Origin of the sequence: Kribbella koreensis (genome assembly GCF_039525325.1) — a bacterium.
Taxonomy (GTDB): Bacteria; Actinomycetota; Actinomycetes; order Propionibacteriales; family Kribbellaceae; genus Kribbella; species Kribbella koreensis.
In genome coordinates this window covers 150658-206983 of sequence record NZ_BAAAHK010000017.1, presented here as the reverse complement: position 1 = coordinate 206983, position 56326 = coordinate 150658, and the positions used below count along the sequence as shown (strand labels likewise).

Here is a 56326-nt window from a genome sequence, read left to right as displayed (position 1 = left end):
CCGGTACCGCTCGCTGTTCTGCCACACCGGCTCGATCGCCCGTGGCAACCAGCGCGACCCACCGGCCCGGTAGATCGCGAAGTGGAACTCCGTGTGCGCCTGCCGCGAAGCGATGATGTCGCCGACCTTCGACAGCCGCACGTGCTCGGCCAGCGCCGCCCGGGCGATCGCCGCGTCCGCTTCACTGAACCGCGTCGCCGCGGCCCGGACAGCGAGCGTCTCCAGCGAGATCCGGGTCTCGTGGGTGTCGCGCAGGTCCTCCATGGACAGCTCACGGACCCAGGCGCCCTTGTGCGGAACGATCTCGACCAGCCCGAGCGCCTGCATCCGGCGCAACCCCTCGCGGATCGGCATCTGGCTCATGTCGAGCCGCTTGGCCAGCTCCTCCAGCCGCAGCGCGGTACCGCTCGGGAGCTCACCGGACAGGATCAGCTCGTGCAACTCCGCGGCGGCTTCCTCCGCGAGTGTGCGCCGGCCGCTCGGTCCCCCGGGCGTGAGCTCGAGTCGTCGGGTCATCTGGTGTGGGCTGCCTCTCTCCATCACTGCACGCGCATCTGGGAGGTAACCGTAGCTGAACTGTGCATCAGAAGCGCCCAAGATCGAGCAGTACGCGCCTGTCCGCCGGTCCGCTGGCCAGTAGATCCAGGGCATCCTCAGCGAGCGGCCCGGCCACGATCTCGAGCTGCGGCCGGACCTGCGAGGGCGCGATGTCGGTCAGTACCTGGGTGACCGTGCCGGGCTCGATCGTCGTCCGCTGCATGTTCACCGGCAGCACCCGCAGGTCCCGGCCGATCAGCTGGTGCAGGTCGAGAGTGGCGAACTCCCCTGCCGTGTACCCGAGCGCTACCAGCCGTCCGCCCGGGGTGATGTGGCTCATCACCCCGCTGGTGACCGGTCCGCCGACAGTGTCGATCGCCGCGTTGCACCAGGGCAGTTCACGGCCGACCTGGCCCAGTTCGTCGACACGCACGATCTGGTCGACCAGCCCGTTCAGGTGCTCGACCGATTCGTCGCTGCGCGCCAGGCCGATCACCTTCATCGCCCCGGCCGCCCGGGCCACGGCGGCGCACAGCCGGCCGACCAGCCCAGTGATCCCGGTGACGACGACCGTCTCGTTCTCCACGATCTGACCGACCCGCCGTACTGCGGTATGCGCGGTCAACGCAGCACCCAGCATCGACACAGCTGCAGCCGCGTCCAACCCACTAGGCAACAGATGCACCGATGCATCCGGTACTACGGCCAGCTGCCCCCACGTGCCCGGCCGGGCAACGCCAACTCCCCCACCACGGATCACTACCGGGGTACCTGGCGGGTAGACGGCCGAACTGACCACTACCCCGGCACCCTCGGACCCTGGCACGAACGGCGGCTCCTGTTGCTGTGCCAGCTTGCCCGCGAGCACTGTCCGGTCGAGCTGGGTGACAGACGCGTACTGCATCTCCACCAGCGTCTCGCCCTCCCCGGCGATCAGCTCCACCTCTTCCACCTTCAGCTGCTGGCCGGGGCCGTAGCAGCGCAGCACGTAGGCCTTCCGTGCACTCATGCCGCCACCCCACTCGTCCGCATAGTCCCCACCTGGATTTGATATCTGATCACATCTCGGTCCTGCCGAAAAGGCCTTCTCACGCTGAAACGGCCCCCTTCTTCAACGGCCGGGTGAGCTGTTCGCACACCGTTGATCGAGCTGCCGCCCGGCCTCGGTCCACCTGATCGCCCATCGGGAACGGCCAGTCACTGCCGGCCAGCACCCGCTCTGCCCCGAAGGTCGCCCCCAGCAACGCCCGTACTGCGTCGTCGTGCACCAGGTCGTCCACGTAGAACCGCTGCAGCGCCTCGGCCACCGGCAGCGAGACTGGTTCGATCCCTGGTCGTTCCGTGTCGATCCCGCGCTGCCACCGGCCGGCCAAGGCCGCCGTGACACCGCCCCCGTGGCACAGGCAGAACCTGATGCCGGGGTAACGACCGACGACATCCCCGAACACCAGTTCAGCCGCGGCAAGCCCTGTTTCATAAGGGTTCCCCAGCAGGTTCGACAGGTAGTACCTGCCGAGCCGCTCGTCGTGGCTGTGGCTCGGGTGAATCAAGGTGAAGGCTTCCAGCGAGTGGAGCACCTCCCAGACCGGGTCCAGCCCGGCGTAGCCCGCAGTACCGATGGCGAAGCCGCTGAAGACGCCCTCACTGGCCAACTCAGCAGCAACGTCACCTGCACCAACGTCATGAAGGGGCAAATGCCCCAGCACGCGCAACTGCGGCGTAGCCAGCTCACGGAGCCCCTGGTTGACCAGCGCAGCCCACTCGACGCCCTGGTCGTAGCGGAAGAGCGCAGGCGGTACAGAGACGACAGCGCCGTCCAGTTCCTGCTCGTCGATCCAGTGCAGCAGTGCCGCCGGATCTGCCAGCCGCTTCAACGGCAGCCGCTCACCGTCGACCAGCAGGAAGCCGTCCTCGATCCCCAGCCCGAAGGCACGCTGACCAGCCGCCGACAGCACAGTCGGCGGTATCAGGTGGGTATGGACGTCCCAGCCCGTCATGTCAGCGCGCATCCTCGTCGTTGTCGTAGAAGGACGGCCGCACCGGGTAGTGCGGCCCGTCGTACACCTCGAGCAGAACAGAGGTCTCCTCTGCCATCGTCGGCCCGTGGACTACGCCCTTCGGGTTCCAGTAGAAGCTGCCCTTGGTCAGCGTCGTCCCCGTCGGCAGGTACACGTACCGGCCGGACAGGCAGAACATGAACTGGTTCGACGCGTGCTGATGCGCCTCCGGGATCCCGGCCCCCTTCTCGAAGCGCACCAGCGCGATCGAGGCCTCGGTCTCCTCATCCCGCCACAGCATCTTGTGCGACAGTCCAGCCAGCGACTTCTCGACCCACTCCAGGTCGTCCGTCTGCAGCAGCACCTCGCTCAACTGCTCGTCGAAGGAGCTCATCAGAGCCCCTCCCGCGGCACAGGCCGACCGGTGATCCCGGTGTAGAGCTCCTCGGCAACACCCTCGCCCATCGGAGCCACTGCAGCGATATGCCCATCCGGCCGCACCAGCACGACCGTCTCAGCAGGTACGCCGTAGCGGCTGGTCGCGATGCTGCCCGGGTCGAACAATGAGCGGTCCCGGAGCCCAGAGTCCAGCGGCGCATCCCACCGCGACACCGCATAGTGCTTCAGAGCCGGAGAGTCGTTCAAAGGCACAGAAGGCCGACGCCGTACGTCGGTGAAGTACAGCGCGACAAAGGACTCGCGACACAACCCATGGATCGTCTGCCGCCCAGCAGGACCCTGCAGCGCCAGATCGGGCGCCCTGTCGCCGGCCCGGACGGCAGGTGGCTCAGCACTGGTCATCACCATCGACCAGTCGCCTTCCCCGGCCACATCCAGCCGTACTCCGAGCAGCGTGCGAGTGTAGGCCGTCGCCCAGTCACTCCCGGCCGCGGTCACCGCACCCCGTTGGTGGGACATGTACTTGCGAGCCGCCTCGGCCATCTCGCCCGACCCGTTGATCGCCACCGGCCGCTGCTCCTGCTCATAGCCGTCCAGCAACTCCGGCGAAGCCCAGCCGCGGAGCACCCAGGCAAGCCGCCAGGGCAGGTTGGACGCATCCAGCGCTCCGGTGTTGAGGCCCAGTGCCCACATCGGGGTGATCAGGTGGGCCGCATCGCCCATCAGGAACACCTTGCGCTCCGCGGACCAGTGGTCGGCCACTCGGTGGTGCACGTTGTAGACGACCGAGCCGAGCAGCTCGATCCGGTCCACCTCGCCGATGAACTGCTTCACCTTGACCAGCATGTCCTCCTCGCCCGGCTGCTCCGCACCTTCGGCCAGCGGGAAGAGGAAGCGCCAGCAGTTGGGCTGCCGGATCAGCACCATCCACTCGGACCGGTCCGAGAAGTAGGCGAGGTACGGGTAGTCGCGGGCGTTCGAGACGTCCAGGTCGACCACGACGTCGATCAGCATGTACCGCTCGGGCAGGGTCTCCCCCGTCACCGTCGCACCCAGCGCGTCGCGCACCTTGCTCCGGCCGCCGTCACAGGCCAGCAGGTGCGAGGCCTCGATCTGCCGCACACCATCAGGCGTATCGACCGTCAGGACCACCCGGTCGTCGAGCACCTCGAAGGACTCCAGCCGATGCTGCTTCAGGACCGGGCCACCGGTGAGAGCGGCCTCGAGGATCGGCTCCATCGTCTGCTGCGGCAGGTTGATCACGAACGGGAACTGGGTGTCGTTGACCAGCTCGGCCAGCTGCACCGAGGCCCGCGGCGTGTTGGTGGCCCGGTCGATGTCGCCGATCTCGTCGATCCGCAGCGCGGCGGCGAGGATGCCCTCGACGGCGCCGTACCGGTCCCAGATCTCCAGCGTCCGGGTCAGCGTCGTACCGGCCTTGGTGTCCGAGGAGAGCACCGCGTCCTCCTCGAGCAGCACGAACGACACGCCGTAGTGGGCCAGGCCGAGGGCCGTCGTGAGGCCGATCGGCCCGGCGCCGACGACGGCGACGGGGAGCTGCTGGTCTGCGGACACTGTCTAGCTCTCCTTGAAGGTCTCTAGCCGGGCGAAGACCCGTTCACGGGTCAGCTGCGATCCGGTCATCGCGGCCGCGTCGGACAACAGGAACAGCAACGGGCCGACCACATCCTCGGCATCGCCGATCCCAGTCGTGTCACGCCAGTGCTCCAAGTCGGCACCGATGTTGGCAGAGCGGAACTGCTCGGTGTCGATCACCCCCGGGGCGATCACGTTCACCCGGACCCGGTGCTCGGCCACCTCGGCCGCCAGCGTCCGGGCGAAGGCCCCCAGCGCCGCCTTGCTCGACGCGTACGCCGCCGCGCCCGGGAACCCGGTCGCTGCCATCCCTGACGTGAACACGACCACCGACCCGCTGCGCGCCGAGACCATGTGCGGCACTACTGCCTGGCAGACCCAGACGACACCATCGAGGTTCACCTGGAGCGTCCTGGTCCACTGCTCCGACGCCATGTCCAGCACAGCAGCACGTGGCTGCACAGCGGCCCCAGCGACCAGCCCGTCGATCCGCCCGTGCCGCTCGATCACGCCATCCACTGCCTCGAGCACAGCGCCCCGGTCCGCCACGTCCACCTCGACGTACTCGACCCCGGACAGGTCACCCGCGACCAGGTCGAAGACCACGGCAGTACCGCCGCAGCCAACCACCGCAGCAGCCAGAGCCGCGCCGATGCCCTGTGCTCCACCAGTGATGATGACGACCGAGCCGGTCGCGTCGAAGCTCACCTTCATGACGTCCCCTCGCGCTGTGACTGCTTGGAGGTCATCGTCTCGGTGATCCGCTGTACCGCGCCAGCAAGGTGGTTACGCAGGGCCTGTTCGGCAGCGTCTGCGTCCCGGGCGATACACGCGTCCAGGATCGCCTGGTGCTCCTGCCGGTTCCGCTCGATCTGGAACGCCGTCTGCCGACTCCCGAACCGGTAGCGCTCGCTGTTCTGCCACACCGGCTCGATAGCCCGTGCAAGCCACTGCGACCCACCGGCCCGGTACAGAGCGAAGTGGAAGTCGGCATGGGCCTGCCGAGCGCCGATCGAGTCCTCGGACCGCGAGAGCTGCAGCAGCTCGGCCAATGCGACGCGGGCCTTCTCTGCGTCCTCGTCGCCGAAGTGCTCCGCGGCAGCCCGTACTGCGAGACTCTCCAGCGCGAGCCTGGTCTCATGGGTGTCGTGCAGGTCCTCCAGCGACAGCTCCCGGACCCAGGCGCCCTTGTGCGGGATGATGTCGACCAGGCCGAGCGCCTCCAGCCGGCGAAGGCCTTCCCGGACAGGCATCTGGCTCATGTCCAGACGGTTGGCCAGCTCGACCAGGCGAAGCGGAGTACCGCTAGGGAGCTCGCCGGACAGGATGAGCTGGTGCAGCTCGGCAGCGGCCGTCTCTGCCAACGTACGGCGGCCACCGCGGCCGCCACCGGGCAGTAGCTCCAACCGGCTGCTCATGCGAGTTCCCGGTAGACCAGTGTGTTGCGCAGTTCGCCGATCTTGTCCGCGCGGGTCACTACCTCGTCGCCCTCGGCCAGGAACACCTGTGGCTCGCGGGCATTGCCGATACCGGCCGGAGTGCCCGTCAGTAGCAGGTCGCCCGGGCGCAGGGTCATCCCGAACGACAGTTCGCTGATCAGCGTCGCCACGTCGTACGCCATCTGCTTGGTCGAGGCGTCCTGCATGACCTCACCGTTGAGCAGGCACTGCAGGTGCACGTCCTGCGGGTCGCCGAACTCGTCGGCGGTCACGATCCACGGACCGAGCGGCATGGTCTGGTCGATGCTCTTGCCCTTGAGCCACTGGCCACCGTGCTGACGCTGCAGGTCGCGCTGCGACACGTCGTTGGCCAGCGTGTAGCCCCAGACGTGGTCCAGCGCGTCGGCGACCGGGATGCTGCGCCCGGCCTTGCCGATCACCAGCGCCAGCTCCGCCTCGTAGTCCCACTTGGCCGAGATCGCCGGGTCGTACGCGATCTCGTCGTACGGGCCGATCACCACGTCCGGACCCTTGGTGAAGAAGGTCGGGTGCTCGGGCCGGTCGACGTCCTGGCCGTCCCGCTTGCCCTTGCTCTCCTCGAAGTGGTCCCAGTAGTTCCAGCCGGTGCACAACACGTCGCGGCGGAACCGCCGCAACGGCGCGCGCAACGACACCGATGCCAACGGCAACCGTTCGCCGGTGGCCAGCTCGTTGCGCGCGGCAACCACTCCGGCCGTCCCGGCCTCGATCACCGAGACCAGGTCCGAAGCCTGCAGCAGGACGACATCCTCGCCGTCCAGTACGCCGGGCCACTCACGCCCCGCGTGTTCGATCGTCACGAACCGCATCTCAGGTCCACTCGACGCCGCGCACTTGAATCACCCCTCCCCGGCTGCGTGTTGCCACTCATGGGATCACCGCGATCGCGGAGATCTCGATCAGGTAGTCAGGGTGGGCCAGCTTGCTGACCTCGACCATCGTCGAGGCGGGCAGCGGCTCCTGGAAGTACTGCGCGCGGATCTCGTGGATCTTCGCGAAGTCCTCCATGTTGCGGACGTACACGTCCACCCGGCAGACGTCGTCCAGCGTGCCGCCGGCCTCGACGACCGCGGCGCGCACGTTCTCGCAGACCTGCCGGGTCTGTTCCCGGACATCGCCGACACCGACGATCGTGCCGTCCGGCGTCCGGGCGGTCATCCCGGAGACGAACACCAGCCGGCCGGTCGCCTCGATCGTGGTCGCCTGCGAGAACACCCCGTTCGGGCTCCGCAGCGCCGCGCTGGTCAGTTGTGTCTTCGCCATCAGCTCAGCACCCCTCCCGTCGGGACGACGGCGCCGACCGCACGCGCGGCCTGCAGCAGTCCGTCCAGTCCCGACCTCTCGATCAGTACGCCGTTGCGCCGCTGCTTCGCGGCCCGATCGGCCTCGATCTCCCCCGGCAGGAAAAGCCGGTCCACCCCGGGAGCCGTCGCGCTACCGCGCACCTTGGCCGCCAGCGCCGACGAGCGCTGCCGGAAGCCATCGATCCCACCCAGCAACTCCGGGTCGATCGCGAGGAACAGATGCGCACAGTCGTTGGGCCGGTCCGGCTCGCGGTACAGCGGCCGCACCTGGTCACCCCAACCGCCACCGCTCAGTACTCCGGTCAGCACGTCGATCATCAACGCCAGCCCGAACCCCTTGTGCCCGGCGGCCGGCAGCAGCATCCCCAGTACCGCGTCCTCAGCGTCCGTCGTCGGTACGCCGGACTGGTCCGTGGCCCAACTGTCCGGGATCGGCCGCCCTGCCGAAGCAGCCAGCCGAATCTTGCCCAGAGCAACGGCCGACAACGCCATGTCCAGCACGATCTCCGGGCCGGCCTCCGTCGGTACCGCGATCGCCAACGGGTTGTTCCCGACGATCCGCTCGGCCCCACCGGGTGCCGGCATCAGCGGCGTCGTGTTCGACATCGCGATCCCCAGGCAGCCCGCCTGCGCAGCCTGCATCGCCCACCGGCTGGCCGCGCCGAAGTGGTGCGCGTTGCGGACCGAGACCAGCCCGATCCCGTACCGGCCGGCCCGCTCGATCGCATGGCCCATCGCCTGCGGGCTGGACAGTTGCCCCATCCCGCCGCGCGCATCCGCGACCATGGCCGCGCCGGCGTCGTGCAGGATGTCGAGCTCGTGTTCCCGGGTCACCCCACCGGCGTTCAGGCGTTCGACGTACATCGGGACGAGCATCACGCCGTGCGAGCTGACGCCGCGCAGGTCCGCCTCGACCAGCGCGACGGCGATCCGGGTCGCGTCGGTCGGCTCGAAGCCGAGCGCGGTGAAGACGGCGGAGACGGTCGCCTCGAGCCAGGCCGGCCGGACGAGAACCCGGCGGTCGGCGTCAGAGGCCTGGGTGGTCACCTGGTCTCCCGTGCCCACGGGAGCAGCAGGTGTTCCAGCAGTACCAGTGCGTAGAACAAGATGATGGCCAGGATGCTCAGCAGCGTCATGGCGGCGAAGGCCAGCGCGGTGTCGGCGTTGGCGCCGGAGCTGGTGATCACGTACCCCAGGCCGGAGGTGGCGCCGACGAACTCGGCGATCACCGACCCGATCACGGCCAGCGAGATCGCGACCTTCAGCCCGGTGAAGATCTGCGGCAGCGCGTACCGCAGCCGGAGCTTGAAGAACTCCTGCGTCTTGCTGGCGTTCAGCGACTTGAGCAGCTCGACCAGGTCGGCCGGCGTCGACTTCATCCCGGTGGCGGTCGAGATCACGATCGGGAAGAAGCAGACCAGCAGGACCAGCAGCACCTTCGGCCACTGCCCGAAACCGAACCACACGACCAGCAGTGGCGCGATGGCGATCTTCGGGATCGCGTTGACGGCCAGCAGCAGCGGATAGAGCAGCCGCTCCACCACTACCGAGCGCACGATCAGCAGCGCGACCGGTACACCCACCACGATCGACAGCAGGAAGCCCTCGACCGTCTCCACCAGTGAAGTCCAGGTGTGCCCGAGCAGGTAGCCAGGCTGGTCCAGGAAGGCGCTCACCACCTCGCCCGGGTTCGGCAGCAGGTACGAGTCGACCGAGAAGACGATGGTGGCGACCCACCACAGGGCCAGCGCGAGGATCAGCCCGACGACGGGCAGCAGGACTGCGGCGGTACGGGAATGTGTGAGCCAGGAGCGGTTCGTCATCGCCGTGCCTCGGGCAGGTCGACGGGGCGCTCCTGCTCGGACAGCAGGCTGTGCAGCTGCGCGCTGATCTGGGCCACCTCGGCCAGGTGCGCGTTGTGCCCCAGCGTGCGAGGGCGCGGGATGTCGATCTCGACGATCTCGCGCAGCCGGCCCGGCCGGGGCGTCAGCACGACCACCCGGTCGGCCAGCACGACGGCTTCCTCGATCGAGTGGGTGACGAAGACGATGGTGGTCGCGAGCTCCATCTGGATCCGCTGCAGCTCCGCCGACAGCTCGGTCCGGGTCAGCGCGTCGAGCGCCGAGAACGGCTCGTCCATCAGCATCACCTTGGGGCTGCGGATCAGCGACCGGCACAGCGAGACCCGCTGCTGCATGCCGCCGGACAGCTCGTGCGGGAGCCGGTTCTCGAAGCCCTTCAGCCCGACCAGTTCGAGCAACTCCTGCGCCCGGTCGCGGTACTGCGCCTTGCTGCGCTCGGAGTCGCCGCCGGAGATCTCCACCGGCAGCATCACGTTCGAGACGACCGACCGCCACGGCAGCAGCGCCGGTCGCTGGAACATGAAGGAGACGTCCCGGCGCGGGCCGGTGACGGCCGCACCGGCCACCTCGACCCCGCCGGACGTCGGCGGCAGCAGTCCGGCGATCAGCCGGAGCAGGGTGGACTTGCCACACCCGGACCGGCCGATCACCGTGACGAACTCGTTCTCCTGGACGTGCAGGTCGATCTCCTCGAGCGCGCGGACCTGTCCGCCGCGGCCCTCGAAGACCTGCCCCACACCGTCCAGCCGGATCATGTCAGCCCTTGGGAGTCAGGTCGGTGTCGACCACGTCGGCCGGCTTGATCGATCCCGCGGCGATGACGTTGTACTTCACCAGGTCGGCGATGACGCGCTCGACCCGGTCGGTCTCGACGCCACCGGCCACCCCGGTGTAGCCGTCCGGCTTCACGTAGGGCTTCATCAGCTGGAGTTCCTTGGTGGCCACCTCTTCGTTGGTGTCCGGAACGTACTTCTTGAGGATCTTGGCCGCCGCGGCCGGATCGGCCAGCGCGTCGTCCATGCCCTTGAGCAGCGCCGCGGTGAACTTCTGCACCTGCGCCGGGTGGTCCTTGACCAGGTCGTCGCGGGCGATGATGGCGTTGCCGTAGAGGTCCTTCACCTTGTCGCCGTACGGCAGTACGACGGCCTTGCGGTGCTTCTCCTTGTCGGCCGCCTCGACCAGCGGTACGCCGACCACGAACTGGCCGATGCCGTCGCCCTTGTTGGCGGCGAGCAGCCCGGCCAGCGCCGGCGGCGGCGACGGGACGAACTCGACCTTCGACGTGTCCACCCCGGCCTGCTGGGCGTACAGCGGGAAGGTGACCTGGTTGGTCGAACCGGGCTGGTCCAGGATCCGGGTCTTCTCGCCGTTGGCCTTCATCAGCGACTTCGGGTCGCGGTCCTTGATCTGACCGCCCTCGAGGCCGACGATCGCCGCCATCGAGCGCTGCTGGATCATCCCGACCGTGGTGACCGGAAGCTTCTGCTTGGCCAGCGTGATCATCAGCGCGGTGAAGTCGCCGATGCCGTAGTCGGCCTGGCCGCCGGCCACGATCTTCATCACGTCGACGGTGCCCTTGCCCGGCGTGATCGTCACGTCGAAGCCGGCATCCTTGAAGTAGCCCTTCTCCAGGGCGACATAGGCATAGGCCTCGCGGCCAAAGGTGCCGAAAGAGGTCAGGTAGCTGACCTTCTCCAGTTTCGCTTCCCCGTTCGTGCCGGTCTTGCTGTCGTCGTTGCACGCGCTCATCCCGGTGGCCAGTGCAAGCACTGCGACCAGGGCGACGGCCGAACGTCTGAACCTCATGCTGGACTTCTCCTCTCCGATATTTGATCAAACATCAAATATGGAAGGGTGGTCAATCGGCCCTCGGGGACTTCACAGTGTCTTTACGTGGCCTAGCCAACACTGTCCGGATCCCCTCAGAATCCGACTGCCGCCCGTCCAGGAGCCGATTCCCCATGCCGCTCCGTCACCGGACCAGCACCCCGCCCCGACCACAGACCGTACCCGCACCGACAGCAGATCGCGACGTCGATCGAGTCCCAACCGGGTCGCCGCAGGACAAATTTGTGTAAACCCGGCCGGACTGTGACGTCGATCATGCAAACGCTCTCGCACACCGGGAACCGACCCGGACCTGCAAACGTATCCCTCGGCGGAGGGAGGTGGCCGGACCGCCGGACTGGGAGGATGACGGGGTGGCGAACGTGCTGGTCCGGGGGTCGACCTATCTGCGATGGGTCTACCTGCTGCTCGGCGCCGCCCTGGTGCTCGCCTTCATCCTGGTCGACAGCGGCCTCGCCTCACTGCTCGACGGCCTGGAGCTGCCCGGAGTGCTGTCGGCGATCTTCATCGTCCTGATCGCCGCCCTCCCGCCGCTGGTGCTGGGCACCTTGCCCGCCGTGCGCGAGGTGGAAGGCATCGCGGTCGAGTCCCTGCTCGGCGTCCGCTTCGAGGAACGGCCGCTCGGCCCGTCCCGGACCTGGCCGCAGCGACGCCGGACGACGACCTGGTTCTGCCTCCACCTGGCCGCCGGCGGTTTCGTCGGCGTCCTCTCCACGATCGTCTTCGGCCTCGGCGCCGTCCTGATCGCGGCCCCCTTCCGCTCCCCCGGCCGGCGCGAGCTGATACCCGGCGTGCACTACCGGATCACCGGCGGGTGGACCGACCTCTGGATGCCGTTGGCAACGATCGTGGCGGTGATCGGGCTGATCCTGTTGTCCGCCGGGATCGGCGCCCTGCTCGCGTACGCCGCACCCCGGCTGCTCGGGCCGACGCCTGCCGAGCGGATCGAGTTGCTCGAGCGCCGGACGGCGACCCTTGCCGAGCGCAACCGGTTGGCCCGCGAACTGCACGACAGCGTCGGCCATGCGCTCAGCCTGGTCACCATCCAGGCGGCTGCCGCGCGAAGGGTGCTGGCGACCGATCCTGCCTTCGCCGAGACGGCGCTGGCCGCGATGGAGACGTCGGCCCGGGCCGCCCTCGCCGATCTCGACCACGTGCTCGGGTTGCTCCGCGACGATCGCCGGCCGGGTTCGGCGACGGCCCCTCAGGCGACGCTCGGGAACCTCACCCGATTGGTCGAAGCGACTCGGGCGGGCGGGATCACGGTCGGCGTACGGCGTAGCGGAGATCTTGAGCAGTTGCCGGCGGCGGTCTCGCGGGAGGCGTACCGGATCGTTCAGGAAGGGCTCACCAACGCGATCCGGCACGCGGGGCATCCGGCGGGTGAGGTGAGCGTCGACCTGTTGATCAACCTGGACAAGTCGGGGCTGTTGCTCGAACTGACCAACCCGGTGGCCGCTGGTGCTGCTGACAACTCGGGCGGTGGCCGGGGATTGGCCGGTATCCGTGAAAGGGTCGCCGTACTGCGCGGCACCGTCGAAGCCGGTCTGGTCGCGGATCGCTGGCGGCTCGCGGTGACCCTGCCCGTCGCCGTCACAACGAAGGGGTAGCTGGTGGACATCTCTGTAGTCGTAGTGGACGACGAGCCGCTGATCCGGAGCGGGTTGCGCGCCATCATCGACGCGGAGTCCGATCTGCGGGTCGTCGGCGAGGCCGGTGATGGCGCGGAGGTGCTGTCGGTAGTCCGGCGTACCCGGCCTGACGTCGTGCTGATGGACGTCCGGATGCCCGCCGTCGACGGCATCCAGGCGACCCGGCTGCTGCTGGACGGCCTCGATCCGGCGCCGCGGGTGCTGGTCGTGACCACCTTCGAGAACGACGACTACGTGTACGACGCGCTGCGGGCCGGCGCGTCCGGGTTCCTGCTCAAGCGCACTCCCCCGGACGACATCATCGCGGCGATCCGTACGGTCGCGGGCAGCGAGTCGCTGCTGTTCCCCGAGGCGATCCGGGCGCTGGCGCTCGCGCACGTGACCGAGCAGCAGTCGACCGGGCTGGAGGAGTTCCAGCTGACCGAGCGCGAGCAGGAAGTACTGCGGCTGATGGCGCGCGGACTGTCGAATGCGGAGATCGCCACCGAGCTCATCCTCGGCGTGCAGACGATCAAGACGCACGTCGCCAACCTGCTGTCCAAGCTGGGCGCCCGGGACCGGACGCAGGCCGTCATCCAGGCGTACGAATCGGGCTTCGTCCCACTGCGTTAGTTACGTGTCGGCCGGGTCGACGGTCTCTTCGGCCAGTGAACAGGCGTTGTGCAGCGGGTCGATCTGGTTGGCCTGGAGCGCGATCCGCTGGAGCAGCATCCGGAAGACCATCCGCTCGCCGTCGTCGAGGCCGCTCATGACCTGGTCCTCACGGGCCTGGAGCCGGCGCTCGAGATCGCAGAGCACTTCCTTGCCCTGCTCGGTCGGCGCGATCAGCCGGGCCCGGCGGTCGGTCGGGTCGGGCTGCCGCTGCACCAGGCCGGCCTTCTCCAGGTCGTCCAGGAGATAGGTCATCACCGTGCGATCGACGCCCAGGTGGGCGGCCAGATCGAGCTGGCGCTTCGGCTCTTCCCGGATCGTGGTCGCGAGCACTTGATAGCCCCGCGGACCGCCCGGGATGTCGGTCAGCGCGTCCGCGGCCGCCTTGGCGTACCGCCGGAAGACGACGCCCAGTGCCCAGCCGAGGTCCTCCTCGACCGGGGTCCCGCGGACTGCCCGGGTGCCCACCTCAGGCGACGAACTGCTCATGCCTCCCATCCTACGTGGTCTACACCACGAGGAATACGATCTAACTTGAATATGTTCTGTAGCTAAGACTATCTTGAAGGCAGCTCACATCGAGCAGCCCCCAGCAGTTTGTCGAAAGGAACGACATGACCACCCTCCTTCGCGTCGACGCCAGCATCCGGGTCGACGGATCCGTCAGCCGAGCGCTGGCCGACAGCGCCGAGGCCGCCTGGCGCGCGGAGCACCCGGACGGCGTCGTGGTCCGGCGTGACCTCGGTCAGCACCCCATTCCCGCCAACGTCTGGCCGGCTGTGATCAGCGCCAAGATGGGCTTCGACGCGGCCCCCGACGCCGACCGCGCGGACTCCACCGAGGCGCTGGCACTGGCCGATGACCTCATCGCCGAGATCAAGAACGCCGACGCGGTACTGCTCGCGGTACCGCTCTACAACTATGGGATCTCCCAGCACGTGAAGACCTGGATCGACGTGCTGGTCTCCGAGCAAGAACTCGCGGCCGGCGACGGCCCCCTCCGGGGCAAGCCCGTCATCTTCACTCTGGCTCGTGGCGGCGGCTACGGCCCCGGCACCCCGCGCGACGGCTGGGACCACGCCACGCCGTACCTGGAGCGCATCTTCGGCGACGTCTTCGGGATGAACATCCGCAAGGCCGTCGCCGAGCTCACCCTGGCGTCGGTCACCCCGGCGATGGCTGAGCTGATCCCGGCCTCGAAGGTCGCCGAGGAAGAGGCACACATCACCGCCAAGGAGCACGCCGCCGCCGTCGCCAAGGAACTCGCCGCGGCCTAGCACACAAGCCGTCTGCCTCCAGTGCCGTGCTCGAGCCGGCACTAGATCAGACGGTCCTCCAGGTGGACAGAGTGACCGACAGCGTCACCTCGACCGGATCAGCCAGTACTGCGATCCGCTCCGCCAACGCGCCCTTCTCGGTATGCCGCGCACTCGGCGTCATCGCGACCAACTGCTCGACCGCCTCATGGTCGAGCCGCATCGCGACCTCGACGACCTCGCCGCTGGTCCGTGCGAACACGCCGCCCAGCGAGTCACTGAGCCGCCGCTCCTTCTCGTCGTCGACCCGAACCATCCCCAGCACCTCGATCAGCTCCTTGAGATGCCCTTGATTCGGCGTAACCACAAGCAGCCGTCCACCCGGCGCCAGCACCCGCGCCATCTCGGTCGCGTTCCGCGGCGCAAACACATTCAGCACAACCTGCGCGGCGCCGTCCCGCACGGGCAATTCCCGCCACGCATCACACACCACGGACCCGATCCGCTCCGGGTCCACCCGCGCCGCGCGCCTGGCGGCGTACCGGGAAACATCCAGCGCCATCCCTGACCGTTCAGCCCCGGCCGCAACCACACCCGCGAGGTAATAGCCGGTGCCGGCGCCGACCTCGACAACCAGCCCGTCGCCCTCCCCCGCGGCCGCAATCAGCGCCTGCCGGATCGGCGCATAGAAGCCCTCGGCAAGAAATCGCTCCCGAGCCTCGACCATCTCCGCCGAATCGCCGTCGATTCCGCTGGACGCCGAGGGCAACAGGTTGAGATAGCCCTGCTTGGCCAGGTCGAACGCATGCTTGCGCGGACAGCTCGCCGTGCGCCCACTCAGCGCCAGCCCGTCACCACACACCGGACAACGCAACACGGAAACCAACTCAGCACGCACCCCCGGAGACTACCGAGGAGCCGGCCCGACCCCGAGGGCGAGCCGGAGTTGACGCGTCCTACCTTGACCCCTCAAGGCAATCGGCCTACCTTGATACCTCAAGGCAAGGAGCCCGTCCATGACCGAACTCACCCTCACCCGCCCCGACGCCGCCCTGCGAGGCACCGCAACCGGCACCGGCCCCACCGTTCTCCTACTCCACGCCGGCGGCGAAACCCGCGCCGTATGGACCCCCGTCACCGCATTCCTGAACCACTGCTCGCTACGAACCGTGGCCTACGACCTCCGAGGTCACGGCGACAGCTCGGGAGCAGCGACGAAGCTCGCACCGATCGCAGCGGACGTGGCCGCGATGATCCACAGCGAGCCACCCCCGGTCGTCGCAGTCGGGGCTTCACTCGGCGGACTGGCAGCTATCGCAGCCCTCGCCGCCCTACCCACCGCTCAAGCCCTGGCCGGCCTGATCCTCGTCGACGTAGTCCCCAACCCCGACCCAGCCCGCGTCCGCGCCTGGCTGGCCGACCGCGACCTCCGCACCCACGACGCCCTAGTCGAAGACATCCTCAACCACACTCCCGACCTCCTGGCGACAGCCGCAATGCGCAAGCTCCCTATCCACCTGGTCCGAGCCGGACCAACTTCACCCCTCACCGACGCCGAGATAAACAGCTTCCGCACCACCAACCCCGCGGCCGCTGTCACCCAAGTCCCCACCGCCGGACACCTGATCGCCCACGAAGCCCCCACCGAACTAGCCCAGATCATCACCACCCAGGCAGCTACCTGGCTGACTAGCTGTTGATGTCCCGGGTGGTCAGGCGGGCCCAGGCGGCGGTGTAGAAGACGAACAGGTACGCGGCCTGGAGGAGGAGGTTGCGGACGATCGCATCCCAGTACGGCGGATCCCGGAGCAGGTCGGCGAACGACGGCCAGCCGTACATCAACAGCCAGGGGTGGATCTCGGAGATCTGCGGAATCGCCCCGAGGATGCCGAACACGATGAACGCGCCGAACGTCGCCGCCATCGCCGCGAGTGGGGTCGACGTCAGCGACGACACGAACAACCCGACCCCGGCCAGCCCGAGCAACGACAACGCGACCAGGATCGCGATCCCGAACGCCCGCAGGAGTCCATCGGCCAGCGAGACCGTCGTCCCCGACAGCAAGACGACATCGCCGATCGGGAACAGCACCACACCCGCGATCAGCCCGGCCAAGAAGATCGTCATCGTCGCGGCCAGGCAGAACACCACCAGCGCGACCAGCTTCGCCGCGAGCAGTCGCGACCGCCCGGCCGGCGCCGTCAGCATGTTGCGCAGCGTGCCGAGACTCGCCTCGCCCGCCAGCGACTCCCCGGCCACGACCGTCACGGCAGTAGGCAGGAAGAACGGCAGCGACAACCCGAGACTCGCGACCACCAGGAAGAACCCGTTGCCCGCGACCTGACCGATGAATCCCTCGCCGCCGTCGGACCCGGACAGCCTGATCGCGACCCCGACCAGCACCGGTACGCCGGCGAGCACCGCCAGCGTCACCCAGGTCCGGGCCCGCCCGAAAACCAGATGCAGCTCAGAGGCGAAGAGCGCGATGGTGTGCCGCCCAGCGGTAGGCCGACGCACGCTCCCCAGGTCGCGGCGATCCGCGGTCTCACTCAGCGACATCGAAACCCTCCCCGGTCAGCGCGACGAAGGCGTCCTCGAGGCTGGGATGCTCCAGACCGAACCCATGAATCCGCACGTCAGCAGCCACCAGCGCGGCAGCGAGCTTGTCGACCGGAAGCTCGCCCGCGTCACCGTCGACGGTCTCTTCCAGCCGCCGTACGTCGGTGACGCCGAGGCCGGCCAGCGTATTCATCGCCTGCTCGAGGTCCGGCGTCCGGACCACCAGCCGCGGGCGCAGCTCCGAACGCAGCTCCGCCATCGTCGACTGGCGAACGATCCGCCCGCGGCTCATCACGGCCGCGTGCGTGCAGACCTGCTCGACCTCGGCCAGCAGGTGGGTCGAGGTGAAGATCGTCGTGCCGTCGCCGGCCAGTTCACGGATCAGCGTGCGAACCTCGCGGGTGCCCTGCGGGTCGAGGCCGTTGGTCGGCTCGTCCAGCACCAGGAGGTCGCGACGCTGCATCAGCGCGACGGCGATCGCGAGGCGCTGACGCATCCCGAGTGAGTAGGCGCGAACCTTCTTGCCGGCCGCATTCGACAGGCCAACGCGCTCCAGCGCCTGACCCGCGCGGAGCTTGCGCGTCCGTGGGTCGGCGGTGCGGTCGGCGGCGTCGAACCGGAGCAGGTTCGCCAGCCCGGTCCAGAACGGGTAGAAGGCCGGCCCCTCAACCAGCGCTCCTACCCGTGGCAACACGGAGAGCTGTGCCTTCGGCATCGGCTCCCCAAGCAATTCGACCGATCCGGACGTCGGCGCGATCAACCCGAGCAGCATCCGGATGGTCGTCGTCTTGCCCGACCCGTTCGGCCCGAGAAACCCGAACACGCTTCCGGCCGGAACCACCAGATCGATCCCGTCCACCGCCACCTGCCCACTGCGGAACCGCTTGGTCAGCCCCGCGGTGACAATGGGATCCACGGTTAGCGCGGAGCCTTGGCGGCGGCGGATTGCAGGGTTTCTGGGGTGACCAGGCCGGTGAAGATCCGGCCGTCGGTGGTGATCAGGGCGTTGACCATCTTGGTGGTGAGGATCTTGCCGCTGCCCCACGTGCCCTGCACGGTCGGCGCCTTGGCCAGCAGCTGGTCGAGTGCCGGGTTGCCGGTCTGCGCCTTGCCGCGGAGCTCGACGACGGCGTTCCAGCCTTCGCCGATCACGGTCGGCCGGTCCGCCGACGGCACCGACGGCTGCTTCGGCGTGCCAGGCTTCGGCAGGATCGGCGGGGTCTGCTTGCCGGGCGCCTTCGACGGCACCTTCTCCTCCGTCACCTTCACACCCTTCGGCGGCGTGAACGCGAAGGTACTGGCCGCCGGTACGTCGAAGGACACGGCCGAGAACCCGAGCTGCACGGCCGGGTCCTTGCCGGTCCGCGGCATCACGGTCACCTGCAGCGGTACCCAGGTCTTCGAGTCGACGGCCAGCGTCACCGAGCCGACCGTCGTCTGGTCGGTCTTCGGCACGAGACGCAGCTTGTACGCATCGCGGCCGGCCACCTTCTCCGTGCCGCTGACCTCGACCTTGGTGGTCGGGTCGATCGCGGCGAGGACCTTCTGCGCGACGGCCTGCGGGTCGTACGCCTGCTTCTCCGGCGCCACCTCCGGCTTGGCCGGGTGCGCGGGCAGCGCGATCTTGGTCGCCTCGCGCTTGGCGGAGTCATAGGCCCACGCGGTCTTGCCGTCCGTGGTCAGCACCCGCTCGGCCATGTCGTCGAGCACCGAGACGCGCGCCTTGTCGGGCCCGGCGAACGCGACCCGCGCGGTGTGGTCACCGGTCAGCAGGTCGAGGAACTGGGTGGCTTGGCCGTCCATCCCGGGCAGCGCCGGCAGACCGAGATCGGTCGACGACTTCACCGTGCCCGACAGGCCGTCGACCTTGGCCGTCTGGACGCGGGCGAGCAGCTCCTGCGCGGTGATCCCCGGCAGGTCCGGAGACGCGTCCGCGACCATCGGCCCGAACGCCCCCACCCCTGCGACCACTGCGACTGCCGTGACCGGCACCAACCACCGTCGACTGCGCTTCGCTGCACCCATGTCTACAAGACTCGCACCGCGCACCCGCCGAACCAAGCCGCTCAGGGTCCGTTCACCCAAAAGAGTGAGCAAGTGACTACGCCGGTAGTACGTCCACGCGCAGAACGTACTACCGGCGTCGTACAGATCAGCGGCTCTGCAGCGCGTCCAACGCCACCGTCATCGCGGCGGCGACCCGGAAGTCGAGCCGGGAGTCCTGGACAGTCACCCGGTACCGGTCGCGGACCGAGATCTTGCGCTCGACCGAGAGCACCGGCTCGCCGCTCGCCCGGTCCAAGAAGTCGAAGTGGAAGATGAACGGCAACGGGATCTCGCCGACGAACGGCACGAACTCCCAGATCCGCCGGACGATCGCGATCGTCGGGTTCCGCTCGGTGCCGTCGGACTCCAGCCCGGGGCAGGTCAGCTGCCAGCTCGACCGCAGCAGGCTCTTGCCGAACTCCTTCTTGAACCAGCCGATCGGCTGCCCGTTCGCGTCGAACACGTCGTACCCGGAACCGAGGTCGATGCGCTTGCGGGCCTTGAAGGAGAAGACCGCCTGGGCTTTCGTGTCGTCGGCGTAGAAGGTCACCTGCTCCTTGAACGCCATCCGCTTCTGCTGCGCGAACGCCAGCAGCGGCCCGTCGGTGCCATCGGGGTTGGTGGTGAGCAGTTCGTACCTGTTCGCCATCAGGGTGATCCGCTGCTTCATCGAGAAGGCGGGAACGTACATAGGCGCAGGGCCTTGAGGTGGGACGGTCATGCGGAGGAGTCTTTCACCTCGGCAGGCTCACCGATGACCACTCCACAGGCCAGCGCCCCGAGTCGTACACCGCGCACCAGCCCGGCTGCCTCCGCTGAGTCCGACACCAGCTCCACCTGGAGCTCTCCAACCCCTTGCAGCACGAGATCCCGCGCTACCTCCACGCCTAGCTCGACAGCCTCGTCCACTGTCCGCGCAGGACGCCACAGCACTCCGTAGTCGGCCGCTGGCTTCGCAGTACCTACCTGTACTACGAGCGCATCCGCCTGCTCCAGATACTCAGCAGCCGCGACGTCAGCCACGATCAGGCGAACCACCTGAGCACCTACAGCCCGTACTACGCCAGTCGCCGCCGCTGCATCGCCGGCGATCACCGCACTGGGCTCTATGCCCGGCAGGCCCCGCTGACCCCATGACTCCTGGTGCACGGCCCATGACAGCGGCCGCCTGGCAGCCCAGCCACTCCGTACCAGCTCCGGAGCTGCAGCGAACTCCTCTACGTGGCCGACGCAGAGGTAGCCGACAAGCTCTACGTGTGAAGGCAGGTCCAGCACCGCTGCGACCTCGCCGGGCTCGAAGAACGACACCCAGCCGACCCCTAGTCCTTCGGCACGCGCTGCGAGCCACAGGTTCTGGATTGCGATGGCTGCGGAGAACCAGGTGGTGCGTGGGTCGGCATGCCGGCCCAGCACATGCCTACCGCCTCGCCCTGGGTCGCAGGTGACGGCGATGTTCAGCGGCGTGTCCAGAATCGCCTCGATCTTCAGCCCGTCGAAGGAGCTGCGTCGATCAGCGGGCAGTGAAGCCGCGAAGGCGTCTCGCTGTGCAGTGGCGAGGTCGTGGATCTTCCGCCGGGTAGCGATGTCCTTGATCAGCAGGAAGTCCCACGGCTGACTAAGCCCAACACTAGGCGCCCGATGCGCCGACTCCAGCACCCTGGTCAGCACATCATCGTCAATAGCCCGCCCCAAAAACCCCCGCCGCACATCCCGCCGCTCCGCCATCACCCGATGCACCACATCCCGCTCCCCAACCACATACCCCGCCGCAGCCGCAGCCTCCGACACCGGCACCTCACCCGCCGGCCCAGCCGCCACCCCCGAGTCCGCGACCTCCGACGCCGTCACCTCATCGGCCGTGCCCGCTGCACCGCCCGCCGTCTCCGGGAGCCTGCCGACGGCCACAGTTGCTCGCGGCGACGACTGCTTCGGCAGTAGCAACTCGGCGCCGCTAATGACCACGGCTGCTTCGGCGACGCTCGTAGTACCGGCTAGACGAGCGACCTGGTCGCTGGGAGTCGGTACGGGCTGCTGGGAGAGTTCCAGCTTGGTCGCGGTGAACAGCGTGGCGCCCAGCGAGGCCACCAGCCGCTGTAGGCCGGGCTCTGTCTCCTTGCCGTCGACAGTGACCACTTGGCTCACGGTTGCCAGCGGTAGAGCGGCCAGTGCTGAGTCGACGAGATCTCGGAGCTCGCGGTACGACGTACCGGAGCGTAGGCCGATACCCAGGACGAGGGTCACTTCTCCAGCCCCGCGTGGACTCGGGCAGCCGCAACGAAACGGGCCGGGACATCAGGCGTCGCCGTCCAGTGCAGGTGCAGGTAGGAGGCGTGGATCTGGGCTCGGGCGAACCCTTCCCGCTGCCCGCCCGGCAGGTACCACGCAGCCGGGATCTCCTCGTCGAACTCCACAGTCGTGCGATGGAACTCATGCCCATGGACCCGACGGCCTTCGTCGAAGATCGCAGTCGTCGAGGCCGCGACGGCGGTGCGGTAGCCGAGGGTGAGCCGACTCGTCATCTGGCCCTTGGCGGGCAGGACGCCGGTGAGTTGGTGGCCGTCGAGTTCGCGGCACAGGTACAGGAGTCCGGCGCACTCGGCGACGACGGGGAGGCCGGCGGCGATCTCCGCGGCGACCTGGTCGCGGAGGACGAGGTTGCCGGAGAGCGCTTCCGCGTGGAGTTCGGGGAAGCCACCGCCGAGATAGAGCGCTGAAGTTGCTTCCGGCAACGATTCGTGGAGCGGGTCGAAGGTGACGACGTCGGCGCCGGCCGCGGTGAGGAGTTCGGCGGTTTCGGTGTAGCGGAAGGAGAAGACCGGGCCGCCGGCCATCGCGATCACCGGGCGACCTTCTTCGGCTGGGGTCACCTCTGCCGCAGGGTCCCAGGCTGTCGCGTCGAGTGGAGCGGCTGCGCGCGCGGCGGCGACGAAGGCTTCGAGGTCGACGCCTTGCTTCACTAATTCGGCAGCGGCGTCGACGGCCGCGGCGGCTTGCTCGCGTTGCTCGTCGGCGGGAATGAGCCCGAGGTGGCGGCTGGGAACGGTCAGGCGCGTATCGCGACGCAGTACCCCGAGGACCGGTACGCCGGTTGGCGCGACACCTGCTCGTACTTCGGCCTCATGCCGGTCAGAGCCAACCTTGTTGAGGATCACCCCGACGATGCGCACGCCGGTGTCGTAGGCAACAAACCCCTGCACGACTGCACCCACACTGCGGCCGGCCGCCGATGCGTCCACCACCAGCACGACAGGTGCCTGCAGCAGCTTCGACACATGCGCGGTCGACGAATATCCCTCGGTGCCGAGCGCACCGTCGTACAGGCCCATCACGCCCTCGATCACGGCGAGGTCCGCACCCGCGGCGCCATGCTTGAACAGCGGCGCGACCCGCTCCTCCCCCGACAACATCGGATCCAGATTCCGCCCCGGCCGCCCGGTCGCCACCGCATGAAACCCCGGATCGATGTAGTCCGGCCCCACCTTGAACCCAGCCACGGTGTGCCCGGCCCGCCGCAACGCAGCCATCAACCCAACAGCAACCGTCGTCTTCCCCGCACTCGACGACGGCGCCGCGATCACCACCCGCGGAATCATCCGCCTACACCTGTTCGCCGCCTTGCGGCAGCAAAATCAACTGCGTTGTCGCGCCGAGGGAGCCGCCCGAGGGTGGGCAGGTGGGGGTGCCTTCTTGCGGGGCTCACCACTCGATGCCCTTCTGGCCTTTTTGGCCGGCGTCCATGGGGTGCTTCACCTTGGTCATTTCGGTGACCAGGTCGGCTGCGTCGAGGAGGTTCTGGTGGGCGTTGCGGCCGGTGATGACGACGTACTGGTGGCCGGGCCGGTTGGTCAGGGTGTCCACCACCTCGTCGACGTCGATCCAGCCCCACTTCATCGGGTAGGTGAACTCGTCGAGGACGTACAGGTCGTGCGTCTCGGCGGCCAGCCGGCGCTGGATCTCTCGCCAGCCTTCCAGGGCGTCGGCGGCGTGGTCTTCCTCGGTGCCGGCCTTGCGGGACCAGCTCCACCCTTCGCCCATCTTGTGCCACTCGACCGGGCCGCCCTCGCCCGTTGCCTCATGCAACTTTCCCAGGGCCCGGAACGCGCTCTCCTCGCCGACCTTCCACTTCGCGCTCTTGACGAACTGGAAGACGCCGATGTTCCAGCCCTGGTTCCAGCCGCGCAGCGCCATCCCGAACGCGGCGGTCGACTTGCCCTTCATCTCACCGGTGTGCACCATCAGCAACGGCCGGTTCCGGCGCTGCCGGGTGGTCAGGCCGTCCTGCGGTACCACGTTCGGCTGTCCCTGCGGCATCAGGCGGCGCTCCGATCTGTGACCGCGCGAACAAGATTGCCCGCGGCGACTTCTCCCAGATCCAGGTACTCCGCGCCGAGATCGGCGGCCAGCTCCCCCGCCAGCCCGAGCCGTACTCCGCGGCGCGGCTCGCAGTCCACCACCACCGCCGCGATTCCCTGCTGCGCCAGCCACCCGGCCGCTTGCTTCGCCTTGGCGAACGCCTTGTCGCCGGAGGTTGCGCGGCCGTCGGTCACCAGCACGAGCAGGGGACGCCTGCGGGGATCGCGGATCGCGGCGATTCGCAGTACGTCCGAAGCCTTCAGCAAACCCTCGGCCAGTGGGGTGCGACCGCCGGTGGGAAGCGATTCAAGCCGCCGCACCGCAGTCTCGACACTGCCCGTCGGCGGGAGGGCAACTGTCGCTTCCGCTCCAGCGAAGGTGACTAGCCCGACGGTGTCCCGCCGCTGGTAGGCATCAAGCAGAAGCGAGACGATCGCAGTCTTCACCTCACCCATCCGCTTCTTCGTCCCCATCGACCCAGAAGCATCGACACAGAACAACACCAGATTCCCCTCACGCCCCTCACGCACGGAGAGACGCACGTCGGAGGCGCGAACGGCGAGCCCGCGGCGCACACGTGCCGGACCGGGGCTACCCGGGACGGGGGTGCCGGGGACAGGGGTGCCGGGGACGGGGATGCCGGGGCTGCCCTGAGCGGCGTCGGCTGGGCCCGACTTGCCGGGGAGGGTGCGGCCGCGGGTGTGTTGGTGGGGGGCGGCGGCTCGGATTGTTGCGAGGAGGTGGGGGCGGCCGGATTCGCGGCCGATGCGGGGGCGGTCGCCTACTACTCGGCCGACCTCGGTGAGGGCTCTGGAGCGGCGGCCGGCTACGCCTGCGCCTGCTGATTGCACGCTCAGGAGGCGGGCCTTGTACGGCTCTGAGCTGGCGGCGATCTGGCCGGTCGGGGCGGGGCCGGAGAGAGCGCTCGCCGGGGTGTCGCCTGTGTTGTCCGGGTCGGAGGAGTCCTTCGGCGGCCGGGTCGCGTCGGGGCGGTCGACCTCGGTGTCGGTGTTCGGCGCGCGGTCGGTATCAGTCGGCGAGGTGTCGTCCGAGTCGGTCGGCGGGGTGCTGTCGGGGTCGGTGGGGTTGCCCCCGTCCGGACCTCCGTCGGGGTCGTCGTCGGGGTCCGGGTCCGGTGGGGTGCTGTTTTGGATGGCTTGTTCTAGTTGGTCGTCGTCGAGGCCGGGGGCGTCGAAGGGGTTGCGGCGTTTGCGGTGTGGGAGGGCCAGCTTGGCGGCGGCGCGGACGTCTTCGACCTCGACGACGGTGCGGCCGGACCAGGCGGCGTGGGCTACCGCAGTACGGGCGGTGACCAGGTCTGCGCGCATGCCGTCGACGTCGAAGGAGGCACAGATCTCGGCGATCTGGCGGAGCGCGGCGTCGGTGAGGATGACGTCGGCCAGGCGGGACTGGGCTTTGACTATGCGCTCGGAGAGTTCGGCTTGCGCACCGGAGTACCGGTTGATGAAGGCGGTCGGGTCGGCCTCGTACGCGAGCCGCGCGCGCATCACCTCGACCCGTACCGCGGGGTCGCGGCTGGCGACGACGTCGACCGTGAGGCCGAAGCGGTCGAGGAGTTGTGGGCGGAGTTCGCCCTCCTCGGGGTTCATCGTGCCGACCAGGACGAAGCGCGCCGGGTGGGTGATCGAGACGCCGTCACGCTCGACCGTCGCGCGTCCCATCGCGGCCGCATCGAGCAGTACGTCGACCAGGTGGTCGTGCAGCAGGTTGACCTCATCCACGTACAGCAACCCACGATGAGCCGCCGCCAACAGACCCGGCTCGTAGACGGTCACGCCCTCGGAGAGCGCCCGCTCCAAGTGCAAAGACCCAAGCACCCGGTCCTCGGTCGCGCCCACCGGTAGCTCCACCAGGCGCGCAGGCCGCGAGATAGCCGCGGGTGCCGTGTGCGGGGCGTCGGGGCAGGTGGGGTCGGGGTTGGTGGGGTCGCAGGAGAAGCGGCAGCCTTCGATGACGTCTACGGCGGGGAGAATCTCCGTGAGAGCGCGGACGGCGGTGGACTTCGCTGTGCCCTTCTCACCCCGGATCAGCACGCCGCCGATCGCCGGCGAGACCGCCGCCAGGATCAGCGCGAGCTGGAGGTCGGACATCCCGACGACCGCGGTGAACGGGAAGCCGGCAGTCAGCCGATGGCCGCCGTTCGATCGGGTCGGTCCGGTCGGAGCTGAGCGCATGGGCGAGAGGTCCCTTCGTCCTGCGGGTGTCCACGCCCGCCTTGGCACTGGTACGCCGGGGCACGCGGAGAGCGCTCCCTGACGGACGGTGGCAGATGTTCTGGCTTCCGGGCAGCAGCCCGGTCACAGTGGCGGGACCGCCCCGGAATTCAGCCCGACAGGGCCGTCACCGGTGTTCCTCCACAACCGTCCCGGCGATCATTCCACACCGGCCGGAGCGCTACTGAGCGAAGGCCGCCGTGAGATAGGTCGCGGCGGAGTCGCCGGGGAGCTCGCCGACCCCGGTGATGGGCGTGACGGTGATGTAGCCGGCGAGCAGGAGCGCCTCGTCGGTGTCGGTCTCCGTCGGGGGCTCACGCAGCACCAGACCGACGATCGGCTCACCCGTCGGCGCCTTCTCGAGCACCAGCCGGGAGCGCTCGTACGGGACCAGGCGCGCCCAGCGAGCACCCTTGAGCTCCGCGATCGGTACGTCGGGAACGTTGACGTTGATGACCGTCCCCTGCGGCTGCTCCAGCAACCAGGAGAGCGCTTCCGCAGCCACGGCCGCCGCCGTTTCGACGTACGACGGTTGCTCCGAGTCGATGCTGATCGCGAGCCCCGACAACCCCTGACTGGAGGCGGTCAGCGCGGCCGCGACCGTCCCGGAGTGCAGGATCGGCCCGATATTGTGCCCGTTGTTGATCCCGGACACGACCACGTCCGGCGACGGTCCGAAGGCGCCGAGCCGAGCCAGCGTCACTGCCAGGGCCGGCGTCCCGTCGATCCCGATGAACCCGTTCTCACCGACCTTCGACGAGATCGCCTTGCCGATCATCCCGGCCCGCGAACTCCCGACGCCGCTCTGGTCGTCCCACGGCGCCACCACCTGGACCGCGTGGCCCAGGCCCTCCATGGCCGCAGCGAGCGCCTGGATGCCCAGGGACTCATAGCCGTCATCGTTGGTGACCAGGACTCTCAGCTGTTCGGGCATGCGACCACCCAATCAGCCGCGATCCTCGATGTCACCTTCTGTCTCAAGAACCGCCGTGCGCAGCGTTTCCAGTGCTTCCTCGCTCGGCTCGGACCACAGCCCGCGCTGAGCCGCCTCGAGCAACCGCTCCGCGATCCCGTGCCGCGCCCAGGGGTTGGACTTGCGGAAGAACTCGGCGATCTCCGGGTTCGCGACGTACTCCGTGGTGAGCGTCTCGTACATCCAGTCGTCCACCACACCGGCGGTGGCGTCGTACCCGAACAGGTAGTCCACCGTCGCCGCCATCTCGAAGGCGCCCTTGTACCCGTGCCGCTGCATCGCCGCCATCCAGCGCGGGTTCACCACCCGCGCCCGGAAGACGCGCTTGGTCTCCTCCTCCAGCGTCCGGGTCTTCACCTGGGCCGGTACCGCGGAGTCGCCGATGTACGCCTTCGGGTTCGACCCGGTCAGGTGGCGCACCATCGCGACCATGCCACCGTGGTACTGGAAGTAGTCGTCCGAATCCATGATGTCGTGCTCACGGGTGTCCGCGTTCTTGGCCGCGACCTGGATCCGCGCATAGGCACGCTCCATCGACGGCCGGGCCTCCGCACCGTCGAGATCCTTGCCGTACGCGTACCCACCCCAGACCGCGTAGACCTCGGCCAGCTCGGCGTCGGTACGCCAGTTGCGCGCATCGACGAGCGGCAGCAAGCCGGCACCGTACGAGCCCGGCTTGGATCCGAAGACGCGCGCCGTCGACGACCTCATGTCATTGCCCGCGGCTACATCAGCGTCGACGTGCGCTCTGAGGTAGTTGCTCTCGGCATCCTCATCGAGCGCCGCCACGGTGCGGACGGCCTCGTCGAGCAGTGAGACGACATGCGGGAACGCGTCCCGGAAGAAGCCCGAGATCCGGATCGTCACGTCGACGCGCGGGCGGCCGAGCTCCTCCAGCGAGACGACCTCGAAGCCGGTGACCCGGCGCGAGGCCTCATCCCAGACCGGGCGACACCCGAGCAGCCACAGCACCTCGGCCAGGTCGTCACCCTGGGTGCGCATCGCGGACGTGCCCCAGACGGTCAGCCCGACCGATCGCGGCCACTCCCCCGTCTCGGCCTTGTGCCTCGCGAGCAACGAATCGGCCAGCGCGACGCCGACGTCCCAGGCGTTGCGGCTCGGGATCGCCTTGGGGTCGACGGCGTAGAAGTTGCGGCCGGTCGGCAGGACGTTCACCAGACCGCGCGTCGGCGACCCCGACGGGCCGGCTTCGACGAAACGGCCGTCCAGCGCGCGGAGTACGTTCGTCAGCTCGTCGCCGGTGCGGGCCAACCTCGGCACGACCTCGTCCGCGGCGAACTGCAGCGACTTCTCGACCTGAGTCGAGGAGCGACCGAGTACCTCCTCGATGACGACCGGCACCTTGCCCGCATCCCACGCCAGAGTCTCCATGCCGACAACCAGCTTGCGTGCAACTGCCTCCAGCAGGTCCACACCGTCGGCACCGCTCACGGCAGGAAGATCCACCAGCGTCGCCAGGTCCGCCAGCTCCGGTACGGCGACGCCCGGGTTCTCCAGCATCGCTGCCTCGTCGACGCCGAAGGTCTGGCCGAGAGCAGCCCGCAACCCCGGTACGGCGCCCGAGACGCCACCCCACATCTGCTGCGCACGCAGTACGGCGAGAACGAGGTTGACCCGTGCCTCGCCGTCCGGCCCGCCGCCGAGGATGTGCAGCCCGTCGCGGATCTGGACGTCCTTGATCTCGCAGAGGTAGCCGTCGAGGTGCAGGACGAACTCGTCGAACTCCTCGTCCTCCGGCTTCTCCGAGGTGTGCAGATCGTGGTGCAGCTGAGCGGCCTGGATCAGCGTCCAGATCTGCGCGCGCAGGGTCGGGACCTTGTCGGGGTCGAGGGCCGACACCGTGGCGTACTCGTCGAGCAGGTACTCCAGCTTGGCCATGTCGCCGTACGTCTCGGCGCGCGCCATCGGTGGTACCAGGTGGTCGACGATCACGGCATGCCCGCGACGCTTGGCCTGCGTACCCTCGCCGGGGTCGTTGACGATGAACGGGTAGACGAGCGGGAGGTTGCCCAGTACGGCGTCGGGCGCGCAGTCGGCCGCCATACCGATGCCCTTGCCAGGAAGCCATTCGAGCGTGCCGTGCTTGCCGAGGTGGACCACCGCGTGGGCGCCGAAACCGCCTTCTTCGGTTGGCGCTTCGAGCCAGCGATAGGCCGCCAAGTAGTGGTGCGACGGGGCCATGTCGGGGTCGTGGTAGATCGCGACCGGGTTCTCGCCGAAACCGCGGGGCGGCTGGATCATCAGCACGACGTTGCCGAACTGGAGGGCCGCGAGGGCGATCGCGGGCTCGGGGCCGGACTGGTCGACGTACAGGGAACCCGGGGCCTCCCCCCACGCCTCGATCATTGCTTGCTGCAACGTTTCGGGGGTCTTGCCGAACCAGTGCTGGTACGTCGAGAGCGGGATCTTCGCGACCGCACTGGACAACTGCTCGTCGGTGAGCCAGTCGACGTCGTGACCGCCGGCCGCGATGAGCCGGTGGATGAGTCCGTCGGCGCCGTCCGCGCCCTGGAGCTCGTCGAGATTGAGGTCGGGGCCGAGGTCGTAGCCGGCCTCCTTGAGCTGGCCGAGGATGACGACCGCCGAGGCCGGGGTGTCGAGGCCGACGGCGTTGCCGATCCGGGCGTGCTTGGTCGGGTATGAGGACAGTACAAGCGCCAGCTTCTTGTCCTTCGGCTCGACGTGCCGAAGCTTGGCCTGGGCGACTGCGATGCCGGCAAGCCTGGCGCAGCGCTCCTCGTCGGGGGCATAGCTGGCGATGCCCTCGGCGTCGTACGCCTTGAAGGAGAACGGGATGGTGATCAGGCGTCCGTCGAACTCGGGGATCGCGACCTGGGTGGCAGCGTCGAGCGGGCTGATCGCGGCGTCGCTCTCGAGCCACTGCTCGCGGGTCGAGGTGAGGGCGAGGCCTTGGAGGAGCGGGATGTCGAGGGAGGCGAGGGCGCCTGCGTCCCAGGAGTCGTCGCCGCCGGCCGTTGCGTTGGAGGCAACGGTGCCGCCGGCCGCGAGGAGGGTGGTGACGAGGACATCGCATTGCTTGAGGAGGGCGAAGAGGTCGGCGTTGTCCGCGTGGGTGGGGTCCAGGCCGCGCAGCGTTCCGCAGTACAGGGGAAGGGGCTGGGCGCCGGCCTGCTCGATCGCGGTCGCGAGGGCGTCGACGAAGGCTGTGTTGCCGGAGATCTCGTGGGCGCGGTAGTAGACGATGCCGACTACTGGGCGGTGGTCCTTGGCGAAGGTGCGGCCGGCGCGGATGCCGTACGTCGGGAGGGTCTTGGGTGGGTCGAATGCGTCGCCGGTGAGGAGGATCGTGTCTCGGAGGAAGCCCGCCAGGTTCTGGAGGTTCTCGGAGCCGCCCTCACGGAGGTACGCGAGCGCCTCGGTGACCGCGCCGGCGGGGACGGTCGACATCGACATCAGCTCGGCGTCGGGCGCTGCCTCTCCACTGAGCACGACGGTGGGGATGTTCGAGGAGATGACGGCGTCGAGACCCTCCTCCCAGGCGCGGCGACCGCCCAGCAGGCGGACCACGACGACCTCGACGCCGTCAAGCAGGGTGGCAACATCATCGAGCTCGACCCGCGCCGGGTTGGCGACCTTCCATCCGGCCTGGGCCTGCGAAGCGGCCAGCAGGTCGGTGTCGGCAGTGGAGAGCAGCAAAAGGTTCGCGGGCACGCGCGACCGGTCCTTCCTCGGGGTGTCCACGCCCCAGGTGGCAGGTACGACAGCAGCAGTTCCTGACTCCCGGGAAACCCCCGGTCACAGTGGCGGGACCGCCCCGGACTCACACCGGGTTCCTGCACAGCCGTCGATGACAGCACGACTCTAGTCGACCGCGTCGGCAACTACTCCCCCACGGTCGAGCTCCGCCTGCACCACCGTCGCTCACACGCCCGACACTCCCACCCACGCCTGCGCATCGATCGCAGGACGTCGGCGGTGTGGGGGCTACTGCCTGTTCTTGTGTACGGCGTGGACTGGTGGCGCATTAGCTTGCTGGGGTGGATCTGTTCTCAGAGTCTTGGGGTGCGTTGCGGGCGGCTGTTGCTGGGCTGGGTGATGCCGACTTCGGCGAGGCGTCGGGGTGTGCGGGGTGGTTGGTGCGGGATCTGGTTTGTCACCTGGTGATTGATGCGCAGGACGTGTTGATCACGCTGGTGACGCCCAGCGAGGCCGAGGCGACGCATGACTCGGTGAGTTACTGGGCGGTGGCTGAGGCGGCGGCTGCTGGTGAGGATCCGCTGGATGCGTTGATCGTTCGGTTGGCGGCGGCGTACGGGGATCCGGGGTTGCTCAAGTTTCATCTCGATGACGTGGGTGCGGCGGCCGGGCGGGCGGCTGAGTTGGCTGATCCGGCGATGCTGGTCAGCACACAGGACATGGTGCTGACGGCGGGCGACTACCTCTCGGCGTACGTGCTGGAGTGGACGCTGCACCACCTCGATCTGGTCGCTCACCTACCGCAAGCGCCAGGACCATCGATCGAAGGCCTCGCCGAGAGCCGGGACATGATCGAGCAGATCGCCGGCGCTGGGTTTCCTGCGAGCTGGTCCGACAAGGACGTGCTGTTGATCAGCACCGGGCGCCGTGAGCCGTCCGACTTGGAGAAGACGCAACTCGGTGAGCTCACCAAGAAGTTGCCCCTCGTGCTTGGTTAAACCAGTGGCGCCTATGCCGACAGGACGGCCACTCTGAGGACATGCGACTGACCTTTCTGCATGACCCGCGTGGTGGTGAGAGCCTTACGTTGATCCGGCGTGCGGACGGGGCGGAGTTCACTCTGTTCTCGTACTCGCGCAAGCACCGCGTGCCGCACGATCTCGCGCATGCGGTCACCGAACGCGAGCTGCGCATGCCCGACGGCATCTTCGGCTGTATCGCAGCCGGTGCGGTCTTCGACAGCATGGAGCAGACGGCCGGCAAGAAGCGTCACGACGCGAAGGTCCGCAGCGCGCGCATTCTCAAAGCACCGAACAGCATCGGCATGAGCGAGGCGCTTTCGAGCGTCTTTCACCTGGCGGTCGAGAAGGACCAGCCCACGCCGTACGCTGAGGTCCGCGAGATGTGGGGCGTCACCCGAGCCGATCCGTGCCCGTACGCCGATGTCGACCTCGACCGCACCACCGAGACCCTCCGCGAACTGAGCCACCGCTGGCAGGCGAGCTCCGACCCGCTCGATTTCCCTTGGCCGGAATCGCTTCAGGCGGAGGCATCACAGCACGGTCCCAAAATTCGCGTACGTACCGGTCGTCGCGACCGCTAGCTTGTCGCTCCGGGTCACGATGCCGGACAAGATTGTCCCGGCCTGTCGGCGGGCTAGAGGACGTCGCGGAGGTACTGGCCGGTGAGGCTTTCTGGGGCTTGGGTGAGGAGGGTGGGGGTGGTGGCGGCGACTATGCGGCCGCCGTCGGTGCCGCCGCCGGGGCCTAGGTCGATCACGTGGTCGGCGTTGGCGATCATGTCGAGGTCGTGTTCGATCACGATGACCGTGGCGCCGGCGGTGATCAGGCGGTCGAAGACCGTGAGGAGGACGCGGATGTCGGCGGGGTGCAGGCCGACGCTGGGTTCGTCGAAGATGAAGAGGGTGCCTTGTTGGGGCTTCTCCAGGTCGGCGATGAGTTTGAGGCGCTGGGCTTCGCCGCCGGACAGAGCCGGAGTTGCCTCGCCGAGGATGAGGTAGCCGAGGCCGACCTCGTCGAGGGTGCGGAGGCGCGCTTGCATCTTGCGCAGGCCGGTGAACTTCGAGCGGGCCTGTTCGACCGTCAAAGCCAGAGCACCGGCCATGGTCAGGCCGTCGAGGGTGATGGTGTCGCAGTCGGGGTTGTAGCGGCGGCCTTCGCACACCGGGCAAGGAATGTCGACGTCGGGGAGGAACTGGACGTCCAGCGAGATCTGGCCGGTGCCGTCGCATTGCGGGCAGCGCAGACTGCCGGTGTTGTACGAGAAGTCCGCGGCCTTGAGTCCGCGCGACACCGCTTCCGGAGTACCGGCGAAGGCTCGGCGGAGATCGTCGAGGACGCCGCTGTACGTCGCCACGGTGGAGCGCACGTTGCGCCCGATCGGAACGGCGTCGACGATGACGGTACGGTTGATGCCGCCGGCGTCCAGGTGACGTACATGCTTGGGTGCCTGGCCGAGCAGCGCCGGGGCGAGGCTGTCCAGTACGAGGGTGGTTTTGCCTGACCCGGAGACGCCGGTGACCGCCGTGAGCCGGAGCAGGGGGAACGACGCTTCGAGCGCCTTCAGGGTGAAGCGGGGAGCTGTCTCAAGGTGGATCCGGCCGTGTTCGAAGACGTCGTCAACCGCCACGCGTGGACGGACGACGGCCGGCTCCTCACCGCTGAGGAAGCCGCCGATCACCGACGCGGACGACTTCGACAGGTCCTCGACGGTGCCGGTGGCAACAATCTCGCCGCCGTGCGCGCCGGCTCCGGGGCCGATCTCGATCAGCCAGTCGGCGTGCCGGAGTACGCGGACGTCGTGGTCGACGAGGACCACGGAGTTGCCGGTCTCGACCAGGCGGCGGGCGACCGCCATCAGGGCGTCGATGTTGCTCGGATGCAACCCGATGGACGGTTCGTCGAGGACGTACAGCAGGCCGGTCGCGCTGCTTCGCAGAGTGCGGCTGAGCTGTACTCGCTGCAGCTCACCGGTCGAGAGCGTGCGCGAGGCACGGCCGAGCGACAGGTAGCCGAGTCCGAGGCCTAGTAGGTGCTCCGCGGTCGGGATGAACGCGTCCACGATCTGCGCGGCCATCCGGGTGAGCTCGGCGGGCGCGGCGGCCGGCAGCGAGCGGACGAAGGTCGTCGTACGGTCGAGGCTCCAAGTGGAGATCTCGTCGAGGGTGACGCCGTTCAGAGGTACCGATCGCGCGCGCTCGTTGAGCCGGGAGCCGCCGCAGGACGGGCACTCGGCGATGTGCACGAAGCGGTCGAGGCGGGTGAGCGACTTCTCGCTCTGGGCGTTGGCGAGCGCGTCCTCGATCACCCGGTTGGCGTTGCGGTAGGCCGCGTTGAGCTCGAAGGCGTTGCCCTTCTTGCTCGTGACAACGACCGTCCGCTTGGTCTCCTCGCCGTTCAGGACGAGTTCGCGTTCGGCCGGGGTCAGCTCCCGGAACGGCACATCCACTCGTACGCCGAGCTGCGCGACCACCTGAGGCAACAGCCCGGCCCCGAACGAAGCCCAAGCCGCCACGGCTCCGTCCGCGATCGACAGCGACTCGTCCGGTACGAGCGCCTCCTGATCGATCTGCCGCGTCTCCCCCGTGCCCGCGCAGGTCTCGCAAGCGCCATCGCTGTTGAACGCGAACGACTCAGCACCCGGTACTTCGAAACGCTCGCCGCACTCAGGACAGGTGAGATGCGCGGTCGACGCGATCTCGAGCGTCGGCTGCACGCGATGACCGTTGGGACACAGGTGCACCCCCAATCGCGAGTACATCAGCCGAAGCGAGTTGAGCAGCTCCGTCGACGTACCGAACGTACTGCGAACACCCGGTACTGCGGGACGCTGATGCAGCGCGATCGCGGCCGGTACTCCGTCAACGGCGTCGACGTCCGCGCGCGCAGCCTGCGAGAGACGCCGGCGCGTGTAGGACGACAAGGCCTCGAGGTATCGGCGTGAGCCCTCCGCGTAGAGCACGCCCAGCGCGAGCGACGACTTGCCGGACCCGGACACGCCAGTGAGGGCAACGAGCTGCCGAAGCGGCACGTCGATGTCGACGCTCTTCAGGTTGTGGACACGGGCACCTCGTACTGCGACCTGCTCGCCCCAATGCATACGGTCATCGTAGGTTGCCGATCATCAGATTCAGCTGATCTCCCGAGCCGCCCACACCCGACAAGCCTGACCCTTCACCCCATCGCCGGACTCGCTTGAGCGAATCGCCAGTGATGGCCTTCCAGATCCGCAACCTCGTACGACCGGTAGCCGTGCTGCTCGATCGCCGAAACGATGGCCGCGCCCTCAGCGGTACTCCGGGTGAAGTGCGCGTCGAGGTCATCGACATGGACCCAGACCGCATGGTCGACCGGATGAGGACCCACCCGCTCCTTCGAGGCGAGGAGCATGATGGCCGAGCCACCGACGCGCAGCTCGTTCCACGACGGATGGTTGCCGTCGGCGGACAGTCGCAGCGAGGACTCCAGCCCGAAGACCCTCGCCAGCCAATCGGCAGCCGCGGCGGGATCCTCGTAGTACAGGGCGATCCCCAGGCGGTCGAGCTCAGCCGGTCCCTGCGTAGCAGCAGCTGAAGCGATCCGATCGGCGAACCAGGGGATGACGTTCGGCCAGAAGTAGAAGGCCTTGTCGCCGCCCTGGACAAGGGATTGTTCGACGCTGACCCGGGTGCCGCCGTTGGACGGCTCGAAGCGGATTTCGGTTTCGGTGTCGTCGACGGAGCTGCGGTAGGCGAAGAAGGTGCCGGGTTCCCAGGCGGTGATCTGGCCGAGTTCGAGGACATCCTCGCCGGCGGCGGCGTCGGCGTACCGGTAGATCTCCAGGATTCGGCCGCCGAGGCCCGGCTCGATCTGCATGCCGATGGCTCGGGTGGCGTCGAAGAAGTTGATCGGGCCGCGGACCCACCACAGATCGATCTCGGCGGTGAAGACCCGGAAGGCGGTCGCCGGGTCGGTGGCGACCTCGACGGATGCGGATGCGGACGGCTTGGTCATGAACTCTCCTCGATGTGTTTCTTGAAGGCCCCCAACTGCTCCTGCCAATGCGCCTGGACCTGATCGAGCCACGCCTGCACCGCGACCATCGGCTCCTGCCGCAGCCGGAAGACCCGCAGGCGCGCGTCATCCGGCACCCGCTCGTCGTCGATCACCCGGGCGGCCAGCAGGATCCGCAGGTGCCGGCTCATCGCCGGCGCCGACGTGCCCGCCGCCACCGCAAGCTCCCCGGCCCGCCGCGGCCCCTCCCCCAGCAACCGAACGACCTGCCGCCGCGTCGGATCGGCGAGCACCTCGAAGAAGCGGTCAACTTCGTCTTCCATGGATTAATAGTTACACCTGGCGTTAACTATTCGCAAGACGTGAAGCACCCTGACGCACTAAAGTGGGCGGGCCCGATGGTCGGCTCGGAAAGGACGTTCGTGGAGCAGCACACCCGGAGAGCGCGCGTGCTCGACGTACTCACCGCTGAGCAGGCCTGGGAAGTACCGGATGGTTGGCTGGCGGGGGTTCGAGGGCAGCTTCGCGCCTGGGCCGAGGATCCGAAGGCTCTGCGGCCGGGAGCCTTTCCCGAGTTCGTGGCGGGAACGCCCGCGGCAGTCTGGTTCGCGCATCAGATCGCTCCGCTGCTGACCGGCTGGATCCCGGTACTCCGCGGCGAATACGCCGACGTCAGCGCAGCCGTGACCCGGGACTTCCACCGCCCGCCGGCCCGGTTGGGCGCCGGGCATCTGGTCCGGGTCGCCGCGACCGACTGGCCGCTGCTCGTCTTGTCGGGCGCGCGGGGCTTCAACGAAGAGGGCCGACGGCAAGCATTGCAGCTGTCGCGTGACGTGGTGAGCCTGTTCGTCGATGCCCCGCCGATGGCGGCTCGTGCGCAGGCGTTGACTGCTGGGTTCGATCGGGTGCTGGGTGACCGCGAGGCGACCCGGATGCATGTCGCGGCCGACTACGAGACGATCGCGCAGTTCTGGCGGACGACGGTGCTCAGTGACGCGGAGCGCGCAGTACTGCCCGAGCTTGGCGGCTCCGAGGCGGCGCTGAGGTACTCACTCGACTCGTTGCGGGATGCGCATGCGAAGTTGTCGGCTGTCGTTGCGGACGATGAGGCGCCGGAGTTCGCGCAGGTGCTGGCGCGGTTGATCCGGGCGGCCGGGCTCGCCGGGCAGCCTGCGGAGGTCGGGCAAGTTCTAGGCGCTGAGGGGTGGGATGTCGAGGGCGCTCTGGCCGAGTTGCGGGGTGGATTCGACGCCGACGCTTGGCTGGGGCGCAATGTCGATTGGCTGGGCAGGGCGGTCGCGCAGGACCAGCGGGTGGCGGCACGGTCGTGGGTGGCGGCGGCTACGCGGGTGTCGGTCCACCTGTCGGGCGTACTGGAGAACGGGCCCTGGCCGGAGCCGGAAGTGCCCGACCTCGGCGCGTTCTTCGAGCACCTCGACGGTCGGCGCGCGCCGGTCGTGAAGGCGGCGCCGGTCGTGAAGGCGGCACCGGTGGAGCAGGTTGTGGCTGCGCCGGTGGCTCTCGAAGTACCGGAGCTCGAGCAGACTGGTGCGTTGGCTGAGTTGGAGGCCCTGATCGGGCTGGAGTCGATCAAGGACTCCGTGCGGCGGATGGTCGCCGAGATCAAGACCAACCAGCGGCGCAAGGAGCTCGGGCTGCCGACGCAGGATCGCGCCCGGCACATGGTGTTCGTCGGCAAGCCCGGTACGGCCAAGACGACGATCGCCCGGTTGCTCGCCAAGATCTACAAAGAGCTCGGCGTACTGGAGAAAGGCCACGTGGTCGAGGTCGACCGATCGGACCTGGTCGGCTCCGGGGTCGGTACTACCGCCCCGATGACAGCGGCGAAGTTCCGTGAGGCGCTCGGTGGGCTGTTGTTCGTCGACGAGGCCTACACCCTGGTACCGGACAACAACCCCGGTGACTTCGGGATGGAGGCCGTCGCCACGCTACTGAAGATGATGGAGGACTACCGCGACGAGTGCGTCGTGATCGTCGCCGGGTACCACCGCGAGATGCAGCGCTTCCTGGACTCCAACCCCGGTCTGGCGTCGCGGTTCCCGAAGCTGCTGTCGTTCGCGGAGTACGACACCGATCAGCTGGTCGCGATCTTCGAGTTGCAGGCGAAGCAGAAGGGGATGATCCACAGCCAGGAGGTCCTGGCTGTGGTTCGCAAGTACATCCCTGCCGCTCCGCGTGGGCACAACTTCGGCAACGGCCGGTTCATCCGGAACATGCTCGAGGAAGCAATCTCCACCCAGGCGACCCGGCTGTCCCTGCGCGATCCCGAGACGCTGACCGAGCGCGACCTACGGGAACTCCTTCCCGAGGACGTCAGGCCGGCTACTTCGATGCGCGCCGAGGACTACCTGTTGCAGCGGCCGGGCACCTGACGGTCAGCCTCCGAAGGCTTGCTTGTAGAGGCTGAGGAGTTCTGGGTTCGATTCGCCGCTCTCGCCGCAGAGGCTGACATGGCCGTCGGTAGCGGTGACGAGGTAGGTGCCGCCGACCTTGAAGTCGACGCCGAGCAGGGTGAGGACGGCGTCCGCGTCGGACTGGACCTCGACCGTGGTGGCGTCGCCACCCTTGTACCAGTGGTCGACGTGCAGGGTGACCTGCTCGCCTTTGATCGCGGTCGCGGTGCCCTGGAAGGCGGTCTGCATTCCTTGAAGGTCTGCCACCTCGACCGCGCGGCACTTGGCGTTGGGGGCGGCGCCGATCGTCAGTTTGAGTGGGGCTTTGACCGGGGCTACGGCAGCAGGCGGGGCGTCCGAGTTGCCGGAGTTGCCTGCGACGGCCCACCCGATTCCCCCGGCGGCGAGCAGTACGCCGGCGGCGACTGCGGGCAGCCAGCGGCGGCGGTAGGTGCCGCGGGTGGGCCGGGTTTCGGTGTCTGTGGACATGGTGGTCTCCAGGAGGCGATCTAGGTTCGGCTCGGGAGCGTGCTTCGCCGGATCGGCAGACCTCAGCCGGGCCAGCAGTTCGTCGTCGTTCACAGCTCGCTCCCTCCTTTACCCTTCTCCTGTCCGGCGCCGACCGCGTTCTTTCGCCCGAGGAGCACGGAGAGCTTTTTCTTTGCCCGATGCAACCGAATGCTGACGGCGTTGGCGGTCAGCCCGGTCACCTCGGCGATCCCGCGCGGCGCCAGCCCCTCCCAGGCCCACAGCTGCACGACTTCGCGATCCAACTCGTTCAGAGTCCGCAACGCCTCATGCAATTCGGTGTGATCGACGCTTGCCGTCGGCAACGCTTCCGCAGTACGGGCCAACCGCTCCACCAACCGCAGCCGCCGCCCCTCCGCCCGACGCGCGTTGGCCAAACACCCACGCGCGACGCCGTAGCACCACGGCAGCACCTCATCCGGATCAACCGCAGTACCGTCGCCAAGCCCCGGTACGTCATCCAGCCGCCGCCACAGCACCAACATCGTCTCGGCCAGCACGTCGTCGACGGCGTCGGCAGCGGCCCGCCGCACCAGATACCGATGCACAGGCGCGCCCACCACACCCACCAACACCTCAAAGCGAGCCTCGCGCACCCGCACATCCTCTCGCCCGACCGTAGAAGTCACACCCACCCCTGTCCGGCAAGCCCCGGATTCTTTCAAGCACCCGGTGGTCTGGGCATCGTGATCAGCTCTCGGGTTCAACACGTGCACGTGCGAGCGCGATCCGCTCAAGCTCCCGCACACCATCTCGAAAAGCCTCCTGGCCAGAAGAGTCCGGATTCGGAAGAGCTTCATAGGCCTCGACTGCGTCAGCCAGCGCCTCGAGCACCGCGGCGACACCGAAGCTGCGTGCACCGCGTCCGAAGGCTTCACCCAACGGACGATGACCCCACCCGTTCGCTATCCCGGCGCCGCCAGCGAAAATCAGGTACTCGATCGTCCCCGGTAATTCCTCCAGTTGGGTCGACCAGGAGCGAACCTGATCGCAGTACCGCTGGTAGTCGCCGACCACCCACTCGGTTCGCGGCCGCCATCCAGCGAACCTTGCGAGCCAGTTGCAGACAATTGAATCCATGATCGGTGCCTGCGCAACCGTCTGGCGGTCGGCGACGCAGAAGTACAGATACTTGGTGGCGAATGCGACCCCAAAGCCCTTGAGACGGTTCTGCGCCAGATGGGTGAACCCAGCCTCACCCCCGCCTGTGCGTGTGACCTGGAGCGTCGCCAGCAGCAGGCCTGCGGCCCGATCCGTTCCAGCCAGCACACCGGCTGTCCGGTAAGGCCCATATCCGATGCGGCCATAGCCCCACACCATCGCCGCCAGAAATGCCCGCACAGCAGCATCTTCGTCAAGATCTGCTTCGAGGAACTGCGCGGCGACGTCCGTTCTGCTGATGGGATTCGGCAGGGAGTGCAGATACTCGACATGCTCGGGAAACCACGGAGTCCACCGCGGCGGCCTCCAGGCCGTTGCAGGCTGGGGAGGCCGGCCACTCACCGTCCACCGTGTGTGGAGCATTTGGAGTTCGGCAGGCAGGGCGTGGGCGTCGGGCACTCCTGGAGAGTACGCATCATCGGTGCGAACGAACACCACGCATCGCCCGCCGGGCAACTGTCCACAGTTCGCCGTACGAGCTACCGGCGGACCAGTTGTACGTGGGTGGCGGCGGGTGAGCTGACCTGTTCTGCTACCCGGTACTGCGTGAGCGCGCCCTCCAGGTTGTCGAAGAGGCGGATGCCGGCGCCGGCCAGGATGGGGGCGACGACCAGGTTCAGCTCGTCGATCAGGCCGGCCCGGAGGTACTGCTGGACCGTGGTGGCGCCGCCTCCGATGATCACGTCCTGACCGTTGGCTGCCTCGAAGGCTCGGGCGAGGACCTTCGCGGGCGGCTCGTCGGTGAAATAGAACGTGGTGCCGCCCTCCATCGGGAGGTCGGGGCGGAGGTGATGGGTGTGCACGAAGGTGGCGTGGTGGTACGGCGGATTGGGGCCCCACCAGCCCTTCCACGACTCGTCCTCCCACGGGCCGCGCTGCGGGCTGAACATGTTGCGGCCCATGATCGTGGCGCCGGTGTTCTCCTCCCACCGCCGCGCCCGCTCGGTGTCGAGGCCGGACGCGCGGTTCTCCATCGCCGCCTCCATCCACTCGTGCAGTCCGTCCATCCCGTCCCCGAACGGCGCGTCCAGCCGCTGGTTCGGTCCGGCCGCGTAGCCGTCCTGGGTGATCGTGAAGTTGTGAACACGTACCTTCGCCATGAGCTGTCTCCCGGTCAGTTGGCTGCTTTCACGCAGGAGTCGGAGCCGGCCGGCCGGCTTTGACATGGAAACTCGATGGACAGCATCGGCGCCGACCCGGCAGGCTGCCAAGCGATGAGCAGCAGCGAAGTGTGGGACGAGGACATTGCGACGCGGTACGACGCGTCGTCCGCCGAGATGTTCGCGCCGGAGGTGATCGGGCCGACTCTGGACTTCCTGGCAGCCTTGGCCGATGAAGGCTCGGCCCTGGAGTTTGCGATCGGGACCGGGCGAGTTGGCATCCCGCTCGCGGCCCGTGGCGTCGCCGTGACCGGGATCGAGTTGTCCGAGCCGATGGCCGCCCAGCTGCGCGCCAAGGATCCCGGGCTCCCCGTCGTGATCGGCGACATGGCGACGACGAGGGTCGAAGGCGAGTTCGACCTGGTGTACCTCGTCTTCAACACCATCTCGAACGTCCGGACCCAGGCCGAGCAGGTCGAGTGCTTCCGCAACGCGGCCCGCCACCTCAAGCCCGGCGGCCGCTTCGTCATCGAGCTCTGGGTGCCGCCCATCCGCCGGATGCCGCCCGGCCAGAACGCCGTACCGATGCGCCTCACCGACGGCCACCTGACCTTCGACACGTACGACCTCGCGACCCAGGCGTGCTCGTCGCACCACTACTTCACCCAGCCCGACGGTACGACCCTGTACTCCGCCGGAAACTTCCGCTACATCTGGCCCGCCGAGTGCGACCTGATGGCCCAGCTGGCCGGACTCGAATCCGAGGCCCGGTACGCCGACTGGCACCGAGCCCCGTTCACCGCCGACAGCGAAAGCCACGTCTCCGTCTGGCGTAAGCCGGTCTAGTACCCCGCGTAGTGCGCGGCGAGTAGATCCGTACCCCAGTCGTTGCGCAGATCCCGCCATACCGAGTGGATGTGGTTGGCGTCGTCCTGGGTGTTGTCGTACTCCGCCAGGAACGTCGGCCCCGCGATCGAGTAGTAATGGCCGCCGCCCGGCCTCGTGGCCCCCGCCCAGGCGAAGGTCAGCTTCTCGATCCCCTGCTCGGTGATGTCCTGCCAGGTCTGCAACCCGATCGGGCCGGCGGCACGGCCGATGTATTGGCCGAGTAGCAGGCTGAAGAGCTGCCGCTGCTCCGGCGTCAGCTCGCCGTACGGGAGCCCTTTGAGCAGCACGTGAGGGTCGGCCACCGGGTCGTACCGCGTCAGGATGTCGGACGGCGCCGTGTCCGAGACGATCGCCAGCTCCCGCTGCCCGGCCTCCAGCGAATCCAGGAACGAGAACCCGAGATCCTGCTCGGCCGCCAGCGTCCGCAGCCCCTCGTGCGGCCCGGACAGCACCGTCGCCGGCTCGGAGCCGAAGAACTGCGGCGTGAACCCGATCGCACCCGACACGAACGTCACATGCAGCGCGATGTGATGCCCGTTGAGCCGCCAGGCCCACGGGTCCATGCCTGATGGGTCACCGAGCACCCGCAGGAAGTACCGCTGCTCGGACCCGACATCCACCGACGAGCCCGGCTCGGCCTGCGGCAGCCCGCGCCGGATCGCCTCGGTGAGCATCACCGATCGCGCATCCGCCAGCCCGCGCTCGCTCAACGCGATCTCCAGCAAGCGCATCGTCAGTCTGCGCTGCTCGGCCGACAACTCCCCGAGCGTTACGCCGGGACGGTCGCCGGGCAGGTACGTCCACACCTGATGGTCAGGCGTGTCGAAGGGGGCCGTCGCCTTCTCCCGCAGCTCCGGGCTCAAGGCGGCCAGCAGCTCGACGGCCGCGTCGCGAGACTGTTCTACAACCATGCCGATCGCTCCCGTTCAGTCGGAGTGTGCTGGGTCCATTGTTCGAACGGCCGGTCCAGTTTGTACCGGAAGTCCGGCTGCCGCAGCAGCACTCGGGTCTCTGCGTTGCCCGGGTTGCGCAGCGTCTCGAAGAACTTCACCGACCAGTGGAACCAGCGCATGCAGAACAGCCGCATCGTCAGCCCGTGCGACACCAGCAGCACGTTCCGCGGCGAGTCGGGCGTCTCGAAATCGCGGTGCATGGTCTCGAGGAAGCTCGACACCCGGTCGTACACGTCCGAGCCGGACTCGCCGTGCGTGAACCGGTAGAAGAAGTGCCCGTACGAGTCCCGCAGCGCCTCCTGCCGGACGATGTCCTCGGTGTCCTGGAAGTTCGCCCAGTCCTGCTCGCGCAGCCGCGGCTCCTCCCGGGCGAGCCCGATCAGATCGTCCAGCCCGAGCGAGTCGAGCGTCTGCAGCGTCCGCAGGTACGGCGAGACGTAGACCCGTACCGGCTCGCCCTCGAAGAGTTCGCGCAACTGCTTGCCCGCCGCGGCCGCCTGCTCGTGCCCGTGCGCGGTGAGCGGGACCGCGTGGTCGGGCACCGTCTCGTAGACCTGCTTGTCGAGATTCGCCTCGGACTCGCCGTGCCGGATCAGCGCGATCCGCATCGGCCGCTGGGTCAGATGCATGCCCGCTCCCCTCCCGGTTGGCTATCGGTACCCGATCGCCGGCCACGGCGATCCGGGCGCAACGCCACGATCGTCGCCAGCGCCGCCGCCGCGTAAGCGACGCGCCGGGCCAGCGTTGCCGTACGTCGGATATCGCCCACCGTTGGCGGCAACCCGTCCCCGAGCGTGCCCCGATCCTCGACCGCGGAACCGTACGTGTTGACCCCACCCAGTCTCACGCCGAGCGCGCCCGCGAAGGACGCCTCGACCGGGCCCGCATTCGGACTCGGATGTCCGGGTGCGTCCCGCCGCCAGATCCGCCACGCCCTGCCGGGCCGGCCCGAGACTACGCCGGTCAGTACTGCGCACACGCGCGCCGGCAGCAGGTTGACGGCGTCATCGAGTCGCGCCGACGCCCAGCCGAAGTTGCGGTAGCGGGGCGACTTGTAGCCGACCATGGCGTCCAGCGTGTTGATCGCGCGGTAGCCGATCAGGCCGGGGATCCCGAGGAGGCCGCCCCAGACGAGCGGGGCAACGGTGGCGTCGGAGGTGTTCTCGGCCACTGACTCGACTGTCGCGCGGGCCAACTCGTCGGCTTCGAGGTCGGTGGCGTCGCGGCTACAGAGGTAGCTGAGTCGATCGCGGGCTGTTTCGAGCTCCTTGGCGTCGAGGTAGCCGGCCATGATTTCGGCCTCGCGCTCGAGGCTTCGGCCGCCCAGGACGGCCCAGGTCGCGGCGGCGGTGAGCAGGGTGCGCGCGATCGGGCGGCCGGCTGTCAGCTTCTCGGCAGCCACGCCTACGGTCGCGGCCGTGGTGATGAGGAGGGCGGCGTACGTAGTACCGGCTGCTTTCGAATCGGAGTACAGCCTGCTCTCGAGCCGGCCGGCGACCTGGCCGAAGCCGGCCACCGGGTGGTAGCGGCGTGGGTCGCCCAGCCAGCGATCGGCGGCGAAGCCGAGGACGAGACCTAGCGCTCTGGACACTCCCGGAAGTCTGCCAGGCCCGGCAAGTTCAAGGACGGTCGCGGTGTGGAAGGGTGACGATCATGGGAATTGCAGACCAACTCCGTGGGGTCGACGGACGGGGTGAGTTCGGTGTCTGGCTGGGGCGGCTCGACGGGAAAGCGGTGCTGCGGCATCACGCGGAGCGCACGCACTATGCGGCCAGCACGATGAAACTGCCGGTCGCGATCGCGATGATGCGGCTCGTCGAGGCGGGTGAGCTGGCGCTCGATCAGGCGGTGACGGTGCACAACGATTTCGCGTCGGCGGCGGGCGGGCGGTTCGGGGTCAATCCGGCCGAGGACGAGGCGCCGGCGACCTGGACGCATGTCGGCGAGGAGGTGTCTCTCGGGTGGCTGGCGACGGAGATGATCACTCGGTCGAGCAACCTCGCGACCGATCTTGTGCTGGAGCAGACCGGGGTGGATGCGGCCAACGCCGTGCTGGCCGAGTATGGGTCGGGTGCCAGTGTGATCCGGCGTGGCATCGACGACGCGGGGGCGCAGGCGGCGGGGATCAGCAATCTGATGAGCCCGGCCGATCTCGCCGCGGTGCTGGTTGCTGTGGGCAATGACACGACGACAGTGGGCTCGTACGTGCGTGACTTGCTCGCGGGTAATACCTGGAACGGTGAGATTCCGGCGCTGCTGCCCTCAGGGACTCGCGTGGAGCACAAGAATGGCTGGGACCGCCGGATCCGGCACGACGGCGGCATCGTCCGGCCTGCTGATGCTCCGCCGTTCGTCCTGGTCGTCTGTACGACCTCCGAGTTGCCCGATCCCGAGGCGCAGCAGCTGATCGCCGGGATCGCTTTCGAGGCCTGGACCCATCGACACGATCTGGAGGCGATCCGGTGAAGCTCACCACGCATCTGGTCTCCGCACCACTCCATACCCCTTTCATCACAGCCCTCCGTACCGCGACCAGCGCCGACTCCCTGCTCGTCGAGCTGACGGACGGCGAGCTGAGCGGCTGGGGCGAGGCGCCTCAGGTCTGGAAGGTGACCGGCGAGTCGCTGGCCGGCGCGCAGGCCTGCGTCGAAGGCCCGATCGCGGCCGCGCTCGACGGGCTGGAGCCGGACGACTTCACCGAGGCGTTGCGGCGGATCCAAGCGGCCGTGCAGGGCAACTTCGGGGCCAAGGCGGCGGTGGATGTCGCGTTGCATGATCTCGTCGCGCGTCGGCGGGGGCAGACCTTGCACGGGTTCCTCGGGTCGACCGTTTCGTCGGTTTCGACGGACGTGACGTTGTCCGTCGGGGATCCGGAGTCGTTGGCGGCGTCGGCGGCCGATCGGGTCGCGGACGGGTTCGGCGTACTGAAGGTGAAGGTCGGGACCGGTGACGCGTCGGCCGACTTCCATCGGGTGCGGCGGGTGCGGGAGGCGATCGGGCCGGATCCGCGGCTGCGGCTGGATGCGAATCAGGGGTGGAGCCGGCGGGATGCGGTGAACGCGATTCGCGCTCTGGAGGATGCGGGGTGCGATATCGAGCTGGTCGAGCAGCCGGTGGTCGCGGCCGATCTGGAGGGGATGGCGTGGATCACGGATCGGGTGAGTACGCCGATTCTGGCTGACGAGTCGGTGTACGGAGTACGGGATCTGGTCGCGGTGATCCGGCACGGCGCGGCTGATCTGGTCAATGTGAAGCTCGCCAAATGTGGTGGGCTGGCGACCGCCCGGACGCTGCTCGAGCTGGCTCGGGAGCACGGGCTCGGGGCGATTGTGGGGTCGATGATGGAGAGTCACGTGGGGATCGGGGCGGCTGCCGCGCTGGTGGCGGCGTACCCGACGACAGCAGTCAATGATCTCGACGCAGCCTGGTGGTTGAGGGAGTCGCCGGTGGTCGGCGGGGTGCGGTATGAGGGCTCGGTGATCCACCTGCCGACGGCGGCTGGACTGGGCGTGACAGGCTTGACGCTATGAAGTTAGTTTCTGCCAAGGTTCCGGTGAGTACCGTTTGGACTTCACCGGACGCACCACGGGACGTCGACGCGCCCGCGATCGCCGCCCAGCCTGACGTCGCCGCCTGGGCGAAGGCCATGGACACCGAGACCCGTCTCGGCCTGCACGGCCGGACGCTCACCCAGCTGCTGTTCGCCGAGCCGGTACTCGTACGGTCCGAGCGCGACGGCTGGTCCGAGATCATCGCGCCGTGGCAGCCGTCGTCGGCCGACGACCTCGGATACCCGGGCTGGGTGCCGTCGAGCCATCTCGGCGAACTCCCGGGCGCTGCCACTGCCCCAGTCGCCGTCACTGTGCCGACAGCCCATCTGTTCGCCGAGCCAGGCGACGGCCACCTGGCCGACCTGTCCTTTGCGACGGTCCTCGCGTCGGTAGACCACACGGATGGCTTCACCCGCGTTGCACTACCCGACGGCGGCTCCGGCTGGCTGGCGGACTCCGTACTGCGGCCGGTGGACTCCCCCGCATCACCAGAGGACCGCATCCGCCTGGGCTCCCTCTTCCTGGGCCTGGAGTACCTCTGGGGCGGCACCTCCACCTACGGCCTCGACTGCTCCGGCCTGGTCCATGCCGTCAGCCGGGTCTTGGGCCAGCGAATCCCCCGAGACGCCCACGACCAGTGTGACGCCCTGGAACACATCCCCACCGACGAGGCCGGCCCTGGCGACCTCTACTTCTTCGGCCGCCCCGACCAAAAGGTCCACCACGTAGGTTTCGTCTCCCCCGCCGGCATGCTCCACGCCTCAGAAACCGGCAAACGCCTGGAAAACGAACCCCTACTCCCCGAACGCCGCCAAACCCTAGTAGCCACCGCCCGCCTCTAACCCAGCCCGCCCCCCACCCGGCCCATCTGAGGGGTTATCCCCTCAGATGGTGGGTTGCCTCGTCAGATTCCGGCTAGGCAACCCACCATCTCAGGGGATAACCCCCGAGATGGTGCTCGGTGCCGGTGGTTGGCTAGGACTTCTTGGTGTCTGACTGTTCGGGCGCTTGCAGACCCTCGAGCTCAGCGCGGGTGGCCTCGTCCAGCTCGCCGCCGCCCGCCGCCGCGGCCGCCGAGGCCGGCGCCTCGGACTCCGTCGGTGCATCCGCCGCCGGCTCCGGCGCCATGTTGCGGGACTTGTGGAGGCTCAGCAGGGTGGTGATGCCGAGGGTGACGATGATGAAGCCGAGGGAGACCCAGATCGGGATCTCCGGCGCCCACTCGATGTGGTGTCCGCCGTTGATGAACGGCAGCTCGTTCTCGTGCATCGCGTGCAGCACCAGCTTCACGCCGATGAAGGCGAGCACCACGGACAGGCCGAGCGACAGGTACACCAGCCGCCGCAGCAGATCGCCGAGCAGGAAGTACAGCTGCCGCAGACCCATCAGCGCGAACACGTTGGCGGTGAAGACCAGGAACGGCTCCTGCGTCAGCCCGTAGATCGCCGGGATCGAGTCGAGCGCGAACAGCAGGTCCGTCGTACCGAGTGCGATGATCACGATCGCCATCGGGGTGACGAGGCGCTTGCCGTTCTGCTTCACCGTCAGCTTGACGCCGTTGTACTCGTCGGTCGCGTTCAGCCGCTTCTTGGCGAACCGGATGACCGCGTTCTCCTTGTAGTCCTCGTCGTCGTTCTCACCTTGCTTGGCCAGGTGGATCGCCGTGTACACGAGGAACGCGCCGAACAGGTAGAACACCCAGGAGAACTCGTTGATCGCGGCCGCGCCGACCGCGATGAAGATGCCGCGGAAGAACAGCGCCAGGATGATGCCGACGAGCAGCGCCGTCTGCTGGTACTTCCTCGGCACCTGGAATCTCGCCATGATGATCAGGAAGATGAACAGGTTGTCGACGCTCAGGCTGTACTCCGTGAGCCAGCCGGCGAAGAACTCTCCGGCGTACTCGCCGCCGGAGAAGACCCAGACGCCGAGCCCGAAGACGACGGCGAGCGAGACGTAGAAGACGATCGCCCGCGCCGATTCCTTGGTACTCGGTTCGTGCGGGCGGCGGCCGATGATGAAGACATCGAAGGCCAGCAGGGCGAGCAGCACCCCGACGGTGATGTACCAGACGTAGTCGGCAACGTGCACAGGAAACCTCCGGAGCTCAGACGAGAATCGGACTCCGAAGGTCTCTTCCGCCTGGCTCGATCAGTCGGGCCTGGCCGGCGGCACCGGGCGTGGGGACGAACCCTTGACCGTGATGACGATACCGCCGCGAAAGGAATACTCCCCTTCAACAGTCCCTATTCTGACTGCTCGGTGTCCGAGTTTCCAAATCGAACCCGCCTATGAAGGCTGTCACCATGATCACCTCGAGCAACGGGAATATCTTCCGTGAGTAGTCAGGTTGTGTTGGCTAGAGGTGTGGCCGCCTGGATTTCGGCAGCTTCCCGACGATCGTCTCGTAGGACGCGTCGATCAGCTCGAGGATCTCGTCATCGGGCACCGACCCGGCAAGCCGTACGGTGTTCCACCCCGAGCGTCCGATGTACGCCGACTTGCTGACGTCGTCGGGATAGGTGTCGACCAACTCGCCGGCTTCCTCGCGGTTGTTGCCGCACTTCACGCCCACCGCGCTGCCCGACCCGAGGAACGCGAAGATCTTGTCCCCGACCTTGGCGACGACGTCCCCTTCCCACGGCTCGTCCTGCCAGGCGCCCGGTTTCGCCAGGCAGTGCTCCAGCAAGTCCGCTCCGGTCAGTCTCATAACCTGCAGGCTAGGAGATGATCTGGCCGCCGTCAGCTACTACGACGGCGCCGGTGACAAAGCTGGCGCGCGGTGAGGCGAGGAACAGCGCGACCTCGGCGATCTCCTCCGGCGTACCGGGTCGGCCGAGCGGCCAGGGTGCGCTCGCTTGCTGCATTCCTTCCTCCGGCAGCATCTCCAGCAGCTTGTCCGTCCGGATCATGCCAGCGCAGACCGCGTTCACCCGGACCCCGGCCGGCCCGAACTCGACGGCCCACGACCTGGTCATCGACTCCAGCGCCGCCTTGGTACCGCTGTAGCCCGCGGCGACCGTCATCCCGACTTGAGCGCCGGTCGACGAGACGTTGACGATCGCGCTGCCCATGCTCATGCGTGGAGCGAGGGTGGCGGTCAGAAAGTACGCGCTGCGCAGGTTCACGTCGTACATCCGCTGGTACTCCGCGGGCGTCAGCGCCACGGTCGGAACCATCGGGTAGAAGCCGGCATTGTTGATCAGGATCCCGATGTCGCCGGCCTCGCCGGTCAACCGCTCGAGGTCGGCCAGCTCACCCAGATCAGCCGGTACGAAGGTCGCCCGGCCGCCTTCGCTCTCGATCAACGAGACTGTCTCGGCGCCGAGTTCGGCCCGTCGCCCGGTGACGACGACCTCCGCTCCTTCTGCCGCCAGGCTGCGCGCGATGGCCCGGCCGATTCCCGACGTTGCTCCGGTGACGAGGGCCCGCTGGCCGGCCAGCTCCTGAGTGCTCATTGATCGAGCGTAGGGCCGCCGCAAGGACGTCGTACCGACTCGCCGACGGCGTACGCTCCGGGGCATGGCATCAGTCGTCGTAGCTGCTGTTCAGGCCGGATCTGTCCTCTTCGATACCCCTGCCACCTTGGCGAAAGCCGAGCACTTCATCCGCGAGGCCGCCTCGGGTGGCGCTCGCCTGATGGTGCTGCCGGAGGCGTTCATCGGCGGCTATCCGAAGGGCGTCGACTTCGGGGTGACGGTCGGATCGCGGTCTCCCGAGGGACGCGACCTCTTCCGCCGCTACCGCGAGGCCGCGATCGCCGTACCGGGCCCCGAAACCGCCCGCCTGGCGGAACTGTCCACCCAACTGGGCGTCGACGTCGTCGTCGGCGTGATCGAACGCGCCGGCGGCACCCTCTACTGCACCGCGCTCTTCTTCACCGCCACCGACGGCCTGGTGGCCAAGCACCGCAAACTCCTACCGACCGCCGCCGAACGCTACCTCTGGGGCCAGGGCGACGGCTCGACGATGCCCGCGGTCCAGACGGAGTACGCCGTACTGGGCGCCGCCATCTGCTGGGAGAACTACCTGCCGCTGTTCCGCCAGTCCATGTACGCCAAAGGCATCGACATCTGGTGCGCCCCCACCGTCGACGACCGCGACCAGTGGCAGTCGACGATGCGCCACATCGCCTTGGAAGGCCGCTGCTTCGTCATCAGCGCCAACCAGTATCTGACCCGCGCCGACCTCCCCGAGGACGTCCACCCAGTCCAGGGCAACTCCCCCGACACCATCCTCATCAACGGCGGCAGCACCATCATCTCGCCGCTCGGCGAGATCCTGGCCGCCCCCGCCCGCTCAGGAGAAACCGTCCTCCTGGCAACCCTCGACCTCTCCGACCGAGACCGCTCCTTCCTCGACTTCGACCCGGTCGGCCACTACTCCCGCCCCGACATCTTCACCCTCACCGTCGACGAGACGCCCCGCTGACCTACTTGGCGCCGGCGTTGAGCATTTGGCGGAGTTCCTTCTTCAGCTCGGAGATTTCGTCTCGGTAGCGGGCGGCTACCTCGAACTGGAGCTCGGCGGCGGCGTTGTGCATCTGGTCGGTGAGTTGCTGGATGAGGTCGGCCAGGTCGGAAGAAGGCAGGCCGCCGGCCAGTTCGCGGGCCTTTTCGCCGGCCTTGAGCTTGCCGCCGCCGGGGACCGGGGCCTTGCCGCGGGACTGGGTCCGGCCGTTGCCGAGGAGTTCGGCGGTGTCGGCGTCCTCGCGGGCGAGCATGTCGGTGATGTCGGCGATCTTCTTGCGCAGCGGTTGCGGGTCGACACCGTGCTCGGTGTTGTACGCGACCTGGATCGCGCGCCGTCGGTTGGTCTCGTCGATCGCCTGCTCCATCGACGGGGTGATCTTGTCGGCGTACATGAAGACCGCGCCGGAGACGTTTCGAGCAGCACGGCCGATCGTCTGGATCAGCGACCGGCCCGAGCGCAGGAAGCCTTCCTTGTCCGCGTCGAGGATGGCGACCAGCGAGACCTCCGGTAGGTCGAGGCCTTCACGCAACAGGTTGATGCCGACCAGTACGTCGTACTCGCCCATCCGCAGCTCGCGGAGGAGCTCGACGCGGCGCAGGGTGTCGACCTCGCTGTGGAGGTATCTGGTCCGGATCCCCATCTCGAGCAGGTAGTCGGTGAGGTCCTCGGACATCTTCTTGGTCAGCGTGGTGACCAGCACCCGCTCGTTACGCTCGGTGCGGATCCTGATCTCGTGGATCAGGTCGTCGATCTGGCCCTTGGTCGGCTTCACGATCACCTCGGGGTCGATCAGACCCGTCGGCCGGATGATCTGCTCGACGTGCCCGTCCGACTTGTCCTGCTCGTACTGCCCAGGGGTCGCCGACAGGTACACCGTCTGGCCGATCCGCTCCAGGAACTCCTCCCAGCGCAGCGGCCGGTTGTCCATCGCCGACGGCAGCCGGAAGCCGTGCTCGACCAGCGTCCGCTTCCGCGACATGTCGCCCTCGTACATCCCGCCGATCTGCGGCACGGTGACGTGCGACTCGTCGATCACCAGCAGGAAGTCCTCGGGGAAGTAGTCCAGCAGACAGTGCGGCGCCGTCCCCGGCTCCCGCCCGTCGGTGTGCCGCGAGTAGTTCTCGATGCCCGAGCAGGTGCCGATCTGGCGCATCATCTCGATGTCGTACGTCGTGCGCATCCGCAGCCGCTGCGCCTCCAGCAGTTGCCCGCCCCGCTCCAGCTCGGCCAGCCGCTCCTCGAGCTCGGCCTCGATGCTGGTGATCGCGCGCTCCATCTTCTCGGGCGCGGTCACGTAGTGCGTCGCGGCGCCGATGTAGAGCTCGTTCTCCTCGCTGAGAATCTCGCCGGTCAACGGGTGCAGCGTCATCACCCGCTCGATCTCGTCGCCGAAGAACTCCACCCGGACCGCCAGCTCCTGGTAGACCGGGAAGACCTCGAGCGTGTCGCCGCGGACCCGGAAGGTGCCACGGGTGCCGGCCAGGTCGTTGCGCGCGTACTGCACGCCGACCAGCTTGCGGAGCAGACCGTCACGGTCCATCTCGTCGCCGACCTTCACGTGGATCATCCGGTTCAGGTACTCGTCGGCCGAGCCCAGACCGTAGATGCAGGAGACGGTCGCCACCACGACCACGTCGCGCCGGGTCAGCAGCGACCAGGTCGCCGAGTGCCGCAGCCGCTCGACCTCCTCGTTGATCGAGGAGTCCTTCTCGATGTAGGTGTCCGTCTGCGGGACGTACGCCTCCGGCTGGTAGTAGTCGTAGTACGAGACGAAGTACTCGACCGCGTTCTCCGGGAAGAAGTGCCGCAGCTCGGTCGCGAACTGGGCGGCCAGCGTCTTGTTCGGTTGCAGGATCAGCATCGGCCGCTGGATCTTCTCCGCCAGCCACGCCATCGTGGCCGTCTTGCCGGTACCGGTGGCGCCCAGCAGCACCACGTCCTGCTCGCCCGCGTTGATCCGGCGCTCGAGCTCGGCGATCGCGGCCGGCTGGTCGCCGGCCGGATCGAAGTCGGACACGACCTTGAGGGGCGCGACCATACGCTGGAGATCGGTGACCTGTCTCATGCCACCCACCGTACGACCCACCGCCGACAGTTTCCGAAATTCCGCCGACAGCGGACCGCCAAGGGCCTAGTTGTAGCTCTTGACCACCGATTCGTTCATCGCCGCCAGGTCCTTCGCCCGCCGGTCGTAGACGCTGGTCTCCAGCCCCACGTCCGTCGCCGTGACCTGCCCGAACTGGTCCTCGTACGCCGTCATGAACCCCTTGAACGGCAGCAACTTCCCGCTCTTGGTCGGCACGTCCGCGGTGTAGGTGATCGTGTAGCAGGACTTCAGCGCCGGCACCGCACACTCCAGCGCTGTCCCCTTACCGATCTTGACGTTCTTGTACCCGTTCGACTCGATGTCGACCAGGTGTTCGGCGAACCCCTTGGCGTCGTACAACTGCGTCTGCCGGACCCAGAAATACCCGTCGATGAACCCCCGGCGCTTCCCGCCCTGCCGGTTCTCCTGCAGGATCCAGTACTGCCCGCCGACCGTCTTGTCCGGCCCCTGCAGCCACCCCTTGGCCGGCGTGAACCAGACGCCCTTGCCGACCTCGACGCCGACATCGAACGGCCCCTTGGTCTTCGGCGGCGCCGTCGGCGAAGGTGTGAACAGGGTGCCCACCGGCTCCGGAGTCACCCCGGCCACCGGCGTACCGGAGTCGTCCTTGCCGGTCACCATCAGCACCACGCCGATCGCGATCAGCAACACCGCGAACACGGCGCAACCCATCACGATCCACTGCGTCTTCGACGACTTGGCCGGCCGGAACTGCGGCGGGATCGGGCCCGGACCCCATCCGCCCTGGACGGGCGGAGGCGGCGGGGTTCGGTACTGCTGCTGGCTCATGTTCCCCTCACTCAAAGACTGTCGAGCACCGACTGCTTCATCGCCTTCACCGCTGGATCGGCGGTCGCGACGAAGTCGGCCCCTGCCTGGTAGTCCAGCGCGGTGACCACGCCGTCCTTGCGCCGGTACACCTCCACGTCGCCCTTGATCGAGGCGCCCGGTGTCGGGGTGATGGTGTAGGACAGCGCAACGCACTCCACCAAGACGTCCTTGGGGCACTGCAGGTTCCGTACGTTGTCGAGCTTGGCGATCTTGTCCTTGGTCTCGCCCTCGACGATGCCGACCACGAACGCGTTGGCGGTGACGTTCTGCTTCTGCCGGACCCACAGGAACGCCCGGGGCGCACCGTCCGGCCCGTAGATGGCGACCTGCTTGCCGTTCGTCTCCTTGGCGACCACGTTCCAGCCAGGCGCCGGCACGATCGAGACGCCGAACTGCACCGGCAGCGCGTTCGCCGGTGGCGTGTACGACGGCGATGGCGTGACCGTCGGGACCGGGGCCGGGTCGGCGCCCTTGTCGTCTCCCCCGGTCAGCAGGACAAGCGCAACGGCGACCAGTACTACGACAGCGAGCCCCGCCGCGATGGGGATCGCCACCGGCGGCAGCTTGAACCCCCTCTTCACCGGCTCAGGCCGACGCAGCGACGGCGGGCCAACCTTGTCACCCCACGGCGCATCAGTCTGACTAGCACCCTGTACTCCGGTGCTGCCCGTCGCCGGCGGAGTAGTGCTCGCCGCGTCCCACGTGGACGGCGCAGAGCCCGCAGTACCGGCGTCTGGCGTGTCCCACGGGGACGGTGGGCGTGCGGGGACCTCCAGCGACCACGGGGACGGCGGTAGGTCCGGCTCCGGGGTGGTGGACTCCTCGTCCTCCTCGGCGTCGGTCTTCCGCACCCACGGGTTGCGGGGTGGCTGGCCTTTGTCGCGCTTGTTGTTCACTGACTCTTGATCACCGAATCCAGCATCGCGGTGACGGCCTTCTGGACGGCGTCCTTCTTGTCCTCGCGGCCGTACACCTGAATGATCGTCAGCACGCCGTCCTGGCGCTGGATGACGCCGACCAGGCCGACCACCTTCAGCGTGCCGCTCTGGCTCGTCGACACCGCGGTGTAGCTCTGCGACGCCAGGTACTTGACGTTGCCGGCGGTGGGCGAGCTCTCGAACGGCTTGTTCTTCTTGACCTGGTCCAGGTCCTTCGTCTCGACCGTGAACAGCTTCGCCAGCGCCGACGCCGGGGTCTCACCCGGGTTCGGCTTGAAGGCGTTCACCATGAAGTACGCCTCGCCCTTGTTGAGCAGGTAGACGCCGGTGTACTTCGCGAGCGATTCGCGCTTGTAGCCGGGCGCGGGGGTCACCCGGACGCCCTCGGCCACGTCGATGCCCGTGTCGTCGGCGGGCGTACTGGGCTCGGTGCTCGGCTCGGTGCTCGGTTCAGGGGTCGGCTGGGTGGCGGTGGGGACGCTCGGCGACGCGTCGATCTTCTTGTCGTCGTTACCACCGAACACGAACGCCAGCACGACACCGATGACGGCTACCGCGGCCAGACCTCCACCGGCGAGCAGCAGGATCTTGTTCGGCCCCTTGCCGCCGCCACCGCTGTACTGCCCACCCGGCTGCCCCGGGTACTGCTGCTGGCCGGGGTAGTAACCCGGCTGCTGCCCCTGGTACTGCGGCTGTTGACCCTGGTAACCCGGCTGCTGCCCCTGGTACGGCGGCTGCCCATAGCCAGGCGGCGGGCCCTGCGGCGGCCGCCCCTGCTGGGGCTGGCCCTGGTACGGCGGCTGCGCCGGTTGCCCATACCCCGGCGGCGGCCCTTGCGGCGGCCGTCCTTGCGGAGGCGGAGCTTGCGGCGGGCGACCCTGCGGCGGCTGACCCTGGTACGGCGGCTGGCCGTACCCAGGCGGCGGCCCCTGGGGCGGCCGCCCGTACCCCGGTGGTGGCCCCTGCGGTGGCTGCTGCCCCGGCTGGCCTCCGTACGGCGGTTGCTGGTTGCTCATGCCTGCGTCTCCCCAGTCGTCCCGTCGAAGCCGACAGCCGGCGCGCTCCCCTGCACCGCCACACCGCGCTCGGACTTCGGCACGGACCGGACCGAGTTGCCGCAAGCAGAACAGAAGTCCGAGTGCGGCAGCAGCGGCATCTCACACCGCGAGCAGAACGCCAGCTCACCCGACGCGTGGTTCGAACCACCGCGAGCGGCCGACTCCAACGCTGCCTCCAGCAGACCCTTGTGCAGCACCGTACGGACCCGAATGATCAGCGCCCCGAGCAGTACCAGCCCCCACAGCACGCCGAGCACGGCGCCGACCGTCGAGCCGTGCCCGCCGACGAAGCCGAGCAGGTAGACACCACCCTGGAACAGCGCGTTCACCACCATCGCCTGGATCAGCCCGACGACCCAGCGCGGTGTGAACCCGTCGTACTTCTCCCCCAGCCCGGAGAACTCCGCCACCGCGAGTCCGGTCGCCGACCCATAGATCAGCGGCTTCACGAACCCCTGCAGCAACACGACGGAGATCCAGGTACCAGCGCTGCTTCCCGGGCCGGCGAAGCCACCACTGATCCAGCCCCAGTGAAGTACCAGCGTCTCGAAGCACGCAAAGCCGACACCGGCCACGACGCCGAAGGTGAAGCCGTCCATCAGGTCGTCGTAGCGCGGCCGCGAGGCCAGGTACAGCGGGCCGATCTGCCGGATCAGCTCCGAGACGACCGGAACCAGCAGCACCAGGATCAGCAGGTCGCTCCCGGACGGACTCGCCGAGTTCCCGCCGATCAGGTCGGTCGACAGACCGATCCTGTCGGACCACAACCAGGTGAACACCGCGGCCAGTACGCCGGTGAGCACGAACGCGGCCGCGACCACCGGGACCGGCTCGTCCTCCCACAGGTTCACGTCGTAGATGTAGAGGATGTAGACGATCGGGATGGCGA

At 68.2% G+C, this 56326-nt stretch carries 55 protein-coding genes and 1 riboswitch (1 of these 56 cut by a window edge); of the genes, 12 read left to right on the top strand and 43 right to left on the bottom strand.

What is annotated here, in order from left to right:
- The 13 genes from ABD116_RS30470 to ABD116_RS30410 all read right to left on the bottom strand — a co-directional run.
- Positions 1-516: the 5' portion of a GntR family transcriptional regulator gene (locus tag ABD116_RS30470; RefSeq protein ID WP_343978012.1), read on the bottom strand. Its footprint begins 177 nt before the window's first position; only the first 516 of its 693 coding nucleotides appear in the window; it begins with the start codon at positions 514-516; the stop codon falls past the left edge of the window.
- Positions 517-583: 67 nt separating this feature from the next.
- Positions 584-1546 carry a quinone oxidoreductase family protein gene (locus ABD116_RS30465; RefSeq protein WP_343978009.1) on the bottom strand — a complete coding sequence of 321 codons (963 nt, stop codon included), beginning with the start codon at positions 1544-1546 and terminating at the stop codon, positions 584-586.
- A 79-nt stretch (positions 1547-1625) separates the two neighbouring features.
- Positions 1626-2534, bottom strand: a complete 909-nt coding sequence (locus ABD116_RS30460; RefSeq protein ID WP_343978006.1) for an amidohydrolase family protein — start codon at positions 2532-2534, stop codon at positions 1626-1628.
- Position 2535: 1 nt separating this feature from the next.
- A complete protein-coding gene (locus tag ABD116_RS30455) occupies positions 2536-2928 on the bottom strand; it encodes a cupin domain-containing protein (protein ID WP_343978003.1) in 393 nt (130 codons plus the stop codon).
- Positions 2928-4508, bottom strand: a complete 1581-nt coding sequence (locus ABD116_RS30450; protein WP_343978001.1) for an FAD-dependent monooxygenase — start codon at positions 4506-4508, stop codon at positions 2928-2930. Before ABD116_RS30450 ends, ABD116_RS30455 begins: the two co-directional genes overlap by 1 nt.
- A gap of 3 nt (positions 4509-4511) precedes the next feature.
- Positions 4512-5243 carry an SDR family NAD(P)-dependent oxidoreductase gene (locus ABD116_RS30445; protein ID WP_343977998.1) on the bottom strand — a complete coding sequence of 244 codons (732 nt, stop codon included), beginning with the start codon at positions 5241-5243 and terminating at the stop codon, positions 4512-4514.
- Positions 5240-5947: a GntR family transcriptional regulator gene (locus tag ABD116_RS30440; protein ID WP_343977995.1), complete on the bottom strand. Its 708-nt coding sequence runs from the start codon at positions 5945-5947 to the stop codon at positions 5240-5242. Before ABD116_RS30440 ends, ABD116_RS30445 begins: the two co-directional genes overlap by 4 nt.
- A complete protein-coding gene (locus tag ABD116_RS30435; protein WP_343977992.1) occupies positions 5944-6816 on the bottom strand; it encodes a fumarylacetoacetate hydrolase family protein in 873 nt (290 codons plus the stop codon). Before ABD116_RS30435 ends, ABD116_RS30440 begins: the two co-directional genes overlap by 4 nt.
- Positions 6817-6874: 58 nt before the next feature.
- Positions 6875-7270 carry a RidA family protein gene (locus ABD116_RS30430; RefSeq protein ID WP_343977990.1) on the bottom strand — a complete coding sequence of 132 codons (396 nt, stop codon included), beginning with the start codon at positions 7268-7270 and terminating at the stop codon, positions 6875-6877.
- On the bottom strand, positions 7270-8358 hold the full coding sequence (locus ABD116_RS30425; protein ID WP_343977988.1) for an Ldh family oxidoreductase: 1089 nt from the start codon (positions 8356-8358) through the stop codon (positions 7270-7272). The genes ABD116_RS30430 and ABD116_RS30425 overlap by 1 nt, the downstream gene beginning before the upstream one ends.
- A complete protein-coding gene (locus tag ABD116_RS30420) occupies positions 8355-9134 on the bottom strand; it encodes an ABC transporter permease (protein ID WP_343977985.1) in 780 nt (259 codons plus the stop codon). Before ABD116_RS30420 ends, ABD116_RS30425 begins: the two co-directional genes overlap by 4 nt.
- Positions 9131-9928, bottom strand: coding sequence for an ABC transporter ATP-binding protein (locus tag ABD116_RS30415; protein WP_343977982.1), 798 nt, complete (start codon positions 9926-9928; stop codon positions 9131-9133). Before ABD116_RS30415 ends, ABD116_RS30420 begins: the two co-directional genes overlap by 4 nt.
- A 1-nt stretch (position 9929) precedes the next feature.
- Positions 9930-10979: an ABC transporter substrate-binding protein gene (locus ABD116_RS30410; RefSeq protein WP_343977979.1), complete on the bottom strand. Its 1050-nt coding sequence runs from the start codon at positions 10977-10979 to the stop codon at positions 9930-9932.
- A gap of 395 nt (positions 10980-11374) precedes the next feature.
- On the opposite strand from ABD116_RS30410, the gene ABD116_RS30405 reads away from it, so the two are divergent.
- Positions 11375-12631, top strand: coding sequence for a sensor histidine kinase (locus ABD116_RS30405; protein WP_343977976.1), 1257 nt, complete (start codon positions 11375-11377; stop codon positions 12629-12631).
- A gap of 3 nt (positions 12632-12634) precedes the next feature.
- Positions 12635-13285, top strand: a complete 651-nt coding sequence (locus tag ABD116_RS30400; RefSeq protein ID WP_343977973.1) for a response regulator transcription factor — start codon at positions 12635-12637, stop codon at positions 13283-13285.
- On the opposite strand, the gene ABD116_RS30395 is transcribed toward ABD116_RS30400, so the two are convergent.
- Positions 13286-13813 carry a MarR family winged helix-turn-helix transcriptional regulator gene (locus ABD116_RS30395; protein WP_343977970.1) on the bottom strand — a complete coding sequence of 176 codons (528 nt, stop codon included), beginning with the start codon at positions 13811-13813 and terminating at the stop codon, positions 13286-13288.
- 125 nt (positions 13814-13938) lie between these two features.
- On the opposite strand from ABD116_RS30395, the gene ABD116_RS30390 reads away from it, so the two are divergent.
- A complete protein-coding gene (locus ABD116_RS30390; RefSeq protein ID WP_343977967.1) occupies positions 13939-14601 on the top strand; it encodes an FMN-dependent NADH-azoreductase in 663 nt (220 codons plus the stop codon).
- A gap of 46 nt (positions 14602-14647) precedes the next feature.
- Here ABD116_RS30390 and ABD116_RS30385 read toward each other — a convergent pair whose 3' ends face one another.
- Complete coding sequence (locus tag ABD116_RS30385; protein ID WP_343977964.1) at positions 14648-15478, bottom strand: putative RNA methyltransferase; 831 nt, start codon at positions 15476-15478, stop codon at positions 14648-14650.
- Between the two features lie 118 nt (positions 15479-15596).
- Here ABD116_RS30385 and ABD116_RS30380 point away from each other — a divergent pair, with 118 nt between their 5' ends.
- The gene (locus ABD116_RS30380) at positions 15597-16280 is read left to right on the top strand and encodes an alpha/beta fold hydrolase (protein WP_343977962.1); all 684 of its coding nucleotides are present in this window, start codon (positions 15597-15599) and stop codon (positions 16278-16280) included.
- Here ABD116_RS30380 and ABD116_RS30375 read toward each other — a convergent pair.
- From ABD116_RS30375 to cobN, 10 genes are all read right to left on the bottom strand, one after another.
- Positions 16270-17139, bottom strand: coding sequence for an ABC transporter permease (locus tag ABD116_RS30375; RefSeq protein WP_343977959.1), 870 nt, complete (start codon positions 17137-17139; stop codon positions 16270-16272). The genes ABD116_RS30380 and ABD116_RS30375 overlap by 11 nt on opposite strands.
- Positions 17126-18055 carry an ABC transporter ATP-binding protein gene (locus ABD116_RS30370; RefSeq protein WP_343977956.1) on the bottom strand — a complete coding sequence of 310 codons (930 nt, stop codon included), beginning with the start codon at positions 18053-18055 and terminating at the stop codon, positions 17126-17128. The genes ABD116_RS30375 and ABD116_RS30370 overlap by 14 nt, the downstream gene beginning before the upstream one ends.
- Positions 18056-18057: 2 nt before the next feature.
- Entirely contained in the window at positions 18058-19164 is a 1107-nt protein-coding gene (locus ABD116_RS30365; RefSeq protein ID WP_343977953.1) for a LolA family protein, read from the bottom strand.
- Positions 19165-19291: 127 nt separating this feature from the next.
- On the bottom strand, positions 19292-19906 hold the full coding sequence (locus ABD116_RS30360; RefSeq protein ID WP_343977950.1) for an LURP-one-related family protein: 615 nt from the start codon (positions 19904-19906) through the stop codon (positions 19292-19294).
- On the bottom strand, positions 19903-21426 hold the full coding sequence (bluB, locus tag ABD116_RS30355; protein WP_343977947.1) for a 5,6-dimethylbenzimidazole synthase: 1524 nt from the start codon (positions 21424-21426) through the stop codon (positions 19903-19905). The genes ABD116_RS30360 and bluB overlap by 4 nt, the downstream gene beginning before the upstream one ends.
- A complete protein-coding gene (locus tag ABD116_RS30350) occupies positions 21423-22778 on the bottom strand; it encodes a cobyrinic acid a,c-diamide synthase CobB (protein ID WP_343977944.1) in 1356 nt (451 codons plus the stop codon). The genes bluB and ABD116_RS30350 overlap by 4 nt, the downstream gene beginning before the upstream one ends.
- 103 nt (positions 22779-22881) lie before the next feature.
- Positions 22882-23496, bottom strand: a complete 615-nt coding sequence (cobO, locus tag ABD116_RS30345) for a cob(I)yrinic acid a,c-diamide adenosyltransferase (RefSeq protein ID WP_343977941.1) — start codon at positions 23494-23496, stop codon at positions 22882-22884.
- Complete coding sequence (locus tag ABD116_RS30340) at positions 23496-25733, bottom strand: magnesium chelatase subunit D family protein (protein ID WP_343977938.1); 2238 nt, start codon at positions 25731-25733, stop codon at positions 23496-23498. Before ABD116_RS30340 ends, cobO begins: the two co-directional genes overlap by 1 nt.
- Positions 25734-25953: 220 nt before the next feature.
- Positions 25954-26706, bottom strand: a complete 753-nt coding sequence (gene surE, locus ABD116_RS30335) for a 5'/3'-nucleotidase SurE (RefSeq protein WP_343977935.1) — start codon at positions 26704-26706, stop codon at positions 25954-25956.
- A 12-nt stretch (positions 26707-26718) separates the two neighbouring features.
- On the bottom strand, positions 26719-30438 hold the full coding sequence (gene cobN, locus ABD116_RS30330) for a cobaltochelatase subunit CobN (RefSeq protein WP_343977932.1): 3720 nt from the start codon (positions 30436-30438) through the stop codon (positions 26719-26721).
- Positions 30439-30475: 37 nt separating this feature from the next.
- A riboswitch (cobalamin riboswitch) is annotated at positions 30476-30606 on the bottom strand.
- A 158-nt stretch (positions 30607-30764) separates the two neighbouring features.
- On the opposite strand from cobN, the gene ABD116_RS30325 reads away from it, so the two are divergent.
- Positions 30765-31421 carry a maleylpyruvate isomerase N-terminal domain-containing protein gene (locus tag ABD116_RS30325; RefSeq protein ID WP_343977929.1) on the top strand — a complete coding sequence of 219 codons (657 nt, stop codon included), beginning with the start codon at positions 30765-30767 and terminating at the stop codon, positions 31419-31421.
- Positions 31422-31462: 41 nt separating this feature from the next.
- On the top strand, positions 31463-32026 hold the full coding sequence (locus tag ABD116_RS30320; RefSeq protein WP_343977926.1) for a hypothetical protein: 564 nt from the start codon (positions 31463-31465) through the stop codon (positions 32024-32026).
- A 53-nt stretch (positions 32027-32079) separates the two neighbouring features.
- On the opposite strand, the gene ABD116_RS30315 is transcribed toward ABD116_RS30320, so the two are convergent.
- From ABD116_RS30315 to ABD116_RS30305, 3 genes are all read right to left on the bottom strand, one after another.
- Complete coding sequence (locus tag ABD116_RS30315; RefSeq protein ID WP_343977923.1) at positions 32080-34542, bottom strand: excinuclease ABC subunit UvrA; 2463 nt, start codon at positions 34540-34542, stop codon at positions 32080-32082.
- A 74-nt stretch (positions 34543-34616) separates the two neighbouring features.
- Positions 34617-35435, bottom strand: a complete 819-nt coding sequence (locus ABD116_RS30310) for a VOC family protein (RefSeq protein ID WP_343977920.1) — start codon at positions 35433-35435, stop codon at positions 34617-34619.
- On the bottom strand, positions 35432-35758 hold the full coding sequence (locus ABD116_RS30305) for an ArsR/SmtB family transcription factor (protein ID WP_343977917.1): 327 nt from the start codon (positions 35756-35758) through the stop codon (positions 35432-35434). The genes ABD116_RS30310 and ABD116_RS30305 overlap by 4 nt, the downstream gene beginning before the upstream one ends.
- Before the next feature lie 99 nt (positions 35759-35857).
- Between ABD116_RS30305 and ABD116_RS30300 the strand changes: the two genes are divergently transcribed.
- Entirely contained in the window at positions 35858-37828 is a 1971-nt protein-coding gene (locus ABD116_RS30300; protein ID WP_343977914.1) for an AAA family ATPase, read from the top strand.
- Positions 37829-37831: 3 nt separating this feature from the next.
- On the opposite strand, the gene ABD116_RS30295 is transcribed toward ABD116_RS30300, so the two are convergent.
- From ABD116_RS30295 to ABD116_RS30280, 4 genes are all read right to left on the bottom strand, one after another.
- Positions 37832-38431, bottom strand: coding sequence for a hypothetical protein (locus ABD116_RS30295; protein ID WP_343977911.1), 600 nt, complete (start codon positions 38429-38431; stop codon positions 37832-37834).
- Positions 38428-38973, bottom strand: coding sequence for an RNA polymerase sigma factor (locus ABD116_RS30290; RefSeq protein ID WP_343977907.1), 546 nt, complete (start codon positions 38971-38973; stop codon positions 38428-38430). Before ABD116_RS30290 ends, ABD116_RS30295 begins: the two co-directional genes overlap by 4 nt.
- A gap of 94 nt (positions 38974-39067) precedes the next feature.
- Entirely contained in the window at positions 39068-39937 is an 870-nt protein-coding gene (locus ABD116_RS30285) for an 8-oxoguanine DNA glycosylase OGG fold protein (RefSeq protein ID WP_343977904.1), read from the bottom strand.
- An 80-nt stretch (positions 39938-40017) separates the two neighbouring features.
- A complete protein-coding gene (locus ABD116_RS30280; protein WP_343977902.1) occupies positions 40018-40638 on the bottom strand; it encodes a dihydrofolate reductase family protein in 621 nt (206 codons plus the stop codon).
- A gap of 114 nt (positions 40639-40752) precedes the next feature.
- On the opposite strand from ABD116_RS30280, the gene ABD116_RS30275 reads away from it, so the two are divergent.
- Positions 40753-41484 (top strand): class I SAM-dependent DNA methyltransferase, encoded by a 732-nt coding sequence (locus ABD116_RS30275; RefSeq protein WP_343977899.1) that lies wholly within the window; start codon positions 40753-40755, stop codon positions 41482-41484.
- On the opposite strand, the gene ABD116_RS30270 is transcribed toward ABD116_RS30275, so the two are convergent.
- From ABD116_RS30270 to ABD116_RS30260, 3 genes are read right to left on the bottom strand one after another with little or no spacing between them, the layout of a single operon-like run.
- A complete protein-coding gene (locus ABD116_RS30270) occupies positions 41481-42437 on the bottom strand; it encodes a DUF3500 domain-containing protein (protein WP_343977897.1) in 957 nt (318 codons plus the stop codon). The genes ABD116_RS30275 and ABD116_RS30270 overlap by 4 nt on opposite strands.
- Positions 42428-43108, bottom strand: coding sequence for a phosphoglycerate mutase family protein (locus ABD116_RS30265; protein WP_343977895.1), 681 nt, complete (start codon positions 43106-43108; stop codon positions 42428-42430). The genes ABD116_RS30270 and ABD116_RS30265 overlap by 10 nt, the downstream gene beginning before the upstream one ends.
- Complete coding sequence (locus tag ABD116_RS30260) at positions 43099-44070, bottom strand: cobalamin biosynthesis protein (RefSeq protein WP_343977892.1); 972 nt, start codon at positions 44068-44070, stop codon at positions 43099-43101. Before ABD116_RS30260 ends, ABD116_RS30265 begins: the two co-directional genes overlap by 10 nt.
- 62 nt (positions 44071-44132) lie before the next feature.
- On the opposite strand from ABD116_RS30260, the gene ABD116_RS30255 reads away from it, so the two are divergent.
- Genes ABD116_RS30255 through ABD116_RS30245 form a run of 3 tightly spaced genes read left to right on the top strand, consistent with a single transcriptional unit; the run spans position 44133 to position 46872 of the window.
- Positions 44133-44945 carry a serine hydrolase gene (locus tag ABD116_RS30255; protein WP_343977890.1) on the top strand — a complete coding sequence of 271 codons (813 nt, stop codon included), beginning with the start codon at positions 44133-44135 and terminating at the stop codon, positions 44943-44945.
- Positions 44942-46009 carry a mandelate racemase/muconate lactonizing enzyme family protein gene (locus tag ABD116_RS30250; RefSeq protein WP_343977887.1) on the top strand — a complete coding sequence of 356 codons (1068 nt, stop codon included), beginning with the start codon at positions 44942-44944 and terminating at the stop codon, positions 46007-46009. The genes ABD116_RS30255 and ABD116_RS30250 overlap by 4 nt, the downstream gene beginning before the upstream one ends.
- 23 nt (positions 46010-46032) lie before the next feature.
- Positions 46033-46872, top strand: a complete 840-nt coding sequence (locus ABD116_RS30245; protein WP_343977884.1) for a C40 family peptidase — start codon at positions 46033-46035, stop codon at positions 46870-46872.
- A gap of 133 nt (positions 46873-47005) precedes the next feature.
- Here the strand turns inward: ABD116_RS30245 and ABD116_RS30240 are convergent, their stop codons facing one another.
- The 3 genes from ABD116_RS30240 to ABD116_RS30230 all read right to left on the bottom strand — a co-directional run bounded on the left by ABD116_RS30240 (position 47006) and on the right by ABD116_RS30230 (position 49488).
- Positions 47006-48121, bottom strand: a complete 1116-nt coding sequence (locus ABD116_RS30240; RefSeq protein ID WP_343977881.1) for a TerC family protein — start codon at positions 48119-48121, stop codon at positions 47006-47008.
- Positions 48122-48389: 268 nt separating this feature from the next.
- Entirely contained in the window at positions 48390-48740 is a 351-nt protein-coding gene (locus tag ABD116_RS30235; RefSeq protein ID WP_343977878.1) for an MmcQ/YjbR family DNA-binding protein, read from the bottom strand.
- Positions 48741-48750: 10 nt separating this feature from the next.
- Positions 48751-49488 carry an SDR family NAD(P)-dependent oxidoreductase gene (locus tag ABD116_RS30230; protein WP_343977875.1) on the bottom strand — a complete coding sequence of 246 codons (738 nt, stop codon included), beginning with the start codon at positions 49486-49488 and terminating at the stop codon, positions 48751-48753.
- Positions 49489-49552: 64 nt separating this feature from the next.
- Here ABD116_RS30230 and ABD116_RS30225 point away from each other — a divergent pair, with 64 nt between their 5' ends.
- Positions 49553-50461: a nitrilase-related carbon-nitrogen hydrolase gene (locus ABD116_RS30225; RefSeq protein ID WP_343977872.1), complete on the top strand. Its 909-nt coding sequence runs from the start codon at positions 49553-49555 to the stop codon at positions 50459-50461.
- A 1-nt stretch (position 50462) separates the two neighbouring features.
- On the opposite strand, the gene uvrB is transcribed toward ABD116_RS30225, so the two are convergent.
- From uvrB to ABD116_RS30200, 5 genes are all read right to left on the bottom strand, one after another.
- On the bottom strand, positions 50463-52568 hold the full coding sequence (uvrB, locus tag ABD116_RS30220; RefSeq protein WP_343977869.1) for an excinuclease ABC subunit UvrB: 2106 nt from the start codon (positions 52566-52568) through the stop codon (positions 50463-50465).
- A 66-nt stretch (positions 52569-52634) separates the two neighbouring features.
- Positions 52635-53399, bottom strand: a complete 765-nt coding sequence (locus ABD116_RS30215; RefSeq protein WP_343977866.1) for a hypothetical protein — start codon at positions 53397-53399, stop codon at positions 52635-52637.
- A gap of 11 nt (positions 53400-53410) precedes the next feature.
- Positions 53411-54337, bottom strand: coding sequence for a hypothetical protein (locus ABD116_RS30210; protein WP_343977863.1), 927 nt, complete (start codon positions 54335-54337; stop codon positions 53411-53413).
- Positions 54334-55395, bottom strand: a complete 1062-nt coding sequence (locus ABD116_RS30205; protein ID WP_343977861.1) for a hypothetical protein — start codon at positions 55393-55395, stop codon at positions 54334-54336. The genes ABD116_RS30210 and ABD116_RS30205 overlap by 4 nt, the downstream gene beginning before the upstream one ends.
- Positions 55392-56326, bottom strand: a 935-nt coding sequence (locus tag ABD116_RS30200) for a PrsW family glutamic-type intramembrane protease (RefSeq protein ID WP_343977858.1), incomplete at its 5' end; no start/stop codon positions are given. The genes ABD116_RS30200 and ABD116_RS30205, both read right to left, overlap by 4 nt.

Bases quoted from the DNA above. Each gene is read 5' to 3' on its own strand.
- ABD116_RS30360 (WP_343977950.1), bottom strand. From the start codon at position 19,906: ATGACCGTCCCACCTCAAGGCCCTGCGCCTATGTACGTTCCCGCCTTC.
- ABD116_RS30310 (WP_343977920.1), bottom strand. From the start codon at position 35,435: ATGACCAAGCCGTCCGCATCCGCATCCGTCGAGGTCGCCACCGACCCG.
- ABD116_RS30455 (WP_343978003.1), bottom strand. From the start codon at position 2,928: ATGAGCTCCTTCGACGAGCAGTTGAGCGAGGTGCTGCTGCAGACGGAC.
- ABD116_RS30340 (WP_343977938.1), bottom strand. From the start codon at position 25,733: ATGCGCTCAGCTCCGACCGGACCGACCCGATCGAACGGCGGCCATCGG.
- ABD116_RS30255 (WP_343977890.1), top strand. From the start codon at position 44,133: ATGGGAATTGCAGACCAACTCCGTGGGGTCGACGGACGGGGTGAGTTC.
- ABD116_RS30395 (WP_343977970.1), bottom strand. From the start codon at position 13,813: ATGAGCAGTTCGTCGCCTGAGGTGGGCACCCGGGCAGTCCGCGGGACC.
- ABD116_RS30235 (WP_343977878.1), bottom strand. From the start codon at position 48,740: ATGAGACTGACCGGAGCGGACTTGCTGGAGCACTGCCTGGCGAAACCG.
- ABD116_RS30275 (WP_343977899.1), top strand. From the start codon at position 40,753: ATGAGCAGCAGCGAAGTGTGGGACGAGGACATTGCGACGCGGTACGAC.
- ABD116_RS30445 (WP_343977998.1), bottom strand. From the start codon at position 5,243: ATGAAGGTGAGCTTCGACGCGACCGGCTCGGTCGTCATCATCACTGGT.
- ABD116_RS30380 (WP_343977962.1), top strand. From the start codon at position 15,597: ATGACCGAACTCACCCTCACCCGCCCCGACGCCGCCCTGCGAGGCACC.
- ABD116_RS30420 (WP_343977985.1), bottom strand. From the start codon at position 9,134: ATGACGAACCGCTCCTGGCTCACACATTCCCGTACCGCCGCAGTCCTG.
- ABD116_RS30230 (WP_343977875.1), bottom strand. From the start codon at position 49,488: ATGAGCACTCAGGAGCTGGCCGGCCAGCGGGCCCTCGTCACCGGAGCA.
- ABD116_RS30365 (WP_343977953.1), bottom strand. From the start codon at position 19,164: ATGGGTGCAGCGAAGCGCAGTCGACGGTGGTTGGTGCCGGTCACGGCA.
- ABD116_RS30375 (WP_343977959.1), bottom strand. From the start codon at position 17,139: ATGTCGCTGAGTGAGACCGCGGATCGCCGCGACCTGGGGAGCGTGCGT.
- ABD116_RS30390 (WP_343977967.1), top strand. From the start codon at position 13,939: ATGACCACCCTCCTTCGCGTCGACGCCAGCATCCGGGTCGACGGATCC.
- ABD116_RS30270 (WP_343977897.1), bottom strand. From the start codon at position 42,437: ATGGTTGTAGAACAGTCTCGCGACGCGGCCGTCGAGCTGCTGGCCGCC.
- ABD116_RS30225 (WP_343977872.1), top strand. From the start codon at position 49,553: ATGGCATCAGTCGTCGTAGCTGCTGTTCAGGCCGGATCTGTCCTCTTC.
- ABD116_RS30265 (WP_343977895.1), bottom strand. From the start codon at position 43,108: ATGCATCTGACCCAGCGGCCGATGCGGATCGCGCTGATCCGGCACGGC.
- surE (WP_343977935.1), bottom strand. From the start codon at position 26,706: ATGCCCGAACAGCTGAGAGTCCTGGTCACCAACGATGACGGCTATGAG.
- ABD116_RS30415 (WP_343977982.1), bottom strand. From the start codon at position 9,928: ATGATCCGGCTGGACGGTGTGGGGCAGGTCTTCGAGGGCCGCGGCGGA.
- ABD116_RS30350 (WP_343977944.1), bottom strand. From the start codon at position 22,778: ATGATTCCGCGGGTGGTGATCGCGGCGCCGTCGTCGAGTGCGGGGAAG.
- ABD116_RS30280 (WP_343977902.1), bottom strand. From the start codon at position 40,638: ATGGCGAAGGTACGTGTTCACAACTTCACGATCACCCAGGACGGCTAC.
- ABD116_RS30440 (WP_343977995.1), bottom strand. From the start codon at position 5,947: ATGAGCAGCCGGTTGGAGCTACTGCCCGGTGGCGGCCGCGGTGGCCGC.
- ABD116_RS30410 (WP_343977979.1), bottom strand. From the start codon at position 10,979: ATGAGGTTCAGACGTTCGGCCGTCGCCCTGGTCGCAGTGCTTGCACTG.
- ABD116_RS30215 (WP_343977866.1), bottom strand. From the start codon at position 53,399: ATGAGCCAGCAGCAGTACCGAACCCCGCCGCCTCCGCCCGTCCAGGGC.
- cobO (WP_343977941.1), bottom strand. From the start codon at position 23,496: ATGCCGCAGGGACAGCCGAACGTGGTACCGCAGGACGGCCTGACCACC.
- ABD116_RS30315 (WP_343977923.1), bottom strand. From the start codon at position 34,542: ATGCATTGGGGCGAGCAGGTCGCAGTACGAGGTGCCCGTGTCCACAAC.
- uvrB (WP_343977869.1), bottom strand. From the start codon at position 52,568: ATGAGACAGGTCACCGATCTCCAGCGTATGGTCGCGCCCCTCAAGGTC.
- ABD116_RS30430 (WP_343977990.1), bottom strand. From the start codon at position 7,270: ATGGCGAAGACACAACTGACCAGCGCGGCGCTGCGGAGCCCGAACGGG.
- ABD116_RS30435 (WP_343977992.1), bottom strand. From the start codon at position 6,816: ATGCGGTTCGTGACGATCGAACACGCGGGGCGTGAGTGGCCCGGCGTA.
- ABD116_RS30460 (WP_343978006.1), bottom strand. From the start codon at position 2,534: ATGACGGGCTGGGACGTCCATACCCACCTGATACCGCCGACTGTGCTG.
- ABD116_RS30205 (WP_343977861.1), bottom strand. From the start codon at position 55,395: ATGAGCAACCAGCAACCGCCGTACGGAGGCCAGCCGGGGCAGCAGCCA.
- ABD116_RS30465 (WP_343978009.1), bottom strand. From the start codon at position 1,546: ATGAGTGCACGGAAGGCCTACGTGCTGCGCTGCTACGGCCCCGGCCAG.
- ABD116_RS30320 (WP_343977926.1), top strand. From the start codon at position 31,463: ATGCGACTGACCTTTCTGCATGACCCGCGTGGTGGTGAGAGCCTTACG.
- ABD116_RS30305 (WP_343977917.1), bottom strand. From the start codon at position 35,758: ATGGAAGACGAAGTTGACCGCTTCTTCGAGGTGCTCGCCGATCCGACG.